This is a genomic window from Rhodococcus sp. JCM 9793 (assembly GCF_055380405.1).
This window is the reverse complement of sequence record NZ_AP043721.1, coordinates 2,580,199-2,637,869: the sequence shown is the minus strand read 5'-3', so window position 1 is coordinate 2,637,869 and position 57,671 is coordinate 2,580,199. Positions and strand designations below refer to the sequence as shown.

Sequence of the window (57,671 nt, the reverse complement as noted above, 5' to 3'; positions counted from 1 at the left end):
GTGACGCCTCGTCGACGACTCGGCCCCGCCTCACTCGTCGTCACCCTGATCGTCACTCTCTCCACCGTCGGAGCTGTGGGTTCGGCGTCTGCGGCTCCCCCGGTCCCAGACAGCGGACTGCTGCCCGCCGGAGACGAACCCGCGGCGCTGGAACCGACCGAGCAGCGGAACACGTGCACTCAGGGTCAGCCCGTCGCCGACAGCCCGCAACGGCCGTACGCGCAACGGCTCATGGACTTCGAGCGGGTGTGGCCGCTGACGCGGGGCGCCGGTCAGGTCGTCGCTGTGATCGACACCGGGGTGAACCGGCATCCACGACTCCCCCGCATCACCCCGGGCGGCGACTACGTGGCGAGCGACGACGGCACGGTCGACTGCGACGCGCACGGAACACTCGTCGCCGGCCTGATCGCGGCGCAACCGGTGGAAGGTTCGGGATTCGCCGGCGGTGCACCCGACGTCGAAGTGATCGCCATCCGTCAATCCAGCCGCAACTACTCCGACCGCTCCGCCGGAGAGGAGGAGGCGGCGCAGAACTCCCCCGGTTACGGGGATGTGCGCACGCTGGCATCTGCGGTGCGTCGTGCCGCGGATCTCGGAGCCACTGTCATCAACATCTCCGAGGTCGCGTGCACGCTCGCGAGCGACGGGATCGACGACGGGCCGCTCGGCGCGGCAGTCCAGTACGCCACCGACGTCGAAGACGCGGTCGTGGTCGCGGCGGCAGGAAACCGGGATGTGTGCCAGGCGTTGAATCCTCCGGCTGCGAATCCACTCGATCCGCACGCAGATCCGTGGGATTCGATCACAACGATCGCCTCCCCTGCCTGGTACGACGACTATGTGCTCACAGTCGGCTGGGTCGAAGCAGACGGCACACCGTCCGGCGAGAGCGTTCCCGGACCGTGGGTGGATGTCGCGGCGCCCGGGAGCGGCATCGTCTCCCTCGACCCGTTCTCCTCCGGTCTCATCGACGCACAGATCAGCGCACAGGGGCCGGTACCGCTCTCCGGAACGAGTTTCTCGGCACCTCTGGTCTCGGCAACAGTCGCGTTGGTGAGAGCTCGCCACCCTCAACTCGACGCGCGCGCCGTGATGGAACGCATCGAATCGACCGCTCATGCCCCCGCGGAAGGCTGGAATCCCCGGGTCGGGCACGGCGTCGTCGATCCGTTGGCCGCGGTCACCGCACCGCTGCCCACCGAACGAGACATCCCGGCGGCCCCGAGGGCGATCGCCGGTCCCTCGCCGGTCGATCCCCCGGACCCGACACCGCGACACATCGCGTGGGTCGCCGGTGCCGCGGTCGCCGGCGTTCTCGCCCTCGCCCTACTTGCGGCCCTACCCTTTCGGGAGCGTGCGCGCCGGCGGGAACATGCACGCAACTCTCATTCGCCTGTTCCGAGCGGTGCTGGTCGAGGGTCCGGGGCGACGCCGTCGTGAGCGAGTAGCGCCTCGGCGCGCCCGAGCGAAGGGCCCGGCGCGAGCAGGTCGACGATCTGCCACGGCGCCCGCGCCGACTCTCCTTCGAGCCCGAGTGCCGTGGCGGCCTCGGCATCGGCAATGCCGTACCGGACACCGGTGTCCGCGATGTAGAACAGCGCTCCCCGACGTTCACTGTCGGGGACGATCGACGTGGTCTGCACGAATGTGCCTCGCCCCGGCGGAATGTGCACGAGGTCCACGTTCGGTCCCGGACCGTCGGCCTGTGCCGGGCCGACCGGGATCGCGTCCGCGGCGATCGGCAGGACAGTGCCCGCCGACAGCACCAGTTCCGATCGTGGCTGATCGTCGGGGCCGTCCTCCGGCTCCCAGGTCAGGCATCCGACAGGTCGCTCCACGGGGTCGACGATCGTGGGTACCACCGTCGGGAACGTGTCGACCGCGAGGTGATGTACCGTCGGCGCATCCTTGAGGGTGTCGGGGGGCACGATCGGAATCTCGGCGACTCCTTGTGAATCCGAGGCGTGGATGATCTGCGCGGTCGCGGTCGACACCTCCTGCACGCCATCGTTCAATACGACGTAGTAGCGCTGGCCGCCCGGTTCCGCGAGTCCGACGACGGATCCGACACGGACATCGCCGACCGGCACTCGCGGTGCGCTCCCTGCGTCCGGGATCACGGGCGCGGCGAGCTTCGGCAGTTCGGGCAGCGCCGCGAGCAGACCTGTACCGACGGGTCTGGCCGATCCGACGTCGATACCCAGGACCCGTGTCAGGGCGCGATCCCGCGGGTCGATCTCGGCACGTCCGCCTCCGTAGGCCAAGTGGTACTCACCGTCGAAGGTCATCAGAAGCGCTTCGTCGTCGTCGAGCGGTCCACCGACACCGGCATACTCGGGCATGCCGGCCGACACCGCGGTCGTGACGAACTGCCGCCCGCCTGCATCGACCGTGTCGCACACCGTCCACGACATGTCGTGGTCGACGTACGCGAGGGACGATGGAGCGCCGGGGATACCGACGAGCGGGCCCCTCGGTCGGTTCTCGAGCTCCTCGTCGGCCACGACGGCCGGTTCCGCAGGGTCATCGAGCACGAGTCGCGCGGACGCAAGATTCATGGCGGGATGAAATGTTCCGTCGATAGCGACATAGAGCGCTCCGGAATCCCTGCCCACCACGAGTTTCGCGTTGCCGATCTTGTCCTGTGGCCGGAACAGGGCCAAGGCGGCGCACCCTGCAAGGACGAGGCAGGCGACCACCATCCCCACCATGAGCGACCGCGACTGCGACCTCATCGGGTCGTGGATCATGCGGACGTCGCGACGGACGAGCGCATGCTCCATCCGTCTCATCAGAAATCGGTAACCGCTCACCTGCCATCGAGTGGTGGGCTGCGATGCCATATGTCCTCCCCCGTGCGGCACGCTCACTGCCGCAACACAGTACAGTTGCCCGTTGGGAAGTTCGGGCGGGCACCCACAGGCCACGCCCGATCGGTGTCGGGGGGAGTGCCGTGTATCGAACTGTGTCCGAGGTCGTGCGTGGAAGATCCGTCGTGCACGAACGGCCCCGCGTCGTCTCACGGCTCGTCCTGGCCCAGTGCGCCGCGATCTCGGTCTGGATCACGGCGGCTGCGACAGGGGCACCCGCGTGGGTGGCACCGACCGCAGCGGCCACGACCGCTGCACTCGTGCTCATCCGGATCCGCGGCCGCGACGCCGTCGATACAGCGACGACGCTGCTGCGGCACACGTTTCCGCGCGTACACGGCCCTGCGGAGATCCGGGATACAGCACGGCCGACCGGTCGTCCTGTCGGTTTGCGGTGGGACGGCACATGCGTGACTGCGGTTGTCGAGGTGCTCGCTCCCGCCGGGGTCATCACGCGGCTGGGGCGAGATCGTGCCGACTCGTCTCAGACCCTGCCTGTGGGCGCGCTGTCCGACTGCCTGCGCCGACACGACGTGACGCTGGACGCGATCGATGTCGTCGTCCACGGTCGGCGGGTGCTCGACGCGACCCCGGCCGGTCAGGTCTATGCGCAACTCATCGGGCCCCTGCCGGCCGCTGCCACGCGCACGGTGTGGCTCGCGTTACGTCTCGACGCATCGACGTGTCGCGATGCCGTCGACCGGCGCGGAGGCGGCACCGAAGGCGCGACCCGCACGGTCACTGCTGCGGCGCGGCGAGTCGTGCGAACGCTCGGTGATTCCGGTTGCGCGGCAAGAATCTTGACGGCCCCGGAGATCCGATCTGCCGCACTCCGGGTGACTCACGGCGCAGACCCGCTGGTGGCAGAACGCTCCTGGCGTCACGTGCGCCTCCCCATCGGATTCAGCACCGGGGGCGTGCTCGACCCGCGGCGACTCGACGCGAGCACGCTGACCCACATCTGGACGCACCCGTCGCTGTCGTCGACGGTGACGGTGCGGATCCGTCCGGGATCCTTCGGTGCGACGCGCGTCGGAGGTCTCGTCCGGTACGCGACACGCACCCCCGATGGCCCGGTCACCTCCGGTGCTCGCACTGTCCACGGCCGCGAGCGTGAGGCGCTGCTCGCATGTCTGCCCTACGCGACGAACGGACTCGAGGGCATCACCGATCTACGCAACGCGAACCGCGACGACCTCGACGGATTGGCTCTGCCCGTCACGGGCTGCGGTCAGCTGATCGGCTCGGACGAGTCGGGTCGGGCGATCGCGGTGCGCCTCACCGGGCCGGGGGTGCGCTCGGTCCACGTCGCGGGCGAGTTGTATCTCGCACAGCAGATCGTGTTCCGTGCTGTGGCGATCGGTGCGCGCGTGGTGATCCACACCGACCGCGCCGATGCCTGGCGGTCGCTTCTCAACGGTGCTGCGTCACCGGATCGGCTGAGGATCGCCGGCGAGCAACCCGGCGACCGCGAGTTCGACACCGTCGTCTTCGACGGGGTCCGGCCGACAGGCAGGCCTCACACCGGCGCCATCCACGTACATGCACATCCCGATCAGTGGCCCCGCGAACATCCCACCGTCGCCATCGAACAGCCGAACGGATCCGGCGAGCGGGTCGTGCTCACGACGCGCGGGAAGCGGATGACGCTGACCCTGGTCACCATCGAAGCCGAGTCTGCGCACATCGGGCGACCCCGTGTCGTGGAAGCGGTACCGGCGCGCTGACCAGCGTCTCAGCCCGGGTACGGCGCGATGTCACCTCCCGCCCGAATCGTGGTTGCCCACCAGCCGAGTTGGCCCAGCATGCGTTGGGCCGAGTCGATTGCCGCACCGTCACGCGTGGTGCCGTCGGCGGCGAAGGCGTGTTTGACGCGGTGGAAGCTCACCGATTCCCGCACCGGGACCATGTGGACCTCCACGACCACCTGCCGGAGTTGCTCCACCGCGCGCAGGCCACCGGACAGCCCGCCGTAGGAGACGAATCCCACGGGCTTGGCGCGCCATTCGTGTTTGACGCTGTCGATCGCGGTCTTGAGCGCAGCGGGATAGCCGTGGTTGTACTCGGAGGTGACCACGACGAATGCCTCCGCCTCGGCGATCCGCCGGGCGAAGACGTCGACGTCGCGCCCTCCCGACAGTTCCTGAGGCAGCGGGGTTTCGGCCAGGTCGATGATATCGACAGCGAATTCCGCGTCGCCGGACACCGAGCGGCGACGAGCCGTTTCGATGAACCATTGTGCGACGACCGGCGCGACCCGCCCCTCCCGCACGCTCGCCACGATGATCCCGAGTCGGATCGGCTTCTCGTTCATCACCCGATCGTAGGGTGCGTCAGGACGTCAGGCCGTGCGTGAGGAGGGCGGCGAGCTCACGGTATGCCTGCGCATCGTCGAGGCCGGTCTGCCGAGCGACCTGTCGCTGCTGGATGCGGACCATGACGGCCGCGACGACGTCGGCGACGAACGCCGCGTGCACGTCGCGCAGTTCACCGGCGGCGACACCGTCCGAGATCAACGCCCGGACCCGGTCTGCGGCGAGGCGCGTGTTGCGCTCGTACACCTCCCGTGCGACGGGTGTCGCGGCGATGTCCTCCATGAAGCGGACCGAGGCGGGTTCGAGTTGCCTGCCTACGGATTCGAGGTAGGTGCGGATCCGCGTCTCAGCTCCTGTGGCATCCGCGACATCGGCTTCTACGCGCTCGGTCGCGCCGCGAAAGAAATGCACGGTGACGGCCTGGACGAGCCGGTCCTTGTTCTCGGCGAGGGCGTAGAGGGTCGATTTCGAACACCGCAGCCGGGCTGCGATGTCGTCGAGCGTGAAGTGCGCGAATCCTTCGTCCAGAAACAGCGCGACAAGCTGATCGAACAGCTGCGCCTGTCTTGCCGTGGTGCGTCGTGCCGCTACTCTTGCCATACCAGCAACGGTACTGCAGTATCGCTCGCAGTACTGTTTGTGAGTCCGTCTTCTTCGAGGAGTTCTGCCGTGCCCGTCGAGCGTCTACTGCCCACCCCCGAGGCCCACGATCTGATCGACCTCACTCGCGACGTCGCCGACAAAGTGCTCGCACCTCGCGTCGTCGAACACGAACGTAGCGAGACCTTCCCGGAAGGCGTGTTCCCCGCACTCGGCGCCGCAGGGCTGCTCAGCCTCCCCTACCCCGAAGAGTTCGGTGGCGGAAACCAGCCGTACGAGGTGTACCTGCAGGTCCTCGAGGAGCTCGGCGCACGCTGGGCAGCGGTCGCGGTCGCGGTGAGCGTGCACGGCCTGTCGTGCTTCGCCCTCGCGACACACGGCACCGATGAGCAGAAGAACGCGTGGCTACCCGACATGCTGGGCGGCGAGACGATCGGCGCCTACAGCCTGTCCGAGCCTCAGGCCGGCTCCGACGCGGCGGCCCTGACCTGCCGGGCACAGGCCGTCGAGGGCGGATACCGGATCAACGGCTCGAAGGCGTGGATCACCAACGGCGGCAAGGCCGATTTCTACACCCTGTTCGCCCGGACCTCCGACACAGGAAGCAAGGGCATCTCGTGCTTCCTCGTGCCCAAGGGCACCGAGGGCCTCGGCTTCGGGAGGCCCGAGGAGAAGATGGGCCTACATGCGATCCCCACCACCTCGGCCCATTACGACGATGCCTTCGTACCCGCCGACCGCCGCATCGGCTCCGAAGGTCAAGGTCTTCCCATCGCGTTCAGCGCCCTCGACTCCGGACGTCTCGGCATCGCTGCTGTCGCAACCGGACTCGCTCAGGCCGCGCTCGACGAAGCAACCGCATACGCCAAGGAACGCAAGGCCTTCGGCAAGGCGATCATCGACCATCAGGGCCTCGGATTCGTCCTGGCCGACATGGCTGCCGCTGTCGATTCCGCCCGCGCCACCTACATCGATGCTGCCCGCCGCAAGGACGCGGGCCTCGCCTATTCGCGTCAGGCCTCGGTCGCGAAACTGGTCGCCACGGATGCCGCCATGAAGGTCACCACCGATGCAGTGCAGGTCCTCGGTGGATACGGGTACACCCGCGATTTCCCCGTCGAGCGGTTCATGCGCGACGCGAAGATCACCCAGATCTTCGAAGGCACGAACCAGATCCAGCGACTGGTGATCGCACGGTCGCTGGCCGGCTGACCTCGGCTGCAGCCTCGGCCGAGGAGATGAAGTGGGGTGCGCCCCGGATTGACATCTCCGGTCCGTGCGCAGGGACATCGGACGGGGTGTTAACGCAGAGGCTTCTGATGCCGATGTGACAGATGACTGCTGCGCCTTTCTCCCCCTGTGAAAGTCACAGCAGTCACTTCGACTTCGACCGGAGTCGAAGATCGTCAACCTGCTGGAGGAAATATGATTCTCGGTTCACTCGGTGCCACCCTGTTCGCCCTTCTCGCGGGCCTGGGCATCCTGCTCTGACACTCGCGCGTGCCACCGCTTCCGGCGACGGAGGCGGTGGCACGCCACTGTCCCCTGATCGTTCACCCCCCGGCCCGCCACAACCGTGTCAGGCGCCGATGGACTCCGACAACAGCGGCCAGGATTCGTGGAGCGCGTCTTCCCAGTATCCCCACGTGTGAGTGCCTTCGATACGCGTCGAATAGGTTGCCTCGATTCCGAGTGCGTCCAGCTCGGCACGGAGCCGGTCTGTGCATCCACTCACCGCGGTCTCGATCACCCCGAGCAGCGCTACATCAGGTATCACGGCAGGTCCGTGTTCCTCCCACGCGCGAGCCTCGTGCGTGCCGGGCAGCCCCCCGCTCGACGACACGAACACCGTCGTTCCGCGCAGTCTCTCGGCATTGCGGATCACGTCCTGTTGCATCCAGTACGGACCGCCGACCGGACCCCACATGTTCTCCACGTCACCGCCCCCGAGCCCGACGACCATCTCGACATAGCGGGCACCCACATCCGTCGAGGTCTCGGCGCAACCGCTGTACGACGCCACGGCGTCGTACAGATCCGGCGCATGCTCGGCGAGCGCGAGTGCAGATGTCGCCGACATCGACACACCCGCGATCGCGTTGCGCCCGGTCGCGCCGAGCGCGGCGTCGACTATCGGAGGAGCTTCCTCGGTGAGGAACGTCGTCCACTTGTTGCGACCCAGTTCCGGGTCGTCGGCAAGCCAGTCGGTGTAGTAGCTGAACGCACCGCCGATCGGCGTCACGACGTTGACATTCTTGTCATCGAAGAAGTCGACGGTATCGGTCTGTTCACGCCATGTGGCCTCGTCGACACCCCCACCTGCGCCGTTGAGCAGATACAGCACGGGGCGCGGTTCGGTCGAGTCAGCGGGACGGATCACCCGGAGTTCGATCGTACGACCCATCGCCTCGGAACGGACGAACAACGACCAGTCGCGGTCGGAATGCCGGTCCACGAGTTCCAGTGTCGCCGCACCGGATTCCGCCTCGTCGGCGACGGCGGCCGGCGCCTCGTCGGCCCGACCGATACCCGGGTGGAGACCGCCTGTCACAGCAACCGCAGTGACCGCAATCGCCGCCATGAACGCAGACCGTCGTCCGATCAACTTCGTGCTCCTCTTCGTCAACCGCAGCACCCGCGCTCGATCGGCCCGCGTGTCTCTCGCGTCGCCCGGTTCCGAGCGGCGAGATCTTCCTCGGCAGGGTAGTCGACACGGACGAGTGAGAGGCCGTGGGCCGGCGCCACTGCCACGGATGCAGCCCGTTCGCGCTCGTCGAGCAGAGCGGTCATCCATTCGCCCGACCGGCGACCCTCCCCCACGGCAAGCGCCGCGCCGACGAGACTGCGGACCATCGACCAACAGAACGCGTCGGCACTCACATGCGCGGTGAGGATGTCGCCGGAACTGGTCCAGTCGTAGCGCTGGAGTTCGCGAACCGTCGTCGCGCCCTCGCGCCGCTTGCAGAAGGCGGCGAAGTCGTGGAGTCCCAACAAGGATCGGGAGGCCCGCTGCATTGCGCCGAGATCGACGGTCTTCGGCCAAGCAACAGTGTCCCGGGCACGCAGCGGATCGGCCCCGTGCACGGCCGTTGTCACGCGGTACTCGTAATGACGGCGGACCGCGGAGAAACGCGCATCGAAGTGCTCCGGCGCCACCGAGATTCCGGTCACCCGGACATCCCGTGGGAGAAACCGTGCGAGACGACGGACCCAGCGCGACGGATCGTCCGGAAGCGACTCGGTCGGCACGTCGACGTGCGCGACCTGACCCGAGGCGTGCACCCCGGCATCGGTGCGACCTGCCACGGTGAGGAGCACGGGCTCCCGAACTATGGCCGACAGCTTCCCCTCGATCTCGCCGCACACCGTGCGGCGGCCGGGCTGGCGGGCCCACCCGGAGAAATCGGTGCCGTCGTAGGAGATATCGAGCCGGAGCCGAGTCCGATCACCGGGTGTTCGATCACCGGTTGCTGTGCCCGAAGCGACGAGCCCGCCGCCCTGAACAGGGACGGCGGGCTCGTTCGATTCAGCAGATGCCGAAACCAAGTGGACTAGTCCTTCTTGGCCTCGTCCGCCTCGGTCGCGTCAGCGGCCGTTGCGGTGGTGTCCTCGATCGCCTCGACGACAGCATCGGCGTTCTCGACCTCGGAGGCGGTGGCGTCGGCCTCGACGGCCTCCACCACGTTCTCCTCGGCAGCCGGTGCAGCCTGCGACGCCGCGACGCGACGAGCGCGGTCGGCCTCGGAGGAGACGGTCTTCTCGCGCACGAGCTCGATGACCGCCATGGGCGCGTTGTCACCCTTGCGCGGCATCGTCTTGATGATGCGCGTGTAGCCGCCGTTACGGTCCTCGAAGGAGGGACCGATCTCCGCGAACAGGGCGTGCACGACGTCCTTGTTGCGGATGACCTTCAGCACCTCACGACGCGAAGCCAGCGTGCCGGTCTTTGCGTGCGTGACGAGCTTCTCGGCGTACGGGCGCAAGGCCTTGGCCTTGGCCTCGGTGGTGGTGATGCGGCCGTGCTCGAAGAGCGCGGTGGCCAGGTTGGCGAAGATCGCCTTCTGGTGCGAGGCCGACCCGCCGAAGCGGGCGCCCTTCTTGGGCTTGGGCATGATTTTCTCCTAGTAACGGACCGTGAGCTGCTACAGCTGCTCGGTCTCGGCGTAGTCCTCGTTGCCGTCGGTTTCGCCGAACCCGGCGTCGGTGTCGCTCCAGGTACCGGTCGCGGCGTCGTAGCCGGCAACGCTGCTGGGGTCGAAGGACGCGGGGCTGTCCTTCAGCGACAAGCCGAGCGAATGCAGCTTGACCTTGACCTCATCGATGGACTTCTGACCGAAGTTGCGGATGTCGAGCAGGTCGGATTCCGTGCGTGCCACCAGCTCACCGACGGTGTGAACACCCTCGCGCTTGAGGCAGTTGTAGGACCGGACCGTCAGGTCCAGGTCCTCGATCGGAAGTCCGAAGGAGGCGATGTGGTCGGCCTCGGCAGGCGAGGGACCGATCTCGATGCCTTCTGCTTCGACGTTCAGCTCACGAGCCAGACCGAAGAGCTCGACAAGAGTCTTGCCCGCCGACGCGAGTGCATCGCGTGCGGCGATCGAGTTCTTGGTCTCCACGTCGAGGATCAACCGATCGAAGTCGGTGCGCTGCTCGACACGGGTGGCCTCCACCTTGTACGTCACCTTGAGCACCGGCGAGTAGATCGAGTCGACCGGGATGCGGCCGATCTCGGCACCGGATGCCTTGTTCTGGACGGCGGGGACGTAGCCGCGGCCGCGCTCTACGACGAGCTCGACCTCCAGCTTGCCCTTGTCGTTCAGGGTGGCGATGTGCAGATCCGGGTTGTGGATCTCGACACCGGCCGGCGGAACGATGTCCGCTGCGGTGACGACGCCCGGGCCCTGCTTGCGGACGTACATGGTGACCGGCTCATCCTCTTCCGAGCTGACCACGAGGCCCTTGAGGTTCAGGATGATGTCGGTGACATCTTCCTTCACACCCGGAACCGTGGTGAACTCGTGGAGCACGCCGTCGATACGAATGCTGGTGACGGCGGCACCGGGGATCGAGGAGAGCAGGGTGCGACGAAGCGAGTTTCCGAGCGTGTAGCCGAAGCCGGGCTCGAGCGGCTCGATGACGAACTTCGATCGATCGTCGGCGAGGACCTCTTCGGTCAGCGTGGGTCGCTGCGAGATGAGCATGAGTTGCCTCCTTGTGGGCGTCCGCTATTTGACGCCCTAGTGGTGGTGTGGTGTCCTCCCCGCCCCAGCAGGGCAGCGCCCCAATAGAGCAGGAGGACACCACGCACGATGTGCTCTGATGACAGAGCACGAAGCGCTCTTACTTCGAGTAGTACTCGACGATGAGCTGTTCCTGCAGCGGGATCTCGATCTGCGCGCGCTCGGGGAGCTGGTGTACCAGCACCCGCAGACGCGGGCCGACGACCTGCAACCACGCCGAGACCGGGCGATCACCCTGGGTCTCACGCGCGATCTGGAACGGCAGCGTGCTCAGCGACTTCTCGCGGACATCGATGATGTCGTACTGGGAGACGCGGTAGCTCGGGATGTCGACCTTCTTGCCGTTGACCAGGAAGTGTCCGTGGGACACCAGCTGGCGGGCCTGACGGCGGGTGCGCGCGAGGCCGGCACGGTAGACGACGTTGTCCAGGCGCGACTCGAGGATGGTCAGCAGGACCTCGCCGGTCTTACCCGGGCGGCTTGCCGCTTCCTCGTAGTAGCGACGGAACTGCTTCTCCATGATGCCGTAGGAGAAACGGGCCTTCTGCTTCTCCTGCAACTGGAGCAGGTATTCGCTCTCCTTGATCCGCGCGCGGCCGTGCTGGCCGGGCGGGTAGGGGCGACGCTCGAATGCCTGGTCGCCTCCGACCAGGTCGACGCGGAGACGACGCGACTTACGTGTAACGGGACCGGTATAACGTGCCATGACTTAGAACCTTTTCCTTTCCCGTTATTAAACGCGACGACGCTTGGGCGGGCGGCAGCCGTTGTGCGGCTGAGGGGTCACGTCCGAGATCGTTCCGACCTCGAGGCCGGCGGCCTGGAGCGAACGGATCGCGGTCTCGCGGCCCGAACCCGGGCCCTTGACGAAGACGTCGACCTTCTTGACGCCGTGCTCCTGCGCCTTGCGGGCAGCGCTCTCGGCGGCGAGCTGCGCGGCGAACGGGGTCGACTTGCGCGAGCCCTTGAAGCCGACGTGGCCCGAGGACGCCCAAGAGATCACGTTGCCCTGGGGATCCGTGATCGAAACGATGGTGTTGTTGAAGGTGCTCTTGATGTGAGCGGCGCCGTGCGGAACGTTCTTCTTGTCCCTGCGCCGTGTCTTCTGGGTCTTCTTCGGACCGGCAGTGCGTGACTTGGGAGGCATTACTTCTTCTTTCCTGCGACGGTGCGCTTCGGACCCTTACGGGTGCGAGCGTTGGTCTTGGTGCGCTGTCCACGCACGGGCAGACCACGACGGTGTCGCAGGCCCTGGTAGCAGCCGATCTCGATCTTGCGACGGATATCCGCCTGGACCTCGCGACGGAGGTCACCCTCGACCTTGTAGCCATCCTCGATGCACTCGCGGAGCTTGGTGAGGTCCTCGTCGGTCAGGTCCTTGCTGCGCAGATCCGGGTTGACTCCGGTCGCTTCGAGGATCGCCTTCGAGCGGGTACGGCCGATGCCGTAGATGTATGTGAGTGCGATCTCCATCCGCTTCTCGCGGGGAAGATCAACACCTGAGAGACGTGCCATGTGGCATTCCTATTCGGTGTGCGGAGGTCTGCTCCCAGCCCGTCCCCTGCGTAAGAAACTGTGTAGTGACAAACACAGTGGGGCCCCGGCCTCCGAACCGGGGGTGCATCGCACAGCTCCTCGACGAATCGAGGATCGTAACCGTGCGACTGGTGCTGGAAGGTCTTCTTGCTTGTTGCCAAGCAGATCTTCGCGAGGAAGGTAGATCTAGCCCTGACGCTGCTTGTGACGCAGGTTCTCGCAGATCACCATGACCCGACCGTTACGACGGATCACCTTGCACTTCTCGCAGATCTTCTTGACGCTAGGCTGAACCTTCACGTGCGTCCGATCTCCTGTATGCGCGCCCCCGGACACGGCGCAAGCCCTTCCGGAGACATGTTTTTCCCCGACCGTTCGGCCGGGGAAGTCTGTTACTTGTAGCGGTAGACGATGCGTCCACGCGTGAGGTCGTAGGGCGAGAGCTCCACGACAACCCGGTCCTCGGGAAGGATACGAATGTAGTGCTGCCGCATCTTGCCGCTGATGTGGGCCAGCACCTTGTGGCCATTCTCCAGCTCGATGCGGAACATCGCATTGGGAAGCGGTTCGATAACCCGACCCTCGACCTCGATTGCGCCGTCCTTCTTAGCCATATCCTCCGCGATCCGTTGTTCGACGTGTGGTTGCACCGGCATCCGATACCGTGACGCTCGGCATCCCCGGAATCCCGTTGCGAAGAACATGTCGACGCAGACCGACCGGAGCGCAGCGCGCACCACCGATCGATATTACGGGAAGTTTCTCACCAGGCCAAATGGCGATGATGTAAGGAGGCACACGTGCGTGCACTGATTCAACGGGTCACCACCGCGTCCGTCGCAGTCGACGGAGCGGAGATCGCGCGGATCACGCCCACGGACGGTCGCCACGGGCTGCTCGTCCTGGTCGGCGTCACCCACGACGACGACGCAGCGAAGGCGGCGACACTCGCACGGAAGGTCTGGACGATGAGGATTCTCGAGGAGGAGAAGTCGGCGTCCGATCTGAACGCTCCACTGCTGGTCGTCAGCCAATTCACCTTGATGGCGGACACGAGGAAGAGCCGACGCCCGTCATGGTCGGCGGCGGCGCCCGCACCCGTGGCCGAACCGCTGATCGACGAGTTCACGTCGGCGTTGCGTGCGCTCGGTGCGCATGTCGAGTCGGGGGTGTTCGGTGCCCGAATGGAAGTGAGTCTCGTCAACGACGGCCCGGTGACCCTGCTCGTCGAAGTGTGACCGACTACTCGGGGCGGAGAGTGAGAATGCGTGGACCGTCCTCGGTGACCGCCACGGTGTGCTCCCAGTGCGCAGCGCGGCTGCCGTCGGTGGTCACGACGGTCCACTCGTCCTCGAGCACCACGGTCTCGTAGGTGCCGAGAGTGAGCATCGGCTCGATCGCCAGCACCGAACCCACGACGAGCTGCGGGCCCTTGCCCGGTTTGCCCTCGTTGGGGAGAAACGGATCCATGTGCATCTCGCGGCCGATGGCGTGGCCACCGTAGCCGTCGACGATGCCGTACGGACGTCCGTGCAGACGCTCCGCGGCGTGCGTGCCCTCTTCGATCGCGTGGGACACGTCAGTAAGGCGGTTGCCGGCGATCATTGCGGCGATTCCCGCCTCCATCGACAAGCGCGTGGCGTCGCTGAGGTCGGAGTCCGCGGCGGACAGCTCCCCCACCCCGAAACTCCACGCCGAGTCGCCGTGCCATCCGTCGAGGATCGCACCGCAGTCGATCGACACCAGGTCGCCCTCGACGAGGATCTCGTCTGCCGACGGGATGCCGTGGACGACCCTGTCGTTGACCGACGAACAGATGGACCCGGTGAAGCCGTGATATCCCAGGAACGACGGAACGGCGTCCGCATCACGGATCACCGCTTCCGCCACCCGATCGAGTTCCAGGGTGCTCACGCCCGGCTTCGCCGCATCTCGCACCGCGACGAGTGCGTCTCCCACGATGGCACCAGCGGCTGCCATCGCATCGAGTTCGCCGGAAGTGCGGAACGGAACCACCTTGCGCTTGCGCCCGAAACCCATACCGAAATCCTGTGTCTACTTGCCGAGCGCCGAGAGGGCGCGCGCGTTGATTTCCTCGACCTCACCGACAGCATCGACAGTAATGAGGACATCTGCATAGTGGTCGAGCAACGGCGCAGTCTCTTCCCGGTAGACCCGGAGGCGGTTGCGGATGACGTCCTCGGTGTCGTCGGCGCGGCCGCGAGCGAGCATGCGCTCGACGACGACGTCCTCGTCGATGACGAACGACAGCACACCGTCGAGGGCGGTGTCCAGGTTCTTCAGGATGTTGCCGAGTTCCTCGGCCTGCTCGACGCTACGGGGAAAGCCGTCGAGCAGGAATCCGTTCGCGGCGTCGGGCTCCGCGAGCCGCTCCCGCACCATGTTGTTCGTGATCTCCGCGGGGACGAGGTCTCCGGCGTCGATGTACTTCTTGGCCTCCAAGCCGAGCGCGGTGCCCTGCCCGATATTGGCGCGGAAGAGATCGCCGGTCGAGATCGCGGGAACGCCGAGCTTCTCGGACAGGATTGCGGCCTGTGTGCCTTTGCCGGCACCGGGAGGACCGAGGAGTACAAGTCTCACTTGAGGAACCCTTCGTAGTTGCGCTGCATCAATTGACTTTCGATCTGCTTGACAGTGTCCAGCGCGACACTGACGAGAATGAGCACCGCTGCGCCGCCGAAGATGCTGCTGGCGGTCTGACCGCCCGACAGGAAGAAGTTCGGAAGTACTGCGATGAGACCGAGGTAGATCGAGCCCGGAACCGTGATGCGGTTGAGCACGTAACTGAGATATTCAGCGGTGGGCCGGCCCGGGCGGATACCCGGGATGAAGCCCCCGTACTTCTTCATCTCGTCGGCGCGTTCCTCGGGGTTGAACGTGATGGCCACGTAGAAGAACACGAAGAACACGATCAACCCGAAGTACAACGCGATGTAGACCGGGTTGTTGGGGTTGACGAGATACTCATTGATGATGCGCTGCCACCAGCTCGGCTCGGGGTTGGTGGTTGCACCGGTGAGCTGAGCGATCAGGTTCGGCAGATACAGCAGCGACGACGCGAAGATCACCGGGATGATGCCGGCCTGGTTGACCTTCAGCGGCAGGTACGTCGACGAGCCGCCGTACATGCGGCGACCCACCATCCGCTTGGCGTACTGCACCGGGATACGACGCTGGCCCTGCTCGACGAAGACGACGCCGGAGATCAGAAGCAGCGCGACGACCAGCACGATCGCGAAGACGAGACCACCGCGGGATTCGAGGATCGTCCGGCCTTCGGTCGGCAGCGCAGACGCGATACCGGAGAAGATCAGGATCGACATGCCGTTGCCGACACCGCGCTCGGTGATCAGTTCGCCGAACCACATCACCACTGCGGCACCTGCGGTCATGACGAGAACGATGACGACCATGCTGAAGACGCCGTCGTCGGCCAGGATCGGCTCGGCACAGCCCTGCAGCAGCTGGCCTCGGGCGGCGAGCGCCACGATGCCGGTCGCCTGCAGGACGGCAAGCGCCACGGCCAGATATCGCGTGTACTGCGTCATCTTGGCCTGACCCGCTTGGCCCTCCTTGCGGAGTTCCTCGAATCTGGGGATCACGACGGTGAGCAACTGCACGATGATGCTCGCGGTGATGAACGGCATGATGCCGATAGCGAACACCGACAGCTGAAGGAGGGCACCACCCGAGAACAGATTGATCAGGGAGTAGATGCCGGCCTGTTCGCTGCCGGCGAGCTGGTCGACACACGCCTGGACGTTTCCGTAGTCGACGCCCGGGGACGGCACCGAGGCGCCGAGACGGTACAGAGCCACCAGCCCGAGGGCGATGAGGATCTTCCGCCTCAGGTCCGGTGTCCTGAGGGCCGAGACGAAGGCGGAAAGCAAGAATCCTCCTGGCAGGCCGATCGGGAGCGACAGGCCGGATAGGCCCGTCGGACAGTAGACAACTCTAGAACTCTAACAGTGCGCACCCCGGCGGCCACCGGTCAGGATCACCGGAAGGGCGACGCGCAGGGTGCAACGCGCTGCAAATACGTCACAAGCGTACGGCAGCACAGAGATACGCGAACGGCCGCGGCGCAGTCATCGACTGCACCGCGGCCGTTCGTCAGCCGTGATTCATGCAAATCGAACCGGTCAGGCCAGTTCGGTTGCAGTGCCACCGGCAGCGGCGATCTTCTCCTTGGCGGAGCCGGAGAACTTGTTCGCGGAAACCTGAACGGCAACCGTGATCTCGCCCTCGCCGAGGACCTTCACGAGCTGGTTCTTACGAACCAGGCCATTGGCCACGAGCTCGTCGACGCCGATCTGGCCACCCTCGGGGAAGACCCGGGCGATGTCGCTGACGTTGACGACCTGGTACTCGGTGCGGAATGCGTTCTTGAAGCCCTTGAGCTTCGGCAGACGCATGTGCAGGGGCATCTGGCCACCTTCGAAGGCTGCCGAGACGTTCTTACGCGCCTTGGTGCCCTTCGTACCGCGACCAGCGGTCTTACCCTTCGAACCCTCACCGCGTCCGACGCGGGTCTTGTCCGTCTTCGCGCCCGGAGCGGGACGCAGATGATGCAGCTTGATGGTCATTCTCAGACCTCCTCAACGGTCACGAGGTGACGCACCACGTTGATCAAGCCACGGTTCTGCGCGTTGTCCTCACGGACCACCGACTGGCGGATCTTCCGCAGGCCGAGGGTGCGCAGGCTGTCACGCTGATTCTGCTTGGTACCGATGGTGCTCTTGATCTGGGTGATCTTCAGCTCTGCCATTACTTCACGCTCCCAGCAGCCAGTGCGCGAGCGCGAAGCATGCCGGCGGGAGCGACGTCCTCGAGGGGCAGGCCACGGCGAGCCGCGACTTCCTCCGGACGCTGCAACGCCTTGAGGCCTGCAACCGTCGCGTGCACCACGTTGATGGCATTGTCGGAGCCGAGCGACTTCGACAGGATGTCGGAGATGCCCGCGCACTCCAGCACGGCGCGCACCGCGCCACCGGCGATCACACCGGTACCGGGGGAAGCCGGACGCAGCATGACGACGCCTGCAGCAGCTTCTCCCTGAACCGGGTGGGTGATGGTTCCGCCGATGAGCGGAACGCGGAAGAAGTTCTTGCGAGCTTCCTCGACACCCTTGGTGATGGCCGCGGGAACTTCCTTGGCCTTGCCGTAGCCGACGCCGACCACACCGTTGCCGTCTCCGACGATCACCAGCGCGGTGAAGCTGAAGCGACGGCCGCCCTTGACGACCTTCGACACACGGTTGATCGAGACGACACGCTCGATGTGGTTCGACCGCTCGGCAGCATTACCGCCGCGCGAGTCGCGATCGCGGCGGTCTCCGCGACCACCACGGTTGTCCCCGGTGTTGGGGCCATTCTGTCCGGCGGGGCCGTTTCCGCCGTCACGCCGCTGACGTCCCGGCATCAGACGTTCCTTCCGTTCGCAAAGATGATCATCAGAACTTCAGCCCGCTCTCGCGCGCTGCGTCCGCGAGGGCCGCGATTCGGCCACTGTAGGTGTGTCCGCCGCGGTCGAAGACCACGGATTCCACGCCGGCAGCCTTCGCGCGCTCGGCGATCAGCTGTCCGACCTTGGCGCCGCGCGCCTTCTTGTCGCCCTCGAGTGCACGCACGTCGGCCTCGATGGTCGACGCTGCGGCAACGGTCGTGCCGGTGAGGTCGTTGATGACCTGCACGTGCATGTGACGCGACGAGCGGTTGACGACGAGGCGCGGACGCTCTGCCGTTCCGGCGATCTTCTTGCGGAGGCGGAAGTGACGACGCGTCTTCGACAGCCGACGCGTGGTGGACGCATCCTTGCCGCGCGGGATCCGCTTGGCCTTCTGGTTCTCGGTCTGGCTCATGATCACTTACCCGTCTTTCCGACCTTGCGACGGACCTGCTCGCCCTCGTAGCGGATGCCCTTGCCCTTGTACGGGTCGGACTTACGCAAACGACGGACGTTGGCCGCGATCTGGCCGACCTGCTGCTTGTCGATACCCGCAATCGAGAACTTCGTGGGGGCCTCGACGGCGAAGGTGATGCCTTCAGGGGCCTCGATGAGCACCGGGTGGCTGAAGCCGAGCGAGAACTCGAGGTCCTTGCCCTTGAGCGCCACGCGGTAGCCGACGCCGAAGATCTCCATCTTGATGGTGTAACCCTCGGTCACACCGACGATGAGATTGTGCACCAGGGTCCGCGACAGACCGTGCAGTGCACGGCTGCGACGCTCGTCGTTGGGGCGGTTGATGTTCAGTGCCCCGTCGTCGCCCTTGGCGATGGTGATGGGCTCAGAGATCGTCAGCGCCAGGTTGCCCTTGGGGCCCTTCACTGCGACGTTCTGGCCATCGATGTTCACCTCGACACCCGAGGGAACTGCAACGGGGAGTTTTCCGATTCGCGACATTGTGGTGGCCTCCCTTACCAGACGTAGGCGAGGACTTCCCCGCCTACCCTCTGCTTGGCCGCCTGGCGATCGGTGAGCAGACCGGAGGACGTGGAGATGATCGCCACGCCGAGTCCGCCCAGGACCTTGGGCAGGTTGGTGGACTTCGCGTACACGCGAAGGCCGGGCTTCGACACGCGGCGCACGCCGGCAAGGCTGCGCTCACGGGAAGGCCCGTACTTGAGGTCGACGACGAGGGTCTTGCCGACCTCGGCGTCTTCGGTGCGGTAGTCGGAGATGTAGCCCTCGCGCTTGAGGATCTCGGCGATGTTCACCTTGATCTTCGATGACGGGAGCTTGACCTCGTCGTGGAACGCCGTGTTGGCGTTACGCAGACGCGTCAAGAAGTCTGCGATGGGGTCGGTCATGGTCATGGTCTGACCTGTACACCTTTCTCGGAGCGGTTCCCATGCAACACCGGGAGAACCCGGCCGTGGGCCTACAGCGAATTTGGTTTCAATGCGAGCCGACCCGAAATGGGCCGACCCCTGACAGCGTGACGGTGGGCGGAAGCACGAGGCGCTCCGCCCACCCGCTCACGTCACCAGGAGCTCTTGTGAACTCCCGGAAGCTCGCCGGCGTGTGCCATCTCACGGAGGCAGATACGGCAGAGACCGAACTTGCGGAACACCGAGTGCGGACGACCGCAACGCTGGCAGCGCGTGTAGCCACGGACCGCGAACTTCGGCTTCTTGTTGGCCTTGTTGACCAGTGCCTTCTTAGCCATGGGCTCAGTTCTCCTTGAACGGGAAGCCGAGGTGCTTGAGCAGGGCACGGCCTTCTTCGTTGTTGGTAGCGGTGGTCACGACAGTGATGTCCATACCGCGCGGGCGGTCGATCTTGTCCACATCGATCTCGTGGAACATCGACTGCTCGTTCAGGCCGAACGTGTAGTTGCCGTTGCCATCGAACTGGTTGCCGTTCAGGCCACGGAAGTCGCGGATACGGGGAAGCGCGATGGACACGAGACGGTCCAGGAACTCCCACATGCGATCGCCACGCAGCGTGACGCGCGCACCGATGGGCATACCCTCGCGAAGCTTGAACTGCGCGATGGACTTACGAGCCTTGCGGATCTCCGGCTTCTGACCGGTGATCAACGCGAGGTCGTTGACCGCACCGTTGATGAGCTTCGCGTCGCGGGCGGCGTCGCCGACACCCATGTTGACGACGACCTTCACGACGCCGGGGATCTGCATGACGTTCGCGTAGGCGAACTCGGTGTTCAGCGCGTCACGGATCTCCGCGCGGTAGCGGGTCTTCAGGCGCGGCTGGATCTTGTTCTCAGTGGTGGTCATGTCAGATGTCCTTCCCGTTCTTCCGGGAAATCCGAACGCGCTTGCCGGTTTCCTCATCGGTCCGGTAGCCGACGCGAGTGGCGTTTCCGTCCGAGTCGACGACCGCAACGTTCGAAACGTGGATCGAGGCCTCCTGCGTCACGATGCCGCCCGAAGAGGCGCCACGCTCGTTGGCCGAGACCGCGGTGTGCTTCTTGATCCGGTTCACGCCCTCGACGAGGACACGGTTCTCGCGCGGGAAGGCCGCGATGACCTTACCCTTCGCGCCCTTGTCCTTACCCGAGATGACGAGCACGGTGTCGCCCTTGTGTACCTTCATCACAGCACCTCCGGTGCGAGCGAGACGATCTTCATGAACCGCTTGTCGCGAAGCTCGCGACCGACGGGTCCGAAGATGCGGGTACCGCGAGGATCGTTGTCGCCCTTGATGAGGACAGCAGCGTTCTCGTCGAACTTGATGTACGAGCCGTCCGGCCGACGGCGCTCCTTGGTGGTGCGCACGATGACGGCCTTGACGACCTCACCACGCTTGACATTGCCGCCGGGGATGGCGTCCTTCACGGTGCCGACAATGATGTCACCGATACCGGCGTAGCGACGGCCCGAGCCACCGAGAACGCGGATGCAGAGAATCTCCTTGGCACCCGTGTTGTCGGCGACACGCAGTCGCGACTCCTGCTGGATCACTTACGTCTCCTTGACCTGGATTGGTATGTACGTCAGATTTCCGACCTGGACGTACGCGGTCGTCGGCTGCTCACGGCGCACGTGCGGAAGACACACGGGTCCCGTGAAGCAACCCGTCCAGAGTAGGCCATATACCGTACCCGGGGCAAATTAGCGAACTGTGAGCTCGCTCCCGACCCCGGATCCGGGTGTGTTGCACTGCACTTCGCGCACTCACCCGCACTCCGAACACGAACTCGGCCCGACATCCGAAATGGATGCCGGGCCGAGGAATTTCATCACACGAGGTGTGAAAGGCCTACTTGGCCTTCTCGAGCACCTCGACCAGACGCCAGCGCTTCGACGCGGACAGCGGACGGGTCTCCATCAGCTGCACGCGATCGCCGATGCCGGCGAGACCGTTCTCATCGTGTGCCTTCACCTTGGTGGTACGGCGGATGATCTTGCCGTACAGCGGGTGCTTCACGCGATCCTCGAGCTCGACCACGATGGTCTTTTCCATCTTGTCCGAGACGACGTAGCCGATGCGGACCTTACGGCTCGCGCGCTCTTCGTTCTGGGTCACTGCCTTTTCCTCACTCATGCCACGTCACCCGCATCCGGGCCGGTGGCCAGACCGAGCTCACGCTCACGCAGAACCGTGTAGATACGAGCGATCTCGTTACGCACGGTGCGCAGTCGTCGGTTGTTGTCCAGCTGACCGGTAGCCATCTGGAAGCGGAGGTTGAACAGCTCTTCCTTGGACTCGCGAAGCTTCGAGGTCAACTCTTCCTCGGTGAGCTCGCGAAGTTCTGCGGCGGGAGTTTCGGTAGCCATCAGAACTGCTCCTCCCTCGTCACGATCCGGCACTTGCACGGGAGCTTGTGCATCGCGCGGCGCAGGGCCTCACGAGCAATCTCCTCGTTCGGGTAGCTCATCTCGAACAGCACGCGACCGGGCTTGACGTTCGCGACCCACCACTCCGGCGAACCCTTACCGGAACCCATGCGGGTTTCGGCCGGCTTCTTCGTGAGCGGGCGATCCGGGAAGATGTTGATCCAGATCTTGCCGCCACGCTTGATGTGTCGGGTCATGGCGATACGAGCGGCTTCGATCTGCCGGTTCGTGATGTAGGCCGGCTCGAGAGCCTGGATGCCGTACTCACCGAAGGCGACCTGGGTCCCGCCCTTGGCGTTACCCGAACGGCTCGGATGGTGCTGCTTGCGGTGTTTGACCCGCCGGGGGATCAACATTGCGTCAGCCCTCCTTGTTCTCTGCCGAAGCCGGGGCATCGGCAGCCCGTCCCGCTTCGGTGCTCGTCGCGGTGGTGCCCGAGGCGCCGGAGCGACGCGGGCGGCTCGGACGCTCACGACGCGGGCGGTCAGCGGGAGCAGCTGCAGCAGCAGCGAGCTCACGACGGCCACCGACGATGTCGCCCTTGTAGATCCAGACCTTCACGCCGATGCGACCGAAGGTGGTCTTCGCCTCGTAGAGGCCGTAGTCGATGTCCGCGCGCAACGTGTGCAGCGGGACGCGACCTTCGCGGTAGAACTCCGAGCGCGACATCTCGGCGCCACCGAGGCGGCCCGAGCACTGCACGCGGATGCCCTTGACGTTGGGCTGACGCATGGCCGACTGAATGGCCTTGCGCATCGCCCGGCGGAACGCCACGCGGTTCGAGAGCTGCTCTGCGACGCCCTGCGCCACCAGCTGAGCCTCGGACTCGGCGTTCTTGACCTCGAGGATGTTGAGCTGAACCTGCTTGCCGCTCAGCTTCTCGAGCTCGGCGCGGATGCGATCGGCCTCGGCGCCGCGGCGGCCGATGACGATGCCCGGACGCGCGGTGTGGATGTCCACACGCACACGATCGCGGGTGCGCTCGATCTCGACCTTCGCGATACCTGCACGCTCGAGGCCGGAGGCCAGGAACTTACGGATCGCGACGTCTTCCTTCACGTAGTCCGCGTACTGCTTGTCTGCGTACCAACGCGACTTCCAGTCGGTGGTGATGCCCAGACGGAAGCCGTGCGGGTTGATCTTCTGGCCCACTACTGAGCTCCCTTCCGGCGGTTACGAGACGAGTTCGAGCCGACGCTCTCCACGATCACGGTGATGTGGCTCGACCGCTTGCGGATACGGAACGCGCGACCCTGTGCACGCGGCTGGAACCGCTTGAGGGTTGCGCCCTCGTCCACGTACGCCGTCGCAACAACGAGCGTGTTGGGGTCGAGGTTCAGGTTGTTCTGCGCGTTTGCAGCTGCAGAGGCGATCACCTTGGCGACCGGTTCTGCAGCGGCCTGCGGCGCGAACTTCAGAATTGCGAGGGCTTCCTCGACGGACTTTCCGCGAACGATGTCGACGACGCGGCGCGCCTTCATCGGGGTCACGCGCACGTGGCGCGCAACAGCCCGAGCGCTCGGGTTTGTGGTTTCAGTACTCATCGACGCTTGCTCTTCCGGTCGTCCTTGATGTGGCCCTTGAACGTACGGGTCGGTGCGAATTCACCGAGCTTGTGGCCGACCATCGAATCCGAGACGAACACCGGAACGTGCTTGCGTCCGTCATGGACGGCAAACGTGTGACCGATGAAGTCCGGCAGAATCGTGGAACGGCGCGACCAGGTCTTGATGACCTGCTTGGTGCCCTTCTCGTTCTGGACGTCCACCTTAGCCAGGAGGTGGTCGTCGACGAACGGGCCTTTCTTGAGGCTGCGTGGCATTCTCTAACTCCCTCCTTGACTAGCGCTTGTTCTTGCCGGTACGGCGACGACGGACGATCAGCTTGTCGGACGCCTTGTTCTTGCGGGTGCGGCCTTCGGGCTTGCCCCACGGGCTGACCGGGTGGCGACCACCCGAGGTCTTGCCCTCGCCACCACCGTGCGGGTGGTCGACGGGGTTCATGACCACACCACGGACGGTCGGGCGCTTGCCCTTCCAACGCATACGTCCGGCCTTGCCCCAGTTGATGTTCGACTGTTCGGCGTTGCCGACCTCGCCGACGGTTGCGCGGCAGCGCACGTCGACGCGACGGATCTCACCGGACGGCATACGCAGCGTGGCGTAGGTGCCTTCCTTACCGAGGAGCTGAATGCTCGCGCCGGCCGAACGGGCCATCTTGGCTCCGCCGCCGGGACGCAGCTCCACCGCGTGGATGGTGGTACCGGTCGGGATGTTGCGCAGGGGCAGGTTGTTGCCCGGCTTGATGTCGGCCGTCGGGCCGGACTCGATCGGAGCACCCTGAACCAGGCCCTTGGGGGCGATGATGTAGCGCTTCTCGCCGTCCACGTAGTGGAGCAGCGCGATGCGGGCGGTGCGGTTGGGGTCGTACTCGATGTGAGCGACCTTGGCCGGGATGCCGTCCTTGTCGTTGCGGCGGAAATCGATCAAGCGGTATGCGCGCTTGTGTCCGCCACCCTTGTGCCGGGTCGTGATACGACCGTGCGCGTTACGACCACCGCGACCGTGCAGCGGGCGGATCAGCGACTTCTCGGGCGTCGACCGAGTGATCTCGGCGAAGTCCGACACACTGGCGCCACGACGGCCCGGCGTAGTCGGCTTGTACTTACGGATTGCCATGAGTCTTCTCGTCCTCTATCTCTCGCGAGTTCCGGCGCCTAGGCGACCGGGCCTCCGAAGATCTCGATGGGCTTGCTGTCGGCAGTCAGAGTTACGAGCGCGCGCTTGGTGTCCTTGCGCTTGCCGTAACCGGACCGCGTCCGCTTGCGCTTGCCCTGACGGTTGGCGGTGTTGACGCTGCTCACCTTGACGCCGAAGATCTTCTCGACGGCAATCTTGATCTGCGTCTTGTTCGAGTCCGGGTGGACCAGGAAGGTGTAGGTGCCCTCTTCCATCAGTCCGTAGGACTTCTCGGAGACGACGGGAGCCAGCAGGATGTCGCGCGGATCGGCGATCGTGCTCACTTGCTCTCCTCCTTGACTTCCTGAGCCGACTCGGCCGGCCCGTGGATGAACGCGTTGAGCGCCTCGACACTGAACACGATGTCGTCGCTGTAGAGGACGTCGTAGGTGTTCAGCTGATCGGGTGCGAGCGCATGGACGTTCTGCAGGTTCTGCACGCTCTTCCACGCCGCGACGTCTGCACGTCCGACCACGAGGAGCACCTTCTTCCGATCGGTGAGTTCACCGAGGAAGGTGCGGGCCGACTTCGTCGACGGGGTCTGACCCGCGACGAGCTCGGTGACCACGTGGATGCGCTCGTTGCGCGCCCGGTCGGAGAGGGCACCGCGCAGTGCGGCTGCCTTCATCTTCTTGGGGGTGCGCTGGCTGTAGTCGCGCGGCTGCGGGCCGTGGACGACGCCGCCGCCGACGAACTGCGGCGCACGGGTCGAGCCCTGACGTGCGCGGCCGGTTCCCTTCTGGCGGTACGGCTTACGACCACCGCCACGGACCTCGCCGCGCGTCTTGGTCGAGTGCGTGCCCTGGCGTGCGGCAGCGAGCTGCGCGACAACCACCTGGTGAAGCAACGCGATGTTGGCCGGGGCGTCGAAGATCTCAGCGGGGAGATCGACGGTGCCGGTGGTCTTGCCACCTGCTGCCTTGACGTCCAGCGTCAGCTTGGTTGCGGTCTCGGTGCTGGTCATGCCCGTGCACCACCCTTCACTGCAGTCTTGACGATCACGAGGCCGCCTTTGCGGCCGGGGATCGCGCCCTTGATAAGCAGCAGACCGTTCTCGGCGTCCACCTTGTGGACGGAGAGGTTCTGCGTCGTGACGCGGTCGCTACCCATACGGCCGGACATGCGCGTGCCCTTGAAGACACGGCCCGGGGTGGCGCAGCCACCGATGGAGCCGGGACGACGGTGCACAGCCTGCGCACCGTGCGAAGCGCCCTGACCGGCGAAGCCGTGACGCTTCATGGTGCCGGCGAAGCCCTTGCCCTTGGAGGTGCCCGTGATGTCGACGAATGCGCCGTCCTCGAACACCTCTGCGGTCAGTTCCTGGCCGACCTCGTACTCCGAGGAGTCCTCGACACGAAGCTCGACGAGGTGACGACGCGGGGTCACGCCTGCCTTGTCGAACTGGCCGCGGACCGGCTTGTTGACCTTGCGCGGTGCAATGGCACCGAAGGCGAGCTGCACGGCGTTGTAGCCGTCGCGCTCCTCGGTGCGAATCTGCGTGACCACGTTCGGTCCGGCCTTGACGACGGTGACCGGGACGACCCGGTTGTTCTCGTCGAAGACCTGGGTCATGCCGAGCTTGGTGCCCAGGATTCCCTTGATCTGGTTAGTCATCTGTTCTCTCCGCTGCGTCTTCTACAAGCTCGCTGTAAGTCACTGAATGTTGACGTCGACGCTCGCCGGGAGGTCGATGCGCATGAGTGCGTCGACCGTCTTCGGCGTCGGGTCGAGGATGTCGATCAGCCGCTTGTGAGTACGCATCTCGAAGTGCTCGCGCGAGTCCTTGTACTTGTGCGGCGAGCGAATGACGCAGTACACGTTCTTTTCCGTAGGCAACGGCACCGGGCCGACCACGCGGGCACCCGTACGGGTGACCGTCTCGACGATCTTTCGCGCAGATGCGTCGATCGCCTCGTGGTCATAGGCCTTGAGCCTGATGCGGATCTTCTGTCCCGCCACGCTTAGTGTCCTTTTCTTGCCGCGTTTCGTAGCACCCGAATGAATCGGGAACCACCTCGTCTGCACAGTTCCGATTGGAACGGCGACAGAGAACAGCACTCATACACATAGCGATCCGGGCTCACCCGATCCGCTGCCGCTGTTCATCTGTCATTGTTCTCCGGTCCACGCGGTCGGGCGTGTCGCTCCGCCGCTCATTCCTCGGCGCCGAAACTTTCGCTTCGACACCGCACAGAACGGGACCGGATGCGCTCATACGAGCGCACGCTGGTGCTGCTTCCGTCTTGCATGTGGCCGCGACCTGGCCGTAAAGGCTAATCCGCGACTGTTACTACTTTCACCGTTCCGAGCCGCGAAACATCCATGGCCCGGTCAAGGCAACCCGACCAGTATGCAGTAATTCTCCGCTGAGTACAACTCCGGCGAATGCCGTCCCGGTCGATACTGAAGCCTCAATCCATCGCGTTCATCGGGGGCGTCCGCAACGGCGCGGCCGCATCCGCCGTGTTGGTCGGGTCGGGTCCGGTGCCTGGTGCGACCTGCAACACCTCGGGCGCCGCTCCCGGCGCCGGCGCCAGATCCGGCAGGTCCCGCCACACCGGGATCGCTTCCTGCAGCTCGAGGCCGATTTCGATGATCCGTTCGTCCTGCCAGGGCCTGGCACCGAGTTGCACACCGAACGGCATTCCTGTTGCCGACGACCGCCCCACCGGAAGCGTCACAACTGGTGCACCCGAGTAATTGGCCCACTTGACGTCGCCCATGACGCCTTCCGTCACACTCACGCCGAGGAACTCCTCGCGCCGCGCGCCGTCCACCCGAGTCCCGGGGATCATGACCGCGTCGAGATCGTTGTCGACGAAGAGACTGTTGTAGTCGTACTGGTAGCGCAATCGGTCGCGCTCGAGCATCAGGTAGTCCACGACCGGGACCGCCAGCGACGCGATCGCCGTACCGACACTGACCGCCCGCTCCGGTCGATACAGACCGATTCGATCAGCGAATTGCCGGTGATACGAACCCATTTCGACCACATCACCTGTCGCCAGCGACGTCGGTGTCGGTGGCATCACCACAGGAACGATCTCGGCGCCCAGCGAACGCACGACCTGGATGGCATCGTCGAACAGGGTCTGCAGCGACGACGGGAGTTCCGATGGCGGAAGCCCCAGCCGAACCCCCGCCAACGGTGACGCACCGCCCTTCGCCGCCAGCGGATAACCACCTGCCGGAACCGGGGGTCCGAGCGCGGTGATCGGGTCGTCGACGTCGACGGTTGCGAGGGTCGACAACATCAATGATGCGTCGGCGAGGCTCCGGCCCATGGGCCCGACGTGATCGCGGGTCCAGGTCAGAGGAATCATGCCGTGCGAGGTGATCCGCCCGTAGGTGGGTTTGATCGACGAGATCCCGCACGCGCTCGCGGGCAACCGCACCGACCCTCCGGTGTCGCTCCCGACCGCCAGCGGGGCGAAACGGGCAGCGAGGACCGCAGCACTGCCGCCCGACGACCCACCCGGTGACATCTCGGTGTTCCACGGGTTACCCACTTGTGGCGTCGCGACACCGATCGCGAACTCGTCGGTGTGGGCATGCCCCATGAGGAGTGCACCGGCGCCCTCGAGCTTGCTCCACACACCGGAGTGTCCGGCGGCGATGTTCCCTTCGAGCACTCTGCTCGACGCGGTGAGCGGCAGCCCCGACACCGCGAACAGATCCTTGAGCGCGATCGGCAGACCACAGACGTCGGGTGCCGGAGTCCCCTCGCTCCGCGCCCGCGTGAGCCTCTCCCCCGCAGCGTCGGCGGCGGCGTACGCGAACTCCGGATACAGCCGGACCCACGCGCCGATCGCACCATCGAATTCTCGCGTCCGCGCCAGGCACGCATCGAGCAGTTCCTTCGGATGCAACCGGCCGGCATGCAGGAGACTCGCAGCCTCGACTGCGCTCAACAGAGCGGGGTCCGTCGCATCAACGGTGCCCGGATCCGGGAGTCTGTGTCCCGGTGTCGCGTGGCGACGATGCCCCGGCGTCGCGTGGCTACGCTGCGCGGTGGCCGTACTCAGAAGCAGCGCGCCTCCCGCGAGAGAACCCAACATCCGGCGGCGAGACAATGCACTACCCATCTGTTCAGGGAAGCACGAATGGTCCGCCGGCGCCGAATCGGCATACCGGTGCACGCACAGACGCCACGAAGGGCCTTCGCCGTTGCCGGGATTTCACTGCACGAGACGGCGCCGTACGCGATAATGCCCCGATCGACATGCCGGGCGACCCGCCTGACACCGATGATGAAACACAGGAGAAGCCGATGCCCTCGCCCGACCCGTCCGGCTCGTCCCGAAGCCTCGGGCGACGACCCCAACTGTCGGATGATGTCGCGTCGTTCGTCCGCAACAGGATCATGTCGGGCGGCGTGCGCCCGGGTGATTTCGTGCGGCTCGACGAGACTGCGGCCGAACTCGGGGTCAGTGTCACCCCGGTTCGTGAGGCCCTGCTCACCCTTCGCGGTGAGGGCCTGGTCGAGCTGGTTCCACACCGCGGTTACGTCGTCGCACCGCTGACCCGGTCGGACATCGACGACGTGTTCTGGCTGCAGGGACGCATTGCCGAGAAGCTCGCCGCGCGTGCCGCGGAAACAATCGGTCTCGACACGATCACCGAACTCGACGACATCAACGTCAGGTTCAGCGACGCGGTGCAGACCGGCGACGGTGCACGCATCGAAGCCCTCGAGTTCTCCTTCCACCGGACACTCAATCGGGCCGCTGCCGCCCGAAAACTCGCGTGGTTCCTCCACAACGCGACGCGATACACGCCCGCGCACTTCTACTCGTCCGACCCGGAATGGGGTGTCGAGGCCGTCGCCGCTCACCAGAGAATTCTCGGCGCTCTTCGCGAGCACGACCCGGACACGGCCGGAACCGAGACCCGCGAACACTTCACCGACGGGGCACGCCGCCTCGTCCGGCATCTGGACGAGATCGGCATCTGGTCCTGATCTCATCTCGAACCGGCGTTCTCGGACACCCGACCGGGAACGTCTCCGAGCGGTAGCATCTCGACGCAGGAGGCGGGGACACCCGCTGGACGGGCCATGACCGAGTCCCGACAGGGACCGAGTTGACGGTGGGGCGGATGCGAAGCAACCACGACCATGCAGTCCTCGTGGAGGACGTCCACAAGTCGTTCGGGGATGTTCACGCACTCGCCGGTGTCGACTTCTCAGCTCCGGAGGGCTCGGTCCTCGCAGTGCTCGGCCCCAACGGTGCCGGCAAGACCACGATGGTCAAGATCCTGTCGACACTCATCCGAGCCTCGAGCGGGCGCGCCGTCGTTGCAGGTCACGATGTCGAGACCAATCCCGCGGCGGTCAGGCGCTCGATCATGATGACCGGGCAGTTCGCAGCATTGGACGACACCCTCACCGGGCGGGAGAACCTCGTACTGTTCGGACGATTGATGGGACTCGACAAGGCTTCGGCCAAGCTGCGCGCGGACGAACTGCTCCGCGAGTTCGACCTCGTCGAGGCCGGACGCCGACCGGTCAAGGGCTATTCGGGTGGTATGCGCCGCCGTGTCGACATCGCGTGTGGACTCGTGGTCCGGCCCGAGGTCGTGTTCCTGGACGAGCCCACCACCGGGCTCGATCCACGGTCGCGTCAAGGTGTGTGGTCGCTGGTCGAGTCCCTGAAGAAGCAGGGCATCACGACCCTGTTGACCACCCAGTACCTCGAAGAAGCCGACGTGCTGAGCGACAACATCATCGTGATCGACAAGGGGACGGTCATCGCCCGGGGGACGGCGAACGAACTGAAGGCCTCGACCGGAGGCAGCTACTGCGAGATCGTCCCCGTCGATCCGGCGGACCTACCACGGATCGTGCACGCGCTCGGATCCCTGGTCCCCGAGACCACACGTGCCGATCTCGCGGCCCCCGGCGACTTCGACCGGGTGTCCATCCCGGCTCCCGACGGAGCGGTGACCCTCACGGAGGCACTCGGTCTGATATCGCCCCTCGACATCGAACTCGCCGATATCGGATTGCGTCGGCCGTCGTTGGACGACGTCTTCCTCCAGTTGACGGGACACAGCGCGTCGACCGAGCCCCCCGAACTCGATACCGCCGCGACGGGTGGGGCCGCGTGACGGCCCGCACCGAACACCTGACGGCGGGTCGGATGCCGGGCAGCGCGGGTGTGAGCATTCCCGACCGCCGGTCGGGCTCGCACCGGCGTGTCCACCCGAACTCGGTGTCGCAGTGGTCGGCGCTGACCGGACGCACCCTGCGCACGATGGCTCGATACGGCGAACTGATCGTCGCCGTGATCGCACCGTTCGTCTTCGGTCTCGGGTTCTATCTGCCGCTGAAATTCGTGATGCAGATGCAGGGCATCGACTACGCGCAGTTCCTGATGCCGATCATCGTCCTTCAATCGATGGCGTTCACCGCCATCTCGGCGGCCCAGATGGCAGCGCAAGAAGCCACGACCGGGCTGACCACCCGGCTGAAGACGATGCCGGTGGGCGCGACCGTACCGCTGCTCTCGCGCATGACGGCGGGGCTGACGAGATCGGTGATTTCGCTGTTCGCCGCGATCGGGTTCGGCTATGTGATCGGCTTCCGGTTCACTGCCGGACTCGGACAAGCGGTCCTCTTCGGAGTGACGGCACTCGCGATCAGCCTCGTGCTGTGTCTGGGAGCGGACGCGATCGGCAGCCTCTCCAAGAGCCCCGAAGCGACATCTCAGGCCCTGACACTTCCACAGCTGATTCTCGGGATGCTGTCGTGCGGTTTCGTTCCCGAGCAGGGTTTTCCCGAATGGATCCGTCCGTTCGTACGCAACCAGCCGATCTCGCAGTTCTCGTTCGCGATGCGCGACATGGCAGATGGTGGGGTCACCTGGGAGGTGTTCTTCCCGAGTCTGCTGTGGCTGGTCGGGCTGACCGTGGTGTGTCTACCTCTTGCCGTGTGGGCGAATACGAGGCGGAGGTGACTCGATGAGTCAGGACACTGCGATGGGAACGGGAACCGGGTCGTTCGGATATCCGGCACCGAATGCCGTGGTCGACGAAGGGTCCTTCGCCGCGTTGTGGGAGCACAGCCGCCTTCAGTGCGGCCGGCTTCTCCTTCGCTGGGCCCGCGATCCGGCGACGATGATCCAGGCACTGATCTATCCCGCGTTGACGCTGGTGATGTTCCGGATCGTGCTCGGCGACAGCATCACGGCCGCGACGGGGCAGCCGTCGATCTTCGGGACGGTGCCGATGATCGTGCTGGTGGGTGCGATGTTCGGTTCCGTCGTCAGCGCGGTCGGGTTGCGCGCCGAACGCGAGTCCGGCCTGCTGAGCCGCTTCTACACGCTGCCGATCCACCGATCAGCGGGACTGGTGGGGCGCCTGATGGCCGAGGCCGTTCGCGTGCTCGTCACCTCGATTGTGATTTTCGCCGCAGGCGTTGTCATGGGCTTCCGGTTCACGCAGGGCATCCCGGCAACGCTGTTGATGTTGGTGGTACCCATCGTGTTCGGAATGGGATTCGCCATGATGGTGACCGTTCTGGCCACCCTGTCGACCAAGATCCCGCTCGTCGAGATGGTGTCGATCGTGTGCACCCTCCTGATGTTCTTCAATTCGGGATTCGTGCCGGTCATGGCCTATCCGACGTGGTTGCAGCCGATCGTCGCCAACCAGCCGATGTCGTGCGCGATCGACACCATGCGCGCACTCGCAGTGGGTGGGCCACTGGCCGAACCGATGATCAAGACTCTGGCGTGGTCGCTCGGGATGTTCCTCCTGTTCCTGGTGCCGGCGATCCGCGGCTATCGACGGGCGGCCCAACAGGGATGACCTTGAACTTCACGGACGAACACAGCTGCCGCTGATAACCTCACTTGCGTCCAACCAGGTACGGATACGCCACGACCCGGCTGTCCGCCCGAGGAGCCCCGATGAAATTTGCGCGCCGGATCGCTGTGGCCACAGCCACCGCTACCCTTGCCGTCTCGGCGTCGCTGGCCACCACACCGGCGATCGCGTCCGCCCAGCCCACCGCCGATCTGCCTCCTGGCGAGGTCGCCCAAGATTCCCCCACCACGAGCGACAACCGCATCTCCGAGCTGCTCTCCACGATGGGGCCCAGTCCCGAAGGCACGAACGATCTCGACTGTGTCCCGTCGCCGGAGCATCCACGCCCGGTGGTACTCGTACACGGAACCGGGTCGGGAATGATGCAGACGTGGCCCATCGTCGCGCCACAGCTCGCCGACCTCGGCTATTGCGTGTACGCACTGAACTACGGCGGCGCGAAGGCCATGTTCGATCCCGACACGACGATCTGGGGCGTCACCGACATCGAGCAGTCCGCAGTGGAGGTACGGGACTTCGTCGACGCTGTTCTCGAGCACACCGGAAGCGACAAGGTCGATCTGGTGGGTCATTCACAAGGTGGAATGCTTTCGAGGCAGTACCTGAAATTCGAAGATGGAGCCGATCCTGTCGACCCCGCGCGCAACAAGGTCGAGAACCTCGTCATGCTCGGAGCAACGAACCACGGTACGTCCTTCAACGGGCTCCAGCAGCTGTATGGGGCGCTGGCAATCCTCGGTCTGACGAACGGGAAGGACATCGTCGCCCAGGCACTGTTCGCCGGTACCAATCTCGGTGTTGCCGGTCAGCAGCAGCTCATCGGTTCTCGGGTGCTCGCGGCGCTCAACAACGGACCCGAAACACTGCCGGGCATCACCTACACGTCGATTGCGACCCGACACGACGAGATCGTGACGCCTCCGGAGAGCTCGTTCCTCGAGCCGGACCCCGGGGCCGAGGTCTACAACCAGTGGGTCCAGGACCTGTGCCCGACCTCGCCCGCAGATCATTCGACGATGCTGATGCTGCCCGAGTCGCTGTATCTGCTGAAGTCGGCCCTCGATCCCGCCTATGCCGGCACCCACGAAGTGCCCTGCACTGTTCCGGACGCACCCGGAACCGCGTAGCGCTCGGCCCGACCGGCACTGCCCCGAAGCGCAACAAGGCCCCTCCTGGGCGGTTTCAAGGGGTCGACGCAACACCGCTGTTAGTTGGTGGTGATTAGATCACGCAGACGCTCGGCTGGAGTATCCCAGCCGAGCGTCTTGCGTGGACGGCCGTTGAGTTCCTGGGCAACATGCTCGAGGTCTTCCGGTCCGTAGACACTGAGGTCGGTGCCTTTGGGGAAGTACTGCCGGAGCAGTCCATTGGTGTTCTCGTTGCTACCGCGTTGCCAGGGGCTGGCCGGGTCGCAGAAGTAGACGGCCATCTCGGTAGCGACGCTGATCTGCTTGTGTCTGGCCATCTCGGCTCCTTGATCCCACGTCAGCGACCCACGTAGATGCGCAGGCAACTCACGCATGGCCACGATCAGCGCATCGCGGACCTGTTCGGCGTCATGCCCGTCGGGTAGATACAGCAGCATCGTGTAGCGGGTGGAACGTTCGACCAGGGTGCCGATCGCGGTCTTGTTCTGTTCACCGGTGATCAGATCGCCTTCCCAGTGCCCGGGTACGGCGCGGTCGGCGACCTCGGCGGGCCGATCACTGATCATGATCATCGGATCGGTGAACCGCTGATACCGTTCACCCTCTTTGTGCTGCGGTGCACGCCTCGTTCGACCGGTTCGAAGTGCCTGCTGTACTTCGCGTTTCAGTCCTCCGCGGGCCTGAAAATACAATGCCTGGTAGATCGTCTCGTGGCTCACCCGCATGCTTTCGTCGTCAGGGTGATCCCGGCGCAGGCGATGCGAGATCTGTTCCGGTGACAACTTCCGGGACAAGCCTTCCTCGACCGCTGCCCGCAGGACCGCGTTCTGAACCAGTTTGGACTGCTTGGGCCGCGCCCGGGCCGCGGCAGCAACCCGATCGGCCTGATACGGCAGATACCGGCCTTCGATGCTGTGCCCGCGTACCTCCCGCGAGACCGTGGAGACGTTCTTGCCGATCCGTGCAGCGATTGTGCGCAGCGAGTCCTTGACCACCAGGCCGTCGGCGATCGCAACCCGGTCCTCGATCGACAGGTAGCGATCACTGACCGAGCGATCACTGACCGCAGGCTTTACGGCATCATCACAGATCGCACTGGTCACCGTCTGTTCGTAGACGGTTCCGCGCCTGTAGTCCACGACCCTGCCATCAGGATGGACTCGCGTGTTGCCGACCTTCCGGATGCCTTTGCGCCAGTCACGGGCAGTGCGCGTGTGGACGCCCACTTCGTGGGCAGCTCGCGTTATCGACCAGCCTTGTGCGACCAGTTCCCCGAAGCGGTGTTTGGCCTCGCTCTTGCCTCGAGGTGGGATCTTTTCGCTGGTCACCAGACCCTCCGAGACCAGGATTCTGCGTGCGACCGAAGGCGAGACCCCGCACGCTTTCGCGGCCTGGTTGATCGAACCGGTCTTGTCGAACACGGCCACGATCACCATTCGATCGGGGACCCCACGTTGATCACCGCTCTTGCCTGGACCGCGTGGCTGGCCGGCGGGCAGGCCGATCGCCTGCAGGATGGCATAGCGGCGACCGCGAGGCAGCCCCATCACGACTGCCGCCTCTTTCACTGGCATACCGGCATCGGTGAGCCGGGCCAGCTCGTCACCGAACCGAAGGCAGTCCTCCTGAAACGACATGATCGTCGCAACCTCTCATCGAGAGTGTTGCGACGATCATGTGAACCCGCCCTGCAGGAGGGGCCTTGTTCGTCAGATTCCGGATCGAATGCGTCCGGCGAGGATCACAGTCCGAGCGCGCGCTGAAGCACCGGCCACGAATCCTTCAGATCGTCCTGCCAGTAACCCCACGAGTGGCTACCCGAGTCCCGGAAGTTGTAGGTGGCGGGGATGTCCAGTTCGTTCAGACGGTTCTTCAGGTTGTGCGTGCAGTAGTTGGTGGCTGCCTCGATCACGCCGCCCACTACGACCTGGTTCGCGAGAACATCGACTTCGCCGTCGATCTCGGGGCCGTCGAGCGTGTCGTACGGGCCGGGCAGACCGTTTCCGTTCGAGATGTACAGCTCGAGGCCGCGCAACTGTTCCGCGTTGACGTACGGATCCTTCTCGCGCCACATCGGGTCGTCGAGCTCGCCCCACATGTTGCGAGTGTCGCCGCCGCCCCACGTCTCGGTGGTGACCTTGACGAACTGCTGGCCGATCGGATCGGAGGTCTGGGCGCAGCCGCTGTATGCCGCCACACCCTGGTACAGATCGCCGCCTTCGATGGCGAGCTGGAGAACCGACGTGCCGGACGAGGAGAGACCTGCGATCGCGTTGACCCCGTTCGTTCCGAGTGCAGCGTCGATCAGCGGCGGAATCTCCTTGGTGAGGAAGGTCTCCCACTTGTTCACGCCGAGAACCGGATCCTCGTTCTTCCAGTCGGTGTAGTAGCTCCACTTGCCACCGACCGGCGAGACGACGTTGAGGTTCTTGTCCTTGAAGAAGTCGATGGCATCGGTGCGGAACCGCCACGTCGCGCTGTCCTCACCGCCACCTGCACCGTTCAGGAGGTACAGCGTCGGGCGGGGCTCACTGGTGTCTGCGGGGCGCCACACATCGAGCAGGACTTCCTTGTTCATCGACGCCGAGTGGACGTAGACGAGGAGCTGCTGCTCACCGTACTGCTCGATACGCGTGATGTAGGAGCCGTTCTCGGACTCGGCGGCCGCGAGCGGCTGCTCACTGTCCCAAACGGGGTCGGCCGCGGCCGTGGCTCCACCGAAGAACAACGGCAGTGCTACGACAGCTGCCGAGAGCGCGGCGAGTCTCGTCCTTCGAGTGCATGTCCGCGACTCGACAACCTTCATTCGCTTGAACCTCCTCAGGCCCGTTTCCGGGGCATGATTTCCAGACCTCGGGTACGTCCGAGGCGCACCGTTCGGCGCAGCACTACGTATATCTACAGGTCAGGAGTGCACGTTACCGTGGATCGCGCATCCGCGACCCGACAGTCCTGCGCGAGCACACCTTACCGGGAGATCACTGCCGATCAAGATCGACACGATCACGGCCCAGAGCAGGCACGATGACGTCGAGCGCAGCCGACTCCATCATCGCTCCGTGCTCCCCCGGCACGAACCGGGTACGAATACGCCCCGTGACGAACGGCACCCACAGGTCCGCGGCGTCCGCCTCGGTCGGATGCTCCTCCACCGCACTGAAGAACTCCACGTCACCGGTGAACACTCCGGGTTCGTGACGGTTGATCAGGTCCGGTGACGTCATTGCGGCGGCAAAGATGCGCTGAACTCTCTCGACATCCAGTTCGATCAGTTCCGCCGGAACCGCACGTACGAGTGCCTCGGCCGCTTCGTGGGGAAGCTGCCCGTCGAGCGTCTCGGGGTCCACTTCGACTCCGAGGGTGCGCAGGTTCTCCGAGATCTCCGACTCGAAACGGTCGGTGTCGATCCGCGGGATACTGTCGATCAGGGCAAGCTTCTCCACACTCAGTCCGCGGGACTGGAGTTCTACCGCCACCGCGTGCGCGAGCACACCACCCAGGGACCAGCCGAGCAATCGGTACGGTCCGTGCGGCACGGTGGCAACGATCTCGTCGGCGTACCTTCGTGCGAGATCATCGAGTGCCGCTCCGGCGAAATCGGGTTCGGTCAACGCCGGCGTCTGCACCCCGTACACGACACCCGGTCCGTCCAGCCGCGCCGCGAGAGGCGCGTAGGGCCAGGCGAGCCCGATCATCGGGTGTAGACAGAACACCGCTTCCGCGGGGTCCCCGGCACGCAGCGGCAGGATCACCCCGAGTGCCGCATCCGATTCCTCGCTCCTGGCGCCGTCGCCACCGAGCCGAGTTGCGAGCGCTTCCACCATGGGAGCTTCGAGCAACCAGGAGACCCGTACCTCGACACCGATCTCGTCCCGCAACCTCGCGACCACTCGGGTGGCCACGAGGGAATTACCTCCGAGGTCGAAGAAGTCGTCGTCGAGACCCACTTGATCGACCCCCAGAACCTCTGCGTACACGCGTGCGACCACGGCCTCGAGATCCGTGCGCGGGGCGCGATACGGATGGGTCGCGACCTCTGGTGCGGGCAGGGCGTCCCGATCGACCTTGCCGACCGGAGTCAACGGCACGGTGTCGAGAACGACGAGCGCATCCGGCACCATGTGCGGCGCCAGCGATTGTGCAGCGAAAGCGAGCAGAGCCCGGGTGTCGGCCGCGGCGCCACTCACGAGCGTCACGTACGAGACCAGTGTCGTCGAGCCGGTGTCGGATGTGCGCGCGACCGTCACCGCGAAATCGACGGAGTTGTGCCTGCGCAACACGGTGTCGATCTCGCCCGGTTCGATCCGGAACCCGCGGACCTTCACCTGGAAGTCGGCGCGACCGACATACGCGAGTTCTCCGCCATCGGTCCAGCGCACCACATCTCCGGTGCGATAGAGGCGGGTACCCGAGCCGTAGGGGTCGGCGACGAAACGTGCAACTGTCAGGTCCGGACGTCGGTGGTAGCCGCGAGTCAGCTGGATTCCCGACATGTACAGCTCACCGGCGACGCCCACTGGAACCGGACGTAATCTCGAGTCGAGGACCAGAGCCCGCATACCACGGATCGGCCCGCCGATCGTCATTTCGTCGTCGGCTGTCAGCGGCCGGCTGATGGTGGTGACGATGGTCGTCTCCGTCGGACCGTAGACGTTGTGGAAGGTCCGTCCCGGTGACCAGCGAGTCACGAGTTGCGGAGCGACCGCCTCACCACCGACAGCGAGGACCCGAAGAGCGTCGAGGCCGTCGGGGTCCAGCGACTCCACCGCGGCGGGTGTGATGAATGCGTGGGTGACCCGTTCGCGTCGAAGGAGTTCGGTGAGGTCGCGGCCACCGTAGACGCTCGTCGGGACGATCACCGATGTTCCGCCACCTGCGACCGCGAGCAGCAACTCGAGGACGGAGGCGTCGAAGCTCGGCGACGCGAAGTGCAGCGCGCGGGTGTCGGAACCCAGTCCGTACTGCTCACGCTGTGCCGCCGCGAAATTCGCGAGTCCGGAGTTGCCGACGACGACCCCCTTCGGGAGGCCCGTCGATCCGGAGGTGTAGATGATGTAGGCCGTGCTGTCGGCGCGCACGGGACGAACCCGTTCCTCCGCCGCGACCGAGTCACCCGAATACGCTGCCATCCGAGCGACCGTGTCGTCGGCCAGCAGATCGATCCATTCGACGCCGCCTGGCAATCCTTCCCGATGCCGTGTCACGGTGAGGCCGAGCACCGCACCCGAATCGGAGACCATGTGCGCGACACGGTCGGCCGGGTAGTTCGGGTCGACGGGCACGTACGCCGCGCCGGTCTTCGCGACGCCCCAGACAGCCGCCACCGACTCGATCGACCGAGTGATACCCACCGCCACAACATCTTCTGCGCCGAGTCCGCGATCGATGAGCAAGCGCGCCAACCGCGACGAGTACGCATCGAGTTCGGAGTAGGTCCACGCACGTCCGTCATCGACCAGCGCAACACCGTCGGGGTTGCCCGACGCAGCCGCCGACAACAGGTCCCCGAAAGGCACCGCAGGCAGAGCGGGTCCGCCGTGACGGTGCACCAGGTCCTCGAGTTCGTCGGCATCGAGGTACGGCAGAGAATCCACGGGCGCGGCAGGGTCGGCAAGGATACCGTCGACGATTCGCAGATACCTGGCGGCGAGCGCGATCACGGTGTCGGCATCGAGAACGTCGCTGCGGTACTTGAATCCGAGCGTCACCGTATCTTCGGCGGTGACGGCGACGGTCAGCGGATAGTGCGTGGCATCGCGGGTGTTGACGCCGGCGACGATCAGTCCGTCGATCGATCCCGCCTCTGCGATACCGCTTCGGTCCACCGGATACGACTCGTACACGAGCAGGGTGTCGAACAACGCTCCGAGACCCGTCCGCTGCTGGATCTCGGCGAGACCCACATGATGGTGGTCGAGGAGCGACGCCTGATCGATCTGGATGCGCTGGAGCAGTTCCTCGGTTGTTGCCGAGTCGTCGAGTCGCACCCGGACGGGCAAAGTGTTGATGAACAGTCCGACCATCGATTCGACGCCCGGAAGGTCGGCCGGCCGACCCGACACGGTAGTACCGAACACGACGTCGTCGCGGCCGGTCGTGCGGGCGATGAGCGTCGCCCATGCACCCTGCAGCACGGTGTTGACAGTGAGGCCGAGCCTCGCTGCGACCTCCCCCAGGGTGTCGCTGCGGTCGCGGCCGAGATCGATGTGATGCTCGGCGGAAGTGGCTCCGGCACCATCTGTCTCGGCGCCGACCAGCAGCGTCGGTTCGTCGACCCCTTCCAGCGCTCGGACCCACGCGTCGACCGAGTCGCCGTGGTGACGACGACTCAGCCACTCGAGATAACTGCGGTAGGACGGCACCCGCCCGAGCACCTCAGCATCACCCGACGTCGCGTACAGCACCAGCAGGTCCTTCATCAGCAACGGCATCGACCAGCCGTCGAGGAGGATGTGGTGACTCGTGACCGCGAGCGTCCAGGATTCGGCCCCCGTCCGCACCATCGTGAAGCGGATCAGCGGCGGCGCTGCCAGGTCGAACGCCACGTCCTGGTCGGCGCGTAGCACCGCGTCGAGTTCGACGGTGTCGGCCACCGGGTTCCGCTGCCCGGTGAGGTCGAGTTCTCGCCATGGCAGCACCACATCGTCGACGACGACCTGTAGTGGTTCACCGGATTCACCTGAGACGAAGGCGGTCCGCAGGTTGGGATACCGCGCGAGGAGCGCGTTGGCCGCACCGCGCAGGCGCGCGGGATCGACGAGTCCGGTGAGATGGATCAGCACCTGGGTGCTGTAGACATCGGACTGCCCTTCGGCGAGCAGTGCGTGGTAGAGCAATCCGGACTGCAACGGTGCGAGCGGCCAGACGTCGGTTGCGCCCGGGTACTCGGCTTCCCAGACGTCGATGTCGCGCTGCGTGACCTCGACCAGAGGCAGATCGGTAGGTGTTCGCCCGCCCGCATCGGGGCGCGCGGCGTGGGCTGCGAGCGCACCCAGCGCGCGCACCCACCATTGTCCGAGTTCCTCGACATCGTCGCGATCGAGGAGACCGGCGGGGAATCCGAAGTTCGCGCCGAGTTCGCCTCCGATGACCACCGCGTTGATGTCGACCGAGGCGAGCGCGGGGGCATCGCTGTCGTCGCGGCCGGACAGGTCGCCGAGGTCTCCGACGGGAAGCCAGCCCAATTCGGCGGCCTGGTCCTGGGACACCCCACCGGCGTCGAGGCGTCCGAGGTAATTGAAGCTGATCTGTCCGGACGGCAGATCGACGAGTTGCCCGGAGGTGTCGGTGTTGCAGTAGCGGAGCAGTCCGTAGCCCAGACCCTTGTCGGGGATGGCCCGCAAGTGTTCCTTGACGACCTTGAGCGCAGCGCCCGCGGCTGCGCCGCCCTCGAGGGCGTCGTCGAGGTCGATGCCCGACAGGTCGAGCCGCACAGGGAACATCGCGGTGAACCAGCCGACGGTGCGTGACAGGTCGGCCCCGGGGACAAGGTCTTCCTCGCGTCCGTGACCTTCGAGTCCGATCAGCGCGGACAGTTCGTCAGTGCCGCGGTCGCGACGCCAACCGGCAAGCGCCAACGCAAGGCCCGTGAGCAACACGTCGTTGACGCTGCCGTGGTAGAGCTCGGGCACTGTGGTGAGCAGCGTGTCGGTGACCTCGGCCCCGACTCGGACCGGGACCTTCTCGACCGTCGACGCGAGATCGACCGCAGGGTCGAAGGCGCGGGCGCCCAGGAGTGGGTCGGGTCCGTCGAGGATCTTCGTCCACATCGGCAGTTCGGCCGTGCGGTCGCCGGCGCTGCGGACGAGTGCGTCCGCCCAGGTCCGGAACGACGTGCCGACCGGCTGCAGAGCCACAGATTGACCGTGGTCGATCTGTGCCCACGCGGTCACGAAGTCGGGCACCAGGATTCGCCACGAAACACCGTCGACGACGAGGTGGTGGGCCACCACGACAAGCCGTCCGGTGCGACCTGCTCCGGGGGCAGGGTCGAGCCAGACGAACTGCAGGACGCTGCCACGCGACGGATCGAGCCGTGTCTCGGCGGTGCCGACTTCGCGTGCTGCGATACTGCGCCACCGGTCGTCGTCCGCGTCGGCGGGAATCGCCACGCGGGAGACGAGGGACTCGACGTCGACGGAACCGGGTCCCGTCGTCGAGAGCACCCATTCCCCGATATCGTTGCGACGCAGGGATGCCCGCAGAATGTCGTGCCGGTCGACGACGGCACGCAGGGTCGCGACCACGTCCGGGCGCGTAATGCCCTCGGGCAGTTCGAGCGCGATGGTCTGGGTGTAGCGGTCGAAGCTGCCGCCGCGCTCGACCATGTATCGCACGATCGGCGTGAGCGAGATGTCGCCCACCCCTCCCCCGTCGAGCTCCACGAGTGTCGGTGCCGAACCGGCACCGACCCGCGCGACCGCGGCGAGTCCGGCCACAGTGCGCTGTTCGAAGACTTGCCGAGGGGTGAACACGATGCCGCGCGCCTTCGCCCGCGACACCAGCTGGATCGAGACGATACTGTCGCCGCCGAGCGCGAAGAACGAGTCGTCCACACCGACCTCGGCGATGCCGAGAACATCGGCGAAGACCTCGGCGATCGACACCTCCGCCGGTGTCGAGGGTGCACGGAACTCCTTGTCTCCCAAGAACACCGGTGCCGGAAGCGCCTTCTTGTCGAGCTTGCCGTTCGGGGTCAGCGGCAGTGCGTCGAGGACGACGATCGAGTCGGGGACCATGTATCCCGTCAGGAACTGCCCGACCTCGTCGAGCACCGCGGCGGGCACCACGGCAGCACCGGCGCGAGGGACGACGTATCCGACGAGTCTGTCGCCGGTGCGCTCGTCGGTCCGCACCACTGCAACGGCATGCGCGACACCGTCGACGGAAGTCAGCGCAGCTTCGATTTCCCCGAGCTCGATACGGAAGCCGCGTAGCTGGACCTGGGAGTCACTGCGTCCGACGTACTCGAGTTGCCCCGATGCGGACCAACGCGCGATGTCGCCGGTGCGGTACATGCGGGACCCCGGTTCGCCGAACGGGTCGGCGACGAATCGCCCGGACGTCAGCGCACTGCGTCCGAGGTATCCGCGGGTGAGCTGATCACCGCGCACGTACATCTCGCCGGGGACTCCGGCCGGTACCGGTTGCAACCGCGGGTCGAGTACGTACACGCCGAGTCCGGGGATCGCGCGGCCCACGAGGCTCGCCGCGAACTCGGCGTCACCCGAGTCCAGTTCGAGGTGGGAGACGTGCACGGTGGTTTCGGTGATGCCGTACATGTTGACCAGTCGAGGCGCATCGTCGGCGTGCCTGAGGTACCAGCCGGCGAGTCTACGCAGGTCGAGTGCTTCACCGCCGAAGACGACGTATCGCAGCGCGAGCCGCTCCGAGCCCCGTTCCTCTGCGACGCGATCGGCTTCGGCGAGCTGGTAGAACGCCGACGGTGTCTGGTTGAGGACGGTGACCTGTTCCCGCAGGAGGAGGGCGTGAAAGTCCTCCGGGGATCGGGACGTGAAGTGATCGACGACGACGAGCCGGCCGCCGTGGAGCAGTGGTCCCCACAATTCCCACACCGAGAAGTCGAAGGCGTACGAGTGGAACAGGGTCCACACGTCGTCGCCGTCGAATTCGAATGCTGCTCGGGTGTTCTCGAACAATTCGAGGACTGTCCGGTGCGGAACCTGCACCCCCTTGGGGCGGCCGGTCGAACCTGATGTGTAGATGACGTAGGCGAGGTTGTCGCTGCGCAGCGGCGCTGTGCGCTCCTCGTCGGTCACGGGTGCATCGCTACGGGTGGACAGGTCGACCACTTCGAGGTCGATCACAGGAATGCCGGTGCTCGGCAGTCCGTCGTGGTCGCCCGAGACGAGCACGACGACCGGTGACGCATCTGCAAGCATGAACTCGAGGCGGTCGGCCGGATAGGTGAGGTCGAGCGGCAGGTATCCGCCGCCTGCCTGCTGTACCGCGAGCAGCGCGACGACGAGGTCGTCGGTGCGGGCCATCGCGACGGCGACCAGGCTGTCGGGCCCCACACCATGATCGAGGAGTTCACGTGCGAGCCGGTTCACACGGCCAGCGAGTTCGCGATACGGCAGGTGCCGGTCGCCGAAGGTCACGGCGATCGCGTCGGGAGTGCGCACCGCCTGATCGGCGAAACGCTGGACGAGAGTGTGGTCACTCGTGCGGGTGCCCGGCTCGTTCCACGCGTCGAGCAGCGTCGCGCGCTGCTCCGGAGAGAGCAGCGGCACGTCGCCGATCACCGCGTCCGGCTCGGCAGCGACGGCGCTGAGCATCCGACCGAATCGATCACCGAATGCGCTCATCGTCGTCTCGTCGAACAGGTCGGTGGCGTAGTCGAGCGCCACCGCCATCCCGCCGGGCGCGCCGTCCGGCCCGAAGGCTTCGACGACGGTGACCTGCAGATCGAACTTGGCGTCGGTGTTCGGGAAGTCGACGGGTTCGACGGTCAGCCCCGGAAGCTCGAAGCGGGACTGCCCGAGATTCTGGAACGTCAGAGCGACCTGGAACAGCGGGTGCCGAGCCTGAGAACGTTCGGGGTCGAGGGCCTCGACGAGGCGCTCGAAGGGAAGGTCTGCGTGTCCGAATGCGCCGAGGTCGGTTTCGCGGACCCGGGCAAGCACATCGCCGAAGGTGTCGGACGGGTTCACCTGGGTACGCAGCACCAGGGTGTTGACGAACATTCCGATCATGTCGTCGAGCAGCTGTTCGCCGCGGCCCGCGATGGGCGAGCCGACAACGATGTCGCCCGTGCCGGACAGCCGGGCGAGCAAGGCCGCAAGCGCACCGTGCACGACCATGAACAACGACGCGCCTCTCGCGCGGCCGAGTTGTTCGAGTGCGGCGTGTGTCGGTGCGTCGATCTCGAATGCGGTGGTCGCACCCCGGTTCGATGCGACCGCAGGGCGGGGCCGATCCGCGGGCAGGTCGAGCTGCTCGGGAATGCCCTTCAGCGTCTCGCGCCAGTAGGTCAGCTGCCGGCTGATCGGCGACTCCGGATCGGTCTCGGATCCGAGGACCTCACGCTGCCACAGCGTGTAGTCCGCATACTGCACCGGCATCGGCGCCCAGTCGGGTTCGTGACCGTCCGCGCGCGAGGTGTAGGCGAGCATCACGTCCCGCGCAAGCGGGCCCATGGAGAAGCCGTCGCCGCTGATGTGATGCAACACCACCACGAGCACGTGCTCGTCGTGGCCGAGACGCAACAGGGAAATCCGCAAGGGCACCTGTTCGGTGACATCGAACCCGCCCGTCACCGTTGCCTCGACGTATCGAGCCACGTCCGCAGGATCGGTGTCGACCACGACGATGTCGGGGACGGCCGACGCCGCGGGAAGGATCACCTGCTGTGCGATACCGTCCGATTCGGGATAGACGGTGCGCAGCGACTCGTGTCGTCGGATGAGATCGCCGACCGCGGCGCGCAGCGCCTCGACGTCGAGTGCGCCCCGCAGCCGGATCGCGAGCGGCAGGTTGTTCACGGACGAGTCGGGCTCGAACCGGCTGAGAAACCACATCCGCTGCTGTGCAAGCGACAGCGGGATCCGCCCGGGTCGGATCTGCGCTGTCAACGGTGCCACGGATCCCTCGCGCGATGCGGACTCGACATGCGCGGCAAGGAATTCGACGACGGGATACTCGAACAGCGCGCGCACCGCCACACGGGTGCCCAGGGCGACGCCGAGGCGCGCCACGACCTGTGTTGCCACGAGCGAGTTACCACCGAGCTCGAAGAAGTCGTCGTCCCGGCCCACCCGATCGACATCGAGGACATCGGCGAAAACACCGGCGACGATCTCCTCGACCGGGGTTCGTGCCGCGCGGAACTCACGCGATTCGAAGACCGGCGCGGGCAGCGCCTTCCGGTCCAGTTTGCCGCTCGTGTTGAGCGGGAATTCATCGAGCACGACGAGTGCCGACGGCACCATGTACGACGGTAGCGTCTCCCGCACGGTAGCGAGCAGTGCCTGCCGATCCACGGACTCACCGACCAGGTAGGCCACGAGCTGTTCGCCGGTCGGTGTGGGCACGACCAGCGCGACCGCCTGGGTGATCTCCGAGTGTGCGAGCAACGCGGTCTCGATCTCGCCGAGTTCGATCCGTTGGCCGCGGAACTTGACCTGGAAGTCGGTGCGGCCCAGGTAGTCGAGTACGACGGTGCCGTCGCCGGTGCGGATCCAGCGGACGAGGTCGCCGGTGCGGTACATCCGTTCGCCGGCCTGCCCGAGCACACTCGCAACGAACCGGTCGGAGGTCAGGTCGGGTCGGCGGACGTACCCGCGTGCGAGCTGGACTCCCCCGAGGTACAGCTCCCCCGGGGTCCCGATCGGAACCGGCTGCAGGCGCGCGTCGAGGACGTAGACCTGTACGTTCCATTCGGGCAGCCCGATGGGCACGACCCTGGTCGCGTCGTCCGCAGGCTGATACGTGACCGAGACTGCCGCTTCGGTGGGACCGTAGAGATTGTGCACCGCGGCGTCGGTACCGAGACGCCGGAAAGCAGCGACGGTCTCCGGGGGAAGGGCCTCACCGATGACGAACACGTGCCGCAGTCCGGAGCAGCTCCCGGCCGGGGCGTGTGCGGCGAACACGGTGAGCATCGACGGTACGAAGTCGGTGAGTGTCACCCGGTGACGTTCGATCATGTCGGCGACGTACGCGGGGTCGCGGTGTCCGTCGTGGTCGGCGACGAGCAGGCAGGCACCGCTGCGCAGCGGCAGGAACCATCCCCACAGCGACACGTCGAAGGTGGTGGCGGTCTTCTGCAGGTATACGTCGTCCGCGTCGATCGCGTATTCGTGCACCATCCAGGCGACCTGGTTGACGATCGCCTCGTGCGACACGGCGACGCCCTTCGGGCGCCCTGTCGAACCGGAGGTGAAGATCACGTAGGCGGGGGTTGCCGGCCGGATGGGTCCGCTCAGCTCTTCGTCCCGAACCGGGTGCACCGCATGGTGTTCCAGGTCGATCGTTTCGACCTCGACGGCATTCGCGTCGGACGGCAGATCGGAGCCGTCCGCGACGGTGGTGAGCACACACACCGGCCGCGCGGTGTCGAGGATGTGCCCGATCCGCTCCGACGGATGGTCCGGATCGAGTGGGACGTAGGCGCCGCCCGCGGTGATCACCGCGTAGATCGCGACCACGAGGTCGACGGAACGACGGATACCGATCGCGACAAGTTCCTCGGGGCCGACACCTGCGTCGATGAGATACCGCGCTAGGCGGTTGACGCGTGCGTCGAACTGCGCGTAGCTCAGCGTCTCGTCGCCGAAGACGACAGCGGGGGCATGCGGGGTGCGAAGCACCTGGGCGCGGTACTCGGACAGGAGTGTTCCACTGTCCACGGCATGCTCGGTGGCGTTGACGGTGTCGACGAGTTCGCGACGCACATCGGGCACCAGCAGGTCGACATCACCGACGACGGTGTCGAGGTCGGAGACGAGCGCATCGAGGGTCGCGACCATCCCGTCGGCGAGGCCACGCACCGTGTCCTCGTCGAAGAGATCCGTGGCATAGGTGAACTGCGCGGACATTCCGCACGGTTTCCCTGCGTCGAGTCGCGGGGTGACGGTCAGCTGGAGGTCGAACTTGGCAACGACACCGCCGAGGTCGACCGCTTCGATGTCGAGGTCCGGCAACGACAGGTCGGGACGATCCATGTTCTGGAAGAACAACGCGACCTGGAACAGCGGATGGTGCCCGGTCGAACGCACGGGGTCGACGACCTCTACCAGCCGCTCGAAGGGCAGTTCCGCGTGCGCGAACGCATCGATATCGCCGGTGCGGACTCGGTCGAGCAGCGCGGCGAACGTGTCGCCCGGTGCGACGGCCGCGCGCAGCACCAGAGTGTTGACGAACATTCCGATGAGGTTGTCGAGCGCCTGCTCGCCTCGACCGGCGACAGGAGTGCCGATGGCGATGTCCGTGGTGGACGAGAGCCTGGCGAGCAGTGCCGCGAGCGCGGCATGCACGACCATGAACGGTGAACAGCCCGTTGCCTGTCCGGTCTCCACAACGGCAGCATGCAGGGCGGCATCGATCTCGAACAGCACGGTGCCGCCGCGACCGGAGGGTTCGGCAGGCCGCGGGCGATCGGTCGGCAGGTCGAGGCGGTCGGGCAGCCCGTCGAGCGCTCCGGTCCAGAATTCGATCTCACGTGCCGCAACCGAGCCGGAGTCCGACTCGTGACCGAGAACTGCTCGCTGCCACAGCGTGTAGTCGGCGTACTGCACCTCGAGTGGCGGCCATCCGGGAGTCTCGCCCGCAACACGGGCGAAGTAGGCGGCGGCGAGGTCCCGTACGAACGGGCCCGTGGATGCTCCGTCGGCCGCGATGTGGTGCACCACGAGCACGAGGACGTGCTCGCCGTCTGCCACCTGCAGCAGTTCGACGCGCAGCGGTACTTCTTCGGCGACGTCGAACCCTGTGGTGACGGCGCGAGAGACCCGGCCGGGCACGTCGGCGGGATCCACGATTTCGGGCTCCACGAGAGGCGCGGCATCGGATGCATCGAGGATCACCTGGCAGCCCACACCGTCGCGGCCCGGGTAGACGGTGCGCAACGATTCGTGCCGTTCGATCACGTCGTGGACGGCCGCGCGCAGTGCCTCGATGTCGAGTCGGCCACGCAGCCGTAGAGCCAGGGGAATGTTGTCGGCAGCGGAGGCCGTGTCGAACCGGTTGAGGAACCAGATCCGCTGCTGAGCAGGTGACAGCGGGATCGGATCGGGCCGTGGTCCGGCCACGAGGGGTGTCCGGGCGGTATCGCCGGTGTGCAGGTCGACGAGCGCAGCGAGTTCCACGACGGTCGACCCTTCGAAGACCAGGCGGGCAGGCACGCGCGTGTCGAGGCGTTCCCCGAGCCGGGCGGCGACCCGGGTCGCGACGAGGGAGTTACCACCGAGGTCGAAGAAATCGTCGTCGAGACCGACCCGCTCGATGCCGAGCACATCCGCGAACACCGTCGCCACCGCGATCTCCGTCGCGGACTCCGGCGCCCGGAACTCGGTGACCACCGGGCCGGGATCGGGGAGTGCATCGCGGTCGAGTTTTCCTGTGGGCGACAGCGGAATGGTATCGAGTTCGAGAATGACGGACGGAACCATATGCGAGGGAAGATGTTTCGATGCCTCACGGGAAATCTCGCGGAGGTCGAGGCCGGCACCCACAGCACCGTGCACATACGACACCAACTGCGTCTCACCCGCAGGTGTCGCACGCCCCACCGTCACCGCGAAATCCACACCCGCACACGACGACAACACCGCATCGATCTCACCGAGCTCGATGCGGAAACCACGCACCTTCACCTGGAAGTCGTTACGCCCCACATACACGATCCCCGCCCGAGCATCCCGCGGGCCCCGCACCACGTCACCGGTCCGATACATTCGCGCACCGCCCGGAGCCGCCACGAACCGCGACGCCGTCAACCCCGCACGACCGTGATACCCCCGAGCTACACCCGGGCCCGACAGATACAACTCACCCGCCACACCCGCCGGAACCGCGTGCAAGCGCGAATCCAGCACCTGCCCAACCGAATTTCGAATGGGAACACCGATCGTGATCTGCTCCCCCGGCACCAGCGGATCCGACATCGTGATCACGATCGTCGTCTCCGTCGGGCCGTACACATTGAAGAACCGACGACCCGGCGCCCACCGCGCCACCAGATCGGGCGGACACGCCTCCCCGCCGACTGCGACACACCCGAGCACATCCAACCCGGCCGGGTCCACCGACGCCAACGCCGCCGGCGTGACGAACGCATGGGTAACACCATGACGCACAACAAGATCTGCGAAATCCGCACCGCCGTAGACCGACGTCGGCGCCACCACCATCGTCGATGACGCTCCCACCGCCAGCAACAGCTCCATCATCGACGCGTCGAAACTCGGCGACGCGAAATGCAGCGTCCGCGACTCCGGGTCGAGCCCGTAACGCTCCACCTGCTCGGCGCAGAAATTGGCCAGTCCCGAATGCGACACCACTACGCCCTTGGGCTTGCCCGTCGACCCCGACGTATAGATGACGTATGCCGCGTTCTCGGCCCGCAACGTCCGAATCCGCTCGTCGAACGAGACCGGATCCCCCGGCAATTCCGACAGCTCCGCCACAGTTGCGGGGTCGTCGAGCGCAATCCAGGGCGCCGACCCCGGCAGCGTCGGTGCAGTCTCGACGAGAGTGAGCCCGAGAACGGCACCGGAGTCCACGGTCATGTGCTCGACCCGGTCGGCGGGATAGTTCGGGTCGACCGGGACGAATGCGGCACCCGTCTTCGCGACGGCCCAGGTGACGAGCACCGACTCCAGTGAGCGAACGAAGGCGAGCGCGACCACGTCCTCCGGGCCGACTCCGCGACCGATCAGCAGTCGGGCAAGCTTCGACGACGCCTCGTCGATCTCCGCGTAGGTCAGCGAACGATCTCCGTGTACGACGGCGGTGGCCGACGGGTCGCGCTCCACCGCGGCGGCCAGCAACTGCGGGAGCAGCAGCGTGCGGGGTTCGCGGCGCCGCGGCGGGCGCTGACGGGTGCGCGGACGTCCGGAAGCCGATGGACGTTCGCCGCGCGGATCATCGAGATTCATCCGTGCATTGTCCCCTTGACCCGTCCTGTGCTCACGCCAGGCGTCACTCACCACTGTTTCCTCGCACCTACGTCCGCGTCCGGTCCGGCGGGCTACCGGACGGTATCGAGCCCCATTAGACCATCGGGGCCCGGTTCAGCACGTTACGGACGAGTCGGACACAGCGAGGCGGGGTGATCCGTGTCGCGGACCACCCCGCTGCGGGGATTGTTCAGTTGTTGCTGGTCAGGCGCGTCCCGCCAGCCAACGGCCGAGGACCGGCCCGATGTGGGCCACACCGTCGCGCGACAGCATCCGCCAGTGCGTCTCCCCGATCACCTCGGAGGCCACGACTCCACTCACGTGGCGGTGCCAGGCGTCGGCAGCCGATGCGTTCCGGTCCCGACCGGCGACGAAGATCAACAGGTCACCGTCGAACTGTCCGGGTCGGTGCGAGGCCAGCGCACGGTACGACCGACGCACCCCGTCGAACATCCGCTCGATGCGCTCGGGGGTGAGATCACCCAGCGGTGCGGGCAGGGAGCCGGCGAGATCGAGCGCGGCCTCGGGGGTGAGTTCCGTGATCGGGGTCGCTGAGACGCCTGTGCCGGTGCCGATGCCGAACATGTCGGCGATCGTCGGCGCCGGCTGTGCCGCGGTGGTGTCGGCATTGCCGTCCAGGTCGGCGTCGGCCGGGTACGCGTCCAGCACCGCGAGCGTCGAGACCTGCTCGCCGTCGCGTTGCAGCGCGACCGCGACGGCGTGGGCGAGCACGCCGCCCATCGACCAGCCCACCAGGTGGTAGGGGCCGTGCGGTGCGATGTTGCGGATGGTCCGCATATATTCGTCGGCCCAGGCGTCGATGTCGGCGGGCAGGGCAGCGCCCTCCTGCACTGCCGGCGACTGCAGACCGTAGACCGGACGGTTGTCGCCCAGATGCCGGGCGAGACCGGCAAAGCTCCAGGACAGGCCGGTCACCGGGTGGAAGCAGAACACCGGCGCCCCCGAGCCTCCGGTCTTCAGTGGAAGTACGGAATCGAACGGGCCTACGGCATCGCTGCCGACACCGACCGCTTCGGCATCGATTCGACCGGCGAGCTGTTCGACGGTCGGATGCAGGAACAACCACGGCAGCGGCACCTCGGTGAACAGATATTCCCGCACGCGGGCGACCACCTTCACGGCACTGAGCGAGGTTCCACCGACCTCGAAGAAGTCGTCGTCGAGGCCCACCTTCCCCGGGACGTCGAGCACCTCGGCGAAAGCAGCGGCGACCACGTTCTCGGTCGTGGAGCGCGGTGCCCGGTACGGCCGCGGGGTCACCTCGGGTTCGGGCAGTGCCTTCCTGTCGACCTTGCCGTTGATGTTCAGCGGCACCGCGTCGAGGGTCACGAAGCCCTGCGGAATCATGTACGACGGCAACAGTCGGGCGAGGTCCGAGCGCATCGCGGGAATGTCGAGCTGGTCACCGGTGGGTACGACGAACGCGACGATGCGGTCGCTCGACTGCACCGAGGAACCCTGCCGTACCGACGCGACAGCCTCACGTACTTGGGGGAGCGAACGCATCGCGACCTCGATCTCGCCGAGTTCGATACGGAATCCTCGGACCTTGACCTGGAAATCGGCCCGATCGAGGTATTCGAGGGTGCCGGAGCCGGTCCCACCGAAGGGACGCCACCGCACGATGTCACCTGTGCGGTACAACCTGGTTCCGGGTTCTCCGAACGGGTTCGCGATGAAACGTTCCGTGGTCAGACCGGGTCGTCCGAGGTAGCCGCGGGCCAGCTGCGTGCCTGCGAGGTAGAGCTCGCCGGCCACGCCCGGCGGCACGGGGTGGAGCCGCTCGTCGAGGACGAACACCTGCGTGTTCGACACCGGGTCGCCGATCGGTACGGAGTTCGAGGTCAGTTCGAGAACCTCGTGGGCGGTCACCGACACCGCGGCTTCCGTCGGGCCGTAGAGGTTGACCAGTCCGGTGGCCGACTGCGCAAGGGTCCGTTCGGCGGTGTCGACAGGCAGTGCTTCGCCGATCGCCAGGACCTGGCGGAGCGTGTCGGGCAACTCACCGCCGGCATCGTCGAGCAAGGCGTCGAGCATCGACGGAACGACATGCAGGGTGGTGATGCGTTCGCGCCGGATCAGATCGTTGAGGTAGGCGGGGTCGCGGTGTCCGCCGGGTGCCGCGATCACAAGCCTTGCACCTGCGGTGAGCGCGGACCAGAATTCCCACACCGACAGGTCGAACGTCGCCGCGGTCTTGAGGAGCACCGCGTCGGACGGGGTGAGGGCGAAATGTTCACGCTTCCAGACGAGCTGATTGACGATCGCACCGTGCGACACGACGACGCCCTTGGGGCGGCCTGTGGAACCGGAAGTGAAGATGACGTAGGCGGCGTTGTCGGAGCGCAGGGGTGCGAGCCGCTCGGAGTTGCGGATCGGCCTGCTGTCGTAGGCGTCGAGGTCGAGGGAATCGACCTGGAGGACGAAAGGTCCGGCCGGTAGATCGATCCGGTCCTGCGAGGTCGTGAGTACACCGGCCGGGGACGCGGTGTCGAGGATGTACCCTATGCGGCCGGCCGGGTGGTCGGGGTCGAGCGGCAGGTAGGCACCCCCAGCTTCGGTCACTGCATACATCGCGACGACCAGGTCGACGGAACGTCGCATGGCGAGTGCCACCACAGTCTCGGGACCCACTCCGCGTTCGATGAGAAGCCGTGCGAGTCGGTTCACTCGCGTCGCGAACTCCTTGTAGGTGAGGGCACCGGTCTCGTGGACGAGAGCCACGGCGTCGGGTGTCGCATGCACCTGGTCGTCGAACAGGTCGGCCAGGGTCCCGCCAGAACCGACGGCGTACTGTTCGGCCTCCCATGCCTGCAGCATTGCTTCGAGTTCCTGCGGGTCGTGCAGGTCGACGTCGCCGACCGGTACCGATGGGTCGCCCACCACTGCGGCGAGGATCCGCTCGTACCGGTCGAGCATCCGCTGCACCGACGAGCGGTCGAACAGTTCTGTGGCGAAGCCGAACTCGATACCGAATCCGCCCCGTCCACCACCAGCGCCGTGGTCGACGATGGTCACATGCAGGTCGAACCGGACCGATGTCGATGCGGCCTCGAGCGGCTCGACCTTCAGTCCGGGAAGGTCCAGGGAGTCGACGGTGAAGTTCTGGTACGAGAATCCGACCTGGAACACGGGATGCTGTGCAGGCGACCGCACCGGGTCGAGCACCTCGACGAGTCGTTCGAAGGGGACGTCGGCGTTGTCGAACGCGGCAAGGTCCGCGGTCCGCACCTGTTCGAGTAGTTCGGCGAACGTGTCTCCCAGCTCCACCGGCGTGCGGAGGGCGAGCATGTTGACGAACATCCCGACGACATCGTCGAGCTCGGGCGCGGATCGACCGGCGACCGGGGTACCGACCACCACGTCGACAGTGTCGGACAGTCGCGCGAGGAGAACCGCGAGGGCGGCATGCATGACCATGAACGGCGTCGCACCGGCGTGACGTGCAAGTTCCGAGATCTCCCGGTACATCGCGGGGTCGAGTGCGGCGCGCACCCGGTCGCCGGCGGATCCGAGGATCGCAGGGCGTGGGTGATCGGTGCAGAGCTCGAGGGATCCGGGGATCCCTTCCAGGGTCTCGGCCCAGAATGCACGTTGCCGACCCGCGACGGACCGCGGATCCTCGTCGGATCCGAGGAGCTCACGCTGCCAGAGTGTGTAGTCGGCGTACTGGACGGGCATCGGGGCCCAGTCGGGTCGAGCGCCGCCGCTGCGCGCGGTATACGCGGAGACGAGGTCGCGCACGAGCGGAGCCAGCGATGATCCGTCACCGGCGATATGGTGCATCACCAGGGCGAGGACGTGTTCGCTCGGGCCGCTCGCGAGAATGTGTGCACGCACGGGGACCTGGACCGTGACGTCGAATGCTTCGCCCGCAAGTTCGCCGAGTCGCTGCGGAAGGTCCTGTGCCTCCACGGTCTCGACAGCCACATCGAACTCGACATCGGCAAATTCGAGGATCCTCTGTTCACCGACGCCGTCGATCTCCGGGTATACCGTGCGCAGCGTCTCGTGCCTCGCAACGATATCGGCGAGCGCGGCGCGCATCGCGTCCACGTCGAGGTGTCCGGTGAGCCTCACCGCGAGCGGAATGTTGTAGAGCGACGACTGCGGTTCGAGTCGGTTGAGGAACCACATGCGTTGCTGAGCGTAGGACAAAGGCAGGTGGTCGGGCCGAGTCCGCGAGTCGAGCAGCGACGGTCCGGCCGGCGGTGAAGCGTCGACTCGCGCGGCCAGCGACGCCACCGTCGGCTCGTCGAACAATGCCGCGGCGGTGACGGTGACACCGAGTCCGGACCGCAGGAGGCCCACGACACGCGTCGCGAGCAGTGAGTTTCCGCCGAGATCGAAGAAATCATCATCGAGACCGACCTGTTCGACCCCGAGCGCATCCGCGAACACCTCTGCTACCGCAACTTCCGTAGCCGACTGCGGCGCCCGGAACTCGGCGACCACCGGATCGGGATCGGGAAGCGCCGAGCGGTCGAGCTTGCCGGATGGGGTGAGGGGAAGCCGGTCGAGAAGAACGATCACCGAGGGCACCATGTATGCCGGTAGGAGAGCTTCTGCGTGCTCGGTGAGCTCACGAACACCGGGGGGCGTGTCGGTGCCGTGTACGTAGGACACCAGTCGGGTCTCGCCCGTAGGAGTCGAACGCCCCATCGTCACCGCAAAATCCACACCCGGCAACGACGACAGCACCGCATCGATCTCACCCAACTCGATACGGAAGCCGCGCACCTTCACCTGAAAATCGTTGCGCCCCACATACACGATCCCCGACCGAGCATCCCGCGGGCCCCGCACCAGATCCCCCGTCCGGTACGTACGCGTACCACCCGGCGCCGCCACGAATCTCGACGCTGTCAGCCCCGCACGACCGTGGTATCCCCGAGCAACCCCCGGACCCGACAGATACAACTCGCCCGTCACACCCGCCGGAACCGGGTGCAACCGCGAATCCAACACGTGTCCGGCAGAATTGCGGATCGGAGCACCGATCGTCACCTGCTCCCCCGGTACCAGCGGATCCGAGATAGTGGACATGATCGTCGTCTCGGTGGGTCCGTACCCGTTGAAGAACCGACGACCCGGCGCCCACCGCGCCACCAGATCCGGCGGGCACGCCTCCCCACCGACCACGACGCACTCGAACACATCCAACCCGCCCGGATCCACCGACGCCAACGCAGCCGGCGTCACAAATCCATGCGTCACACCCTGCCGCACAACAAGATCCGAGAACTCTGCTCCGCCGAACACCGACGTCGGCGCCACCACCATCGTCGACGACGCCCCCACTGCCAACAACAACTCCAACACCGACGCATCGAAACTCGGCGACGCGAAATGCAACGTCCGCGAACCCGGACCCATTCCGTACCGCTCCACCTGCTCAGCACAAAAATTCGCCAAACCCGAATGCGTCACCACGACGCCCTTGGGGCGCCCCGTCGAACCCGACGTATAGATCACATACGCCGCATTCTCGACCCGCAGCGTCCGGACCCGCTCGTCGAACATGACGGGGGTCGACGGCAGCGTCGCGAGTACGGACTCGGTCTCGGGCGTATCGACGACAACGATGTTGGTATCGGTCGCCGCTGCTTCCGCATGGCTCGACAGCGTCAGGACGAGATCCGCCCCGGAGTCGGAGAGCATGTACTCGATGCGGTCGGCAGGATAGTTCGGGTCGACCGGCACGAACGTAGCACCGGCCTTCACCACCGCCCAGGTTGCGAGAACCGATTCGAGCGACCGGGCCATCAGGATGGCCACGCGATCCTCGGGGCCGACGCCACGGCCTATCAGCAACCGCGCCAACCGCGAGGATCGAGTATCGAGTTCGCGGTAAGTGAAAGTGCCGGAATCGGACACGATCGCCGTTGCATCAGGGTCACGCTCGACAGCGGTCGCGAGCAGGTGCGGCAGCAGAGGAACCGGAGCATGGCGCCGGGTTCGCCTGATACGACCCTTTCGACGCGTGATGTCATGGCTCACGTTGTTCGAATCGACATCCCCGGACCCTGTGACCTTCACCGTCATACCACTCCCCGTTCCGCGCCGGGGTGGAATGCGGTCGTGGGCAGCGCGTTCGGCGATACACACGGATCGGATGCTGTTACGCGACACGGCCCCCGACAAACCGGGTCACGCGCACCGACCATTTCCGAGTCTCGCATGAGACCACTGCTGTTTCCAGTTGAATGACATTTGAACTATTCGACATCCACTGAAAGGGTGAACAATTCGGACATTTCGCGAATAGTGATCCATGTCTCCAGGAGCGGCCCGACGACCGCACACGCGTCGCTTCCCGTCAGCTCCCAGTGGGACACCTCGACCTCATGGCGACACACCTCGCCCACCACGAACGGAGACCAGTCGAGGAGGGAATGACCCGCTCCTGGTTCCGATCCCCGAGCTCCCACGAAAAGGAGATCTCCCGAGAACCGACCCGGCCTGTGCTCCGCGAGAACGCCGAACGACCACCCGATTCCATCGAGGAAAGCAGCCGTTGTCGGAACGCCGTCGGTGCCCGCATCCAGTTCTCGTGTGATATCCGACACCATCTCGTCCCTACCGCGTATGTCTGCGCCCACACCTCCTCGCAGGGCTGCGAGGGCGACCTGCTGCACGTCGACGGGCGCCTCCAACGGTGCCGGAACCTGAGTGTCGAGCAGAATCAGCGACGCCACGGCCTCGCCGCTCCGTTGCAACTGCACGGCCATCTCGTGGGCGATCACGCCACCCATCGACCACCCGACAAGATGGAATCGTCCATGAGATTGCAGGCGGCGGATCTCGGATATGTAGAGCCGAGCCCATTCCTCGATCGATTCGGGCATTGCGTCGGTACCGGACAATGCGGGCGATTGAAGTCCGTAGACGGGGCCGCCCCCCGGTACGTGCTTCGCCAATTCAGCGAAGCTCCAGGCGAGTCCGACCACCGGGTGCACGAAGAAGACCGATTCGAGATCCGGGTCGCCGGTACGGAGCGGGATGACCATGTCGAATGCGCCGCCGATTGCGGGCTCGTCCGACTCGACCAACGCCCCGATCCGGGCAGCCAACTCCTCCACCGACCCCGACTCGAACACCACCGGCACCGACACCCGCACACCCACCACCGACGACAACCGCGCCACCACACGCGTCGCCGCCAACGAATTACCCCCCAAATCCACAAACGAATCATCCAAACCGACCCGCTCCACCCCCAACACCGACGCCACCACCGACGCCACAGACTCCTCCAACACCGACCGCGGCGCCCGAAACTCCCGCACCGCAAACACCGGCTCCGGCAACGCCCCCCGATCCACCTTCCCCACCGGAGTCAACGGCACCTCATCCAACACCACCACCAACGCCGGCACCATATACCCCGGCAACACCCCCGCCACCTGC

The 57,671-nt window shown here is 65.9% G+C and carries 52 protein-coding genes (3 of these 52 cut by a window edge); 10 read left to right on the top strand and 42 right to left on the bottom strand.

All coding sequences use genetic code 11. From position 1 onward, the window contains the following. A protein-coding gene (gene eccD / locus ACZ46K_RS14225) for a type VII secretion integral membrane protein EccD (protein WP_464748840.1) crosses the window boundary here: on the top strand, window positions 1-4 show its end. Its footprint begins 1,460 nt before the window's first position; only the last 4 of its 1,464 coding nucleotides appear in the window; its start codon lies beyond the left edge, outside the window; it ends in the stop codon at window positions 2-4. After that, on the top strand, window positions 1-1,443 hold the 3' portion of the coding sequence (gene mycP, locus ACZ46K_RS14220) for a type VII secretion-associated serine protease mycosin (RefSeq protein ID WP_464748838.1). 39 nt of this gene lie to the left of the window's left edge; only the last 1,443 of its 1,482 coding nucleotides appear in the window; the start codon falls outside the window, past its left edge; it ends in the stop codon at window positions 1,441-1,443. Before eccD ends, mycP begins: the two co-directional genes overlap by 43 nt. Here the strand turns inward: mycP and eccB are convergent. Beyond that, the gene (gene eccB / locus ACZ46K_RS14215; RefSeq protein WP_464748836.1) at window positions 1,389-2,846 is read right to left on the bottom strand and encodes a type VII secretion protein EccB; all 1,458 of its coding nucleotides are present in this window, start codon (window positions 2,844-2,846) and stop codon (window positions 1,389-1,391) included. The genes mycP and eccB overlap by 55 nt on opposite strands. 152 nt (window positions 2,847-2,998) lie before the next feature. Here eccB and eccE point away from each other — a divergent pair, with 152 nt between their 5' ends. Beyond that, window positions 2,999-4,600 carry a type VII secretion protein EccE gene (gene eccE / locus ACZ46K_RS14210; RefSeq protein WP_464748834.1) on the top strand — a complete coding sequence of 534 codons (1,602 nt, stop codon included), beginning with the start codon at window positions 2,999-3,001 and terminating at the stop codon, window positions 4,598-4,600. A gap of 8 nt (window positions 4,601-4,608) precedes the next feature. Here eccE and ACZ46K_RS14205 read toward each other — a convergent pair whose 3' ends face one another. Both ACZ46K_RS14205 and ACZ46K_RS14200 read right to left on the bottom strand, forming a co-directional pair. After that, window positions 4,609-5,187: an NADPH-dependent FMN reductase gene (locus ACZ46K_RS14205; RefSeq protein WP_464748832.1), complete on the bottom strand. Its 579-nt coding sequence runs from the start codon at window positions 5,185-5,187 to the stop codon at window positions 4,609-4,611. Between the two features lie 19 nt (window positions 5,188-5,206). After that, window positions 5,207-5,788 (bottom strand): TetR/AcrR family transcriptional regulator, encoded by a 582-nt coding sequence (locus tag ACZ46K_RS14200; protein WP_464748830.1) that lies wholly within the window; start codon window positions 5,786-5,788, stop codon window positions 5,207-5,209. Window positions 5,789-5,857: 69 nt separating this feature from the next. Between ACZ46K_RS14200 and ACZ46K_RS14195 the strand changes: the two genes are divergently transcribed. Then, window positions 5,858-7,000, top strand: a complete 1,143-nt coding sequence (locus ACZ46K_RS14195; RefSeq protein WP_464748828.1) for an acyl-CoA dehydrogenase family protein — start codon at window positions 5,858-5,860, stop codon at window positions 6,998-7,000. Window positions 7,001-7,367: 367 nt separating this feature from the next. On the opposite strand, the gene ACZ46K_RS14190 is transcribed toward ACZ46K_RS14195, so the two are convergent. From ACZ46K_RS14190 to infA, 9 genes are all read right to left on the bottom strand, one after another. Beyond that, window positions 7,368-8,369, bottom strand: coding sequence for an alpha/beta hydrolase (locus ACZ46K_RS14190; RefSeq protein ID WP_054809907.1), 1,002 nt, complete (start codon window positions 8,367-8,369; stop codon window positions 7,368-7,370). 41 nt (window positions 8,370-8,410) lie between these two features. Further along, the gene (gene truA, locus ACZ46K_RS14185) at window positions 8,411-9,334 is read right to left on the bottom strand and encodes a tRNA pseudouridine(38-40) synthase TruA (protein ID WP_464748826.1); all 924 of its coding nucleotides are present in this window, start codon (window positions 9,332-9,334) and stop codon (window positions 8,411-8,413) included. 5 nt (window positions 9,335-9,339) lie between these two features. Further along, complete coding sequence (gene rplQ, locus ACZ46K_RS14180; protein WP_054805967.1) at window positions 9,340-9,900, bottom strand: 50S ribosomal protein L17; 561 nt, start codon at window positions 9,898-9,900, stop codon at window positions 9,340-9,342. Window positions 9,901-9,930: 30 nt separating this feature from the next. Then, the gene (locus tag ACZ46K_RS14175) at window positions 9,931-10,989 is read right to left on the bottom strand and encodes a DNA-directed RNA polymerase subunit alpha (RefSeq protein ID WP_464748824.1); all 1,059 of its coding nucleotides are present in this window, start codon (window positions 10,987-10,989) and stop codon (window positions 9,931-9,933) included. Window positions 10,990-11,128: 139 nt separating this feature from the next. Then, complete coding sequence (rpsD, locus tag ACZ46K_RS14170; protein ID WP_054805966.1) at window positions 11,129-11,734, bottom strand: 30S ribosomal protein S4; 606 nt, start codon at window positions 11,732-11,734, stop codon at window positions 11,129-11,131. A 27-nt stretch (window positions 11,735-11,761) separates the two neighbouring features. Then, entirely contained in the window at window positions 11,762-12,175 is a 414-nt protein-coding gene (rpsK, locus tag ACZ46K_RS14165) for a 30S ribosomal protein S11 (protein WP_054805965.1), read from the bottom strand. After that, window positions 12,175-12,543: a 30S ribosomal protein S13 gene (rpsM, locus tag ACZ46K_RS14160; protein WP_054805964.1), complete on the bottom strand. Its 369-nt coding sequence runs from the start codon at window positions 12,541-12,543 to the stop codon at window positions 12,175-12,177. Before rpsM ends, rpsK begins: the two co-directional genes overlap by 1 nt. A gap of 207 nt (window positions 12,544-12,750) precedes the next feature. Next, on the bottom strand, window positions 12,751-12,864 hold the full coding sequence (gene rpmJ / locus ACZ46K_RS14155) for a 50S ribosomal protein L36 (RefSeq protein ID WP_003938068.1): 114 nt from the start codon (window positions 12,862-12,864) through the stop codon (window positions 12,751-12,753). Between the two features lie 92 nt (window positions 12,865-12,956). Further along, window positions 12,957-13,178, bottom strand: coding sequence for a translation initiation factor IF-1 (infA, locus tag ACZ46K_RS14150; protein WP_006554587.1), 222 nt, complete (start codon window positions 13,176-13,178; stop codon window positions 12,957-12,959). A 186-nt stretch (window positions 13,179-13,364) separates the two neighbouring features. Between infA and dtd the strand changes: the two genes are divergently transcribed. Further along, on the top strand, window positions 13,365-13,802 hold the full coding sequence (gene dtd, locus ACZ46K_RS14145) for a D-aminoacyl-tRNA deacylase (protein WP_464748822.1): 438 nt from the start codon (window positions 13,365-13,367) through the stop codon (window positions 13,800-13,802). A 4-nt stretch (window positions 13,803-13,806) separates the two neighbouring features. Here dtd and map read toward each other — a convergent pair whose 3' ends face one another. From map to ACZ46K_RS14020, 25 genes are all read right to left on the bottom strand, one after another. Next, complete coding sequence (gene map, locus ACZ46K_RS14140) at window positions 13,807-14,604, bottom strand: type I methionyl aminopeptidase (protein ID WP_464748820.1); 798 nt, start codon at window positions 14,602-14,604, stop codon at window positions 13,807-13,809. Window positions 14,605-14,619: 15 nt separating this feature from the next. Continuing rightward, complete coding sequence (locus ACZ46K_RS14135) at window positions 14,620-15,165, bottom strand: adenylate kinase (protein ID WP_054809903.1); 546 nt, start codon at window positions 15,163-15,165, stop codon at window positions 14,620-14,622. Then, window positions 15,162-16,475, bottom strand: coding sequence for a preprotein translocase subunit SecY (secY, locus tag ACZ46K_RS14130; protein ID WP_464748818.1), 1,314 nt, complete (start codon window positions 16,473-16,475; stop codon window positions 15,162-15,164). The genes ACZ46K_RS14135 and secY overlap by 4 nt, the downstream gene beginning before the upstream one ends. 252 nt (window positions 16,476-16,727) lie before the next feature. After that, window positions 16,728-17,171: a 50S ribosomal protein L15 gene (rplO, locus tag ACZ46K_RS14125; RefSeq protein WP_464748816.1), complete on the bottom strand. Its 444-nt coding sequence runs from the start codon at window positions 17,169-17,171 to the stop codon at window positions 16,728-16,730. 2 nt (window positions 17,172-17,173) lie between these two features. Continuing rightward, window positions 17,174-17,353, bottom strand: a complete 180-nt coding sequence (gene rpmD, locus ACZ46K_RS14120; protein ID WP_054805962.1) for a 50S ribosomal protein L30 — start codon at window positions 17,351-17,353, stop codon at window positions 17,174-17,176. Continuing rightward, window positions 17,353-18,006: a 30S ribosomal protein S5 gene (rpsE, locus tag ACZ46K_RS14115; RefSeq protein WP_054805961.1), complete on the bottom strand. Its 654-nt coding sequence runs from the start codon at window positions 18,004-18,006 to the stop codon at window positions 17,353-17,355. The genes rpmD and rpsE overlap by 1 nt, the downstream gene beginning before the upstream one ends. A 31-nt stretch (window positions 18,007-18,037) precedes the next feature. Continuing rightward, the gene (gene rplR / locus ACZ46K_RS14110) at window positions 18,038-18,445 is read right to left on the bottom strand and encodes a 50S ribosomal protein L18 (RefSeq protein WP_054716703.1); all 408 of its coding nucleotides are present in this window, start codon (window positions 18,443-18,445) and stop codon (window positions 18,038-18,040) included. 2 nt (window positions 18,446-18,447) lie between these two features. Continuing rightward, window positions 18,448-18,987 (bottom strand): 50S ribosomal protein L6, encoded by a 540-nt coding sequence (rplF, locus tag ACZ46K_RS14105; RefSeq protein ID WP_464748814.1) that lies wholly within the window; start codon window positions 18,985-18,987, stop codon window positions 18,448-18,450. Between the two features lie 14 nt (window positions 18,988-19,001). After that, the gene (gene rpsH, locus ACZ46K_RS14100) at window positions 19,002-19,400 is read right to left on the bottom strand and encodes a 30S ribosomal protein S8 (RefSeq protein ID WP_054809900.1); all 399 of its coding nucleotides are present in this window, start codon (window positions 19,398-19,400) and stop codon (window positions 19,002-19,004) included. A 167-nt stretch (window positions 19,401-19,567) separates the two neighbouring features. Continuing rightward, a complete protein-coding gene (locus ACZ46K_RS14095; RefSeq protein ID WP_054805958.1) occupies window positions 19,568-19,753 on the bottom strand; it encodes a type Z 30S ribosomal protein S14 in 186 nt (61 codons plus the stop codon). A gap of 4 nt (window positions 19,754-19,757) precedes the next feature. Further along, complete coding sequence (rplE, locus tag ACZ46K_RS14090) at window positions 19,758-20,324, bottom strand: 50S ribosomal protein L5 (RefSeq protein ID WP_054805957.1); 567 nt, start codon at window positions 20,322-20,324, stop codon at window positions 19,758-19,760. A 1-nt stretch (window position 20,325) separates the two neighbouring features. Next, window positions 20,326-20,643, bottom strand: a complete 318-nt coding sequence (gene rplX / locus ACZ46K_RS14085) for a 50S ribosomal protein L24 (protein ID WP_054805956.1) — start codon at window positions 20,641-20,643, stop codon at window positions 20,326-20,328. Further along, window positions 20,643-21,011 carry a 50S ribosomal protein L14 gene (rplN, locus tag ACZ46K_RS14080; RefSeq protein ID WP_054809899.1) on the bottom strand — a complete coding sequence of 123 codons (369 nt, stop codon included), beginning with the start codon at window positions 21,009-21,011 and terminating at the stop codon, window positions 20,643-20,645. The genes rplX and rplN overlap by 1 nt, the downstream gene beginning before the upstream one ends. Window positions 21,012-21,309: 298 nt before the next feature. Beyond that, entirely contained in the window at window positions 21,310-21,594 is a 285-nt protein-coding gene (gene rpsQ, locus ACZ46K_RS14075) for a 30S ribosomal protein S17 (RefSeq protein WP_054805954.1), read from the bottom strand. Further along, window positions 21,591-21,827 carry a 50S ribosomal protein L29 gene (gene rpmC, locus ACZ46K_RS14070; RefSeq protein WP_054716697.1) on the bottom strand — a complete coding sequence of 79 codons (237 nt, stop codon included), beginning with the start codon at window positions 21,825-21,827 and terminating at the stop codon, window positions 21,591-21,593. Before rpmC ends, rpsQ begins: the two co-directional genes overlap by 4 nt. Further along, window positions 21,827-22,243 carry a 50S ribosomal protein L16 gene (rplP, locus tag ACZ46K_RS14065; RefSeq protein WP_330137174.1) on the bottom strand — a complete coding sequence of 139 codons (417 nt, stop codon included), beginning with the start codon at window positions 22,241-22,243 and terminating at the stop codon, window positions 21,827-21,829. The genes rpmC and rplP overlap by 1 nt, the downstream gene beginning before the upstream one ends. Window positions 22,244-22,247: 4 nt before the next feature. Then, window positions 22,248-23,039, bottom strand: a complete 792-nt coding sequence (gene rpsC / locus ACZ46K_RS14060; protein ID WP_464748811.1) for a 30S ribosomal protein S3 — start codon at window positions 23,037-23,039, stop codon at window positions 22,248-22,250. After that, complete coding sequence (gene rplV / locus ACZ46K_RS14055; protein ID WP_464748809.1) at window positions 23,039-23,431, bottom strand: 50S ribosomal protein L22; 393 nt, start codon at window positions 23,429-23,431, stop codon at window positions 23,039-23,041. The genes rpsC and rplV overlap by 1 nt, the downstream gene beginning before the upstream one ends. Further along, window positions 23,428-23,709, bottom strand: a complete 282-nt coding sequence (rpsS, locus tag ACZ46K_RS14050; protein WP_054719989.1) for a 30S ribosomal protein S19 — start codon at window positions 23,707-23,709, stop codon at window positions 23,428-23,430. Before rpsS ends, rplV begins: the two co-directional genes overlap by 4 nt. Before the next feature lie 19 nt (window positions 23,710-23,728). Further along, window positions 23,729-24,565 carry a 50S ribosomal protein L2 gene (gene rplB, locus ACZ46K_RS14045; protein WP_054809894.1) on the bottom strand — a complete coding sequence of 279 codons (837 nt, stop codon included), beginning with the start codon at window positions 24,563-24,565 and terminating at the stop codon, window positions 23,729-23,731. Between the two features lie 38 nt (window positions 24,566-24,603). Beyond that, on the bottom strand, window positions 24,604-24,909 hold the full coding sequence (rplW, locus tag ACZ46K_RS14040; RefSeq protein WP_464748807.1) for a 50S ribosomal protein L23: 306 nt from the start codon (window positions 24,907-24,909) through the stop codon (window positions 24,604-24,606). Next, window positions 24,906-25,589 (bottom strand): 50S ribosomal protein L4, encoded by a 684-nt coding sequence (rplD, locus tag ACZ46K_RS14035; protein WP_464748805.1) that lies wholly within the window; start codon window positions 25,587-25,589, stop codon window positions 24,906-24,908. The genes rplW and rplD overlap by 4 nt, the downstream gene beginning before the upstream one ends. Continuing rightward, window positions 25,586-26,239 (bottom strand): 50S ribosomal protein L3, encoded by a 654-nt coding sequence (gene rplC / locus ACZ46K_RS14030; RefSeq protein ID WP_169685519.1) that lies wholly within the window; start codon window positions 26,237-26,239, stop codon window positions 25,586-25,588. The genes rplD and rplC overlap by 4 nt, the downstream gene beginning before the upstream one ends. A gap of 39 nt (window positions 26,240-26,278) precedes the next feature. Further along, a complete protein-coding gene (gene rpsJ / locus ACZ46K_RS14025; RefSeq protein WP_003938093.1) occupies window positions 26,279-26,584 on the bottom strand; it encodes a 30S ribosomal protein S10 in 306 nt (101 codons plus the stop codon). Between the two features lie 452 nt (window positions 26,585-27,036). Then, complete coding sequence (locus ACZ46K_RS14020; protein ID WP_464748803.1) at window positions 27,037-28,710, bottom strand: amidase; 1,674 nt, start codon at window positions 28,708-28,710, stop codon at window positions 27,037-27,039. 185 nt (window positions 28,711-28,895) lie between these two features. Between ACZ46K_RS14020 and ACZ46K_RS14015 the strand changes: the two genes are divergently transcribed. From ACZ46K_RS14015 to ACZ46K_RS13995, 5 genes are all read left to right on the top strand, one after another. After that, complete coding sequence (locus tag ACZ46K_RS14015; RefSeq protein ID WP_054807413.1) at window positions 28,896-29,585, top strand: GntR family transcriptional regulator; 690 nt, start codon at window positions 28,896-28,898, stop codon at window positions 29,583-29,585. Between the two features lie 137 nt (window positions 29,586-29,722). Next, window positions 29,723-30,733 (top strand): ATP-binding cassette domain-containing protein, encoded by a 1,011-nt coding sequence (locus ACZ46K_RS14010; protein WP_464748801.1) that lies wholly within the window; start codon window positions 29,723-29,725, stop codon window positions 30,731-30,733. Window positions 30,734-30,765: 32 nt separating this feature from the next. After that, on the top strand, window positions 30,766-31,581 hold the full coding sequence (locus tag ACZ46K_RS14005) for an ABC transporter permease (RefSeq protein ID WP_464749316.1): 816 nt from the start codon (window positions 30,766-30,768) through the stop codon (window positions 31,579-31,581). Window positions 31,582-31,603: 22 nt separating this feature from the next. Then, complete coding sequence (locus ACZ46K_RS14000) at window positions 31,604-32,434, top strand: ABC transporter permease (RefSeq protein ID WP_464749315.1); 831 nt, start codon at window positions 31,604-31,606, stop codon at window positions 32,432-32,434. A gap of 101 nt (window positions 32,435-32,535) precedes the next feature. Further along, entirely contained in the window at window positions 32,536-33,579 is a 1,044-nt protein-coding gene (locus tag ACZ46K_RS13995) for an esterase/lipase family protein (protein ID WP_464748799.1), read from the top strand. A gap of 80 nt (window positions 33,580-33,659) precedes the next feature. Here ACZ46K_RS13995 and ACZ46K_RS13990 read toward each other — a convergent pair whose 3' ends face one another. The 5 genes from ACZ46K_RS13990 to ACZ46K_RS13970 all read right to left on the bottom strand — a co-directional run. After that, window positions 33,660-34,868, bottom strand: coding sequence for an IS30 family transposase (locus tag ACZ46K_RS13990; protein ID WP_464749314.1), 1,209 nt, complete (start codon window positions 34,866-34,868; stop codon window positions 33,660-33,662). A 473-nt stretch (window positions 34,869-35,341) separates the two neighbouring features. Beyond that, window positions 35,342-36,406 (bottom strand): alpha/beta hydrolase, encoded by a 1,065-nt coding sequence (locus ACZ46K_RS13985; protein ID WP_054806343.1) that lies wholly within the window; start codon window positions 36,404-36,406, stop codon window positions 35,342-35,344. Between the two features lie 172 nt (window positions 36,407-36,578). Beyond that, on the bottom strand, window positions 36,579-50,219 hold the full coding sequence (locus tag ACZ46K_RS13980; protein ID WP_464748797.1) for a non-ribosomal peptide synthetase: 13,641 nt from the start codon (window positions 50,217-50,219) through the stop codon (window positions 36,579-36,581). Window positions 50,220-50,444: 225 nt separating this feature from the next. Next, window positions 50,445-56,306 carry an amino acid adenylation domain-containing protein gene (locus tag ACZ46K_RS13975; RefSeq protein WP_464748795.1) on the bottom strand — a complete coding sequence of 1,954 codons (5,862 nt, stop codon included), beginning with the start codon at window positions 56,304-56,306 and terminating at the stop codon, window positions 50,445-50,447. Window positions 56,307-56,479: 173 nt separating this feature from the next. Continuing rightward, a protein-coding gene (locus ACZ46K_RS13970; protein ID WP_464748793.1) for an amino acid adenylation domain-containing protein crosses the window boundary here: on the bottom strand, window positions 56,480-57,671 show its final stretch. It continues 1,514 nt past the right edge of the window; the window shows 1,192 of its 2,706 coding nt (coding positions 1,515-2,706); its start codon lies off the right edge, out of view — the gene reads right to left on this strand; its stop codon occupies window positions 56,480-56,482.

Bases quoted from the DNA above. Each gene is read 5' to 3' on its own strand.
- ACZ46K_RS14175 (WP_464748824.1), bottom strand. From the start codon at position 10,989: ATGCTCATCTCGCAGCGACCCACGCTGACCGAAGAGGTCCTCGCCGAC.
- ACZ46K_RS14010 (WP_464748801.1), top strand. From the start codon at position 29,723: ATGCGAAGCAACCACGACCATGCAGTCCTCGTGGAGGACGTCCACAAG.
- rplR (WP_054716703.1), bottom strand. From the start codon at position 18,445: ATGAGCCAGACCGAGAACCAGAAGGCCAAGCGGATCCCGCGCGGCAAG.
- rplO (WP_464748816.1), bottom strand. From the start codon at position 17,171: ATGACCATCAAGCTGCATCATCTGCGTCCCGCTCCGGGCGCGAAGACG.
- rpsE (WP_054805961.1), bottom strand. From the start codon at position 18,006: ATGCCGGGACGTCAGCGGCGTGACGGCGGAAACGGCCCCGCCGGACAG.
- rplD (WP_464748805.1), bottom strand. From the start codon at position 25,589: ATGACCAGCACCGAGACCGCAACCAAGCTGACGCTGGACGTCAAGGCA.
- rplB (WP_054809894.1), bottom strand. From the start codon at position 24,565: ATGGCAATCCGTAAGTACAAGCCGACTACGCCGGGCCGTCGTGGCGCC.
- ACZ46K_RS13975 (WP_464748795.1), bottom strand. From the start codon at position 56,306: ATGACGGTGAAGGTCACAGGGTCCGGGGATGTCGATTCGAACAACGTG.
- rplP (WP_330137174.1), bottom strand. From the start codon at position 22,243: ATGTTGATCCCCCGGCGGGTCAAACACCGCAAGCAGCACCATCCGAGC.
- rplQ (WP_054805967.1), bottom strand. From the start codon at position 9,900: ATGCCCAAGCCCAAGAAGGGCGCCCGCTTCGGCGGGTCGGCCTCGCAC.
- rplE (WP_054805957.1), bottom strand. From the start codon at position 20,324: ATGACCACCACTGAGAACAAGATCCAGCCGCGCCTGAAGACCCGCTAC.
- ACZ46K_RS14020 (WP_464748803.1), bottom strand. From the start codon at position 28,710: ATGGGTAGTGCATTGTCTCGCCGCCGGATGTTGGGTTCTCTCGCGGGA.
- rplV (WP_464748809.1), bottom strand. From the start codon at position 23,431: ATGAGTACTGAAACCACAAACCCGAGCGCTCGGGCTGTTGCGCGCCAC.
- ACZ46K_RS14005 (WP_464749316.1), top strand. From the start codon at position 30,766: ATGCCGGGCAGCGCGGGTGTGAGCATTCCCGACCGCCGGTCGGGCTCG.
- rplX (WP_054805956.1), bottom strand. From the start codon at position 20,643: ATGAAGGTACACAAGGGCGACACCGTGCTCGTCATCTCGGGTAAGGAC.
- ACZ46K_RS14000 (WP_464749315.1), top strand. From the start codon at position 31,604: ATGGGAACGGGAACCGGGTCGTTCGGATATCCGGCACCGAATGCCGTG.
- rpsM (WP_054805964.1), bottom strand. From the start codon at position 12,543: ATGGCACGTCTCTCAGGTGTTGATCTTCCCCGCGAGAAGCGGATGGAG.
- infA (WP_006554587.1), bottom strand. From the start codon at position 13,178: ATGGCTAAGAAGGACGGCGCAATCGAGGTCGAGGGTCGGGTTATCGAA.
- rplF (WP_464748814.1), bottom strand. From the start codon at position 18,987: ATGTCGCGAATCGGAAAACTCCCCGTTGCAGTTCCCTCGGGTGTCGAG.
- ACZ46K_RS13985 (WP_054806343.1), bottom strand. From the start codon at position 36,406: ATGAAGGTTGTCGAGTCGCGGACATGCACTCGAAGGACGAGACTCGCC.
- ACZ46K_RS14200 (WP_464748830.1), bottom strand. From the start codon at position 5,788: ATGGCAAGAGTAGCGGCACGACGCACCACGGCAAGACAGGCGCAGCTG.
- rpsK (WP_054805965.1), bottom strand. From the start codon at position 12,175: ATGCCTCCCAAGTCACGCACTGCCGGTCCGAAGAAGACCCAGAAGACA.
- map (WP_464748820.1), bottom strand. From the start codon at position 14,604: ATGGGTTTCGGGCGCAAGCGCAAGGTGGTTCCGTTCCGCACTTCCGGC.
- rpmC (WP_054716697.1), bottom strand. From the start codon at position 21,827: ATGGCTACCGAAACTCCCGCCGCAGAACTTCGCGAGCTCACCGAGGAA.
- rpsD (WP_054805966.1), bottom strand. From the start codon at position 11,734: ATGGCACGTTATACCGGTCCCGTTACACGTAAGTCGCGTCGTCTCCGC.
- ACZ46K_RS14205 (WP_464748832.1), bottom strand. From the start codon at position 5,187: ATGAACGAGAAGCCGATCCGACTCGGGATCATCGTGGCGAGCGTGCGG.
- ACZ46K_RS14095 (WP_054805958.1), bottom strand. From the start codon at position 19,753: ATGGCTAAGAAGGCACTGGTCAACAAGGCCAACAAGAAGCCGAAGTTC.
- ACZ46K_RS14190 (WP_054809907.1), bottom strand. From the start codon at position 8,369: ATGGCGGCGATTGCGGTCACTGCGGTTGCTGTGACAGGCGGTCTCCAC.
- rpmD (WP_054805962.1), bottom strand. From the start codon at position 17,353: ATGGCAGAGCTGAAGATCACCCAGATCAAGAGCACCATCGGTACCAAG.
- rpsH (WP_054809900.1), bottom strand. From the start codon at position 19,400: ATGACCATGACCGACCCCATCGCAGACTTCTTGACGCGTCTGCGTAAC.
- eccB (WP_464748836.1), bottom strand. From the start codon at position 2,846: ATGGCATCGCAGCCCACCACTCGATGGCAGGTGAGCGGTTACCGATTT.
- rpsQ (WP_054805954.1), bottom strand. From the start codon at position 21,594: ATGAGTGAGGAAAAGGCAGTGACCCAGAACGAAGAGCGCGCGAGCCGT.
- ACZ46K_RS14015 (WP_054807413.1), top strand. From the start codon at position 28,896: ATGCCCTCGCCCGACCCGTCCGGCTCGTCCCGAAGCCTCGGGCGACGA.
- ACZ46K_RS13995 (WP_464748799.1), top strand. From the start codon at position 32,536: ATGAAATTTGCGCGCCGGATCGCTGTGGCCACAGCCACCGCTACCCTT.
- rpsS (WP_054719989.1), bottom strand. From the start codon at position 23,709: ATGCCACGCAGCCTCAAGAAAGGCCCGTTCGTCGACGACCACCTCCTG.
- rplC (WP_169685519.1), bottom strand. From the start codon at position 26,239: ATGACTAACCAGATCAAGGGAATCCTGGGCACCAAGCTCGGCATGACC.
- ACZ46K_RS13980 (WP_464748797.1), bottom strand. From the start codon at position 50,219: ATGAATCTCGATGATCCGCGCGGCGAACGTCCATCGGCTTCCGGACGT.